This is a genomic window from Thiofilum sp. (genome assembly GCF_016711335.1).
Classification (GTDB): Bacteria; Pseudomonadota; Gammaproteobacteria; order Thiotrichales; family Thiotrichaceae; genus Thiofilum.
Window position 1 is genome coordinate 2,643,420 of the sequence record NZ_JADJTF010000001.1, and the last position, 57,472, is coordinate 2,700,891.

The window sequence follows — 57,472 nt, forward strand, 5'->3', positions numbered from 1 at the left end:
GCACAAATACACACTATTGCAAGTAGCCCTATCTGTGTTCTAGATAAGGGTTGCTAGGACTTGAGTAGCTTGCTTAGTGGTTGATCTGGCTCTCATCCTAGCAGGCACTGGCGTCTCCGAGTTAAGTCTCTGTCTGCTGAACACGACCTCTGTTTAGTCTGTTGGTGAACCGAGTGTGCTCATGCATAGACAAACGGTTTAATACAGTACAAAAGATACTATGCGTCAGGTTCTCAACAGAAAAATGGCTAGCAAAATAGGAATACCCCTTAAGCTTGGCAATAATACTTCAAAACAGGTATGAATATTGAATTATAAAATTGATTTGATTATAAGACCGGCTGTTATTGTGCAGTTCAGCTAACAGAGCTTAGTATTTAGCCACTTTTAAAGATGCACACTGAACCAAACCTTACTACAGTAAGGTTGTTGGGAAATAAAACAACAGAATTTCACGGGTTTGCTATTTAATATTCTGTTCAAAAACAAGTCTTAATAATTTGAATTTTAAGAAAAATATGGAGATTTATCATGAAAAAAAGCTACACATTGCTGACTTCTAGTATTTTATTGGGTTTAGCGGCTACTTCTGCTCAAGCAGTAAGTTTATATGACTATCAAGAAGCTAAGCCTTCTTACACCGATGCTAAGGTCGATGCTACTTTTAATTATCAAACCAATAAAAACAATACTGCTGTACAAGGTCAAAAGGATAGCTATAACCTTAATTTGAACTTTGATTATGAAAGAGTTTTCTCTACACCTATCCGTGATATTGAGTTTGCCGCTGCTGTGAGCGGAAACTCTAATCGTAACTCCGCAGGTGTGAAAAGTAATGACTATGCGGGTGCGGCTGGAGCAGGAGTATTCAACTACTTCAAGCCCAATAGTAAGGGCGCTTTTGTGTATGGTAGCGCTATTGTGGCTGATCAAAAAGACAAAAAGAATTATTTTGCTGAGACTTATGTCGGTGCGGGTTATGGTCGTGTAGTCGATGCTACTCCTATGTCACAAGCCATCTGGATTGTGAAAGAGTTACGTAAGCAAGATAAGCTAACTGGTGATTTATCAGTGGCTGATTATCAAAATTTGGCTAGCGTTATTGGTAAGAAAGAGGAGTATGCAGCTCGTTTAAGTCGATCAACCGATAACTACCGTGAGGCTTGGGTAGCAGACATGGCGAACGTCATTAATGCTTCAGGTAAAGCTAAAGGTGCTTTAGATGCTGCTGCCGTATTACGTGTTTATGATGTAGTTGAAAATGGTTTATTTGTGACACGCCGTATCGGTACGCGTGTAAGAGCGGGTGTAGGCTCTATTATCAAGAATTATGATCAGGACAAAGGCAAACCATCTGTACAAATCGTAGGCGAATTCCATCGCCCCGTTAGTAATGATTGGCAGTTTTCTAACGTAACCACATTATCTGGCACAGTGGATAGTAGTAACAACGGTTATAATCTAGACAACGTAATGTCCTTCGATAGACAAATCAATGCCAAATCCATTTGGGAAAATTCGTGGCAAGCTAACCGCAATAAACCTAATAGCGGTTCTGCGACTACCACTAATACCTTAAGCTCCGGCTATCGTTATGCATTAGGTAATCGTGTCTCCCTGTACTCAGTATTACAATCCTCTAAAACTACCAGTGCTAAGACAGACACCAGTTTACAAGCAGGTATCTCTTACAAACTACGTTAATCACTAGCGTAGTTACCAGTTAGATAAGGCTAACGCTTAAGGAGAGGCATTTTGCCTCTCTTTAGGTTTCAGGCTTATACTAGAGTACTCTAATAATAAAATGACCTAGTACTCATGCCTACCCCGCCTACCATAGATCACCTAATTGCCTGTCCCGAATGTGGTGTAGTGCATCAATTCCAAAAGTTACCACCCAAAACGCATGCCCATTGTCAACGTTGTGGCACAACGCTATATCGCTATCATCCCCATTGGCAAAACCAAAGCTGGGCATTGTGGCTCACCTCTAGTGTGCTATTTATCATTAGCAACAGTTTTCCCCTATTTATGATGCGCACACAAGGAATGATGCAAGAGTTAACTATCATTCGAGCCGTCAATGCCTTCTGGCATAGTGATTTATATCTAATCTCAGTATTGTTAGCGTTGAACCTATTAATTTTACCCTTGCTGGAGCTAATGATTGTAGGTTGGGTTTTATTAACCTTGACTCTACAATGGCAAGCCCATACCGCATTACTAGGATTTCGTCTCTTACAAGAGTTCAAACCTTGGGGGATGCTGGAAGTATTTATGTTAGGTACGATTGTTGCCTTAGTTAAGTTAGGTGATTTGGCGTCCTTAGTGATGGAAGTGGCTTTCGTGTCGTTTAGCCTGCAAATGGTCGTGATTGCCTTACTCAATCGTGCCTTTGAGCCGTTTTGGGTGTGGCGTGCCTTAGGACAACTAAAACAAGCCCATTATCAGTCATGAATACTTCGTTTAAAACCGCAGCAGACTATGGCTTAGTACAGTGCGAGGTGTGTCAGTATTTAAATGCTCAACCTTCAGCGCCGAATACAACTCAATGGCAATGTGTGCGCTGCGGAGCCACATTACCCCTGACTAAACATTTATCACGACGCATTGAAATCACTTGGGCATTGCTGATTGCTGCTATAGTGCTATTGATTCCCGCCAATTTTTTGCCGGTGATGAGTTTGTACATGTTAGGTAAGGGTAGCCCCAGTACTATAGCTGAGGGTGCGTTACAGTTGTGGCAACATGGTCAGTGGCCGATTGCTTTGATTATTTTTGTGGCGAGTTTGGTTATTCCATTAGTAAAAATTGTAGCCATTAGCTTTTTATTAATTTCTATTCACTACCGCTCTCATTGGCATTCTAAGGAGCGCATGCAGCTCTATAAAGTGATTGATTATATAGGGCGTTGGTCGATGGTGGATGTATTTGTGGTCGCCATTTTGGTGGGGATAGTGCAGTTTGGTAATATTGCTTATGTTGAAGCGAATATGGGGTCTTTATCCTTTACAGCAGTGGTGGTGTTAACCATGCTAGCCGCCCGTACTTTGGATGAACGCCAGATTTGGGAGTTTGAGCGTGGCTGAAAACGCTATAGCTATAGAAGCTCCTTTACCCGTTGCGGTTAAACGGTCGCGTTGGCCTTCACCGATATGGTTTATTCCTTTACTCGCCTTAGGCTTGGCGGGCTGGCTCATTTATACCTACTGGTATAAGCAAGGTCCTAGCATCGATGTGTATTTTAGAAGTGCTGAAGGGATTGTTGAGGGGCAAACCGTGGTGCGCTACAAGCATGTCGTGGTGGGTCGCGTCGAGCGAGTGTTGTTAGCACCGCGTGAAAATAGTTCAGAATTGCTGCCTGTAGTCAGAATGCGTTTAACGCAAGAAATCAAAGCGCTAATTAATTGTAATGCACAATTTTGGGTAGTGAGTCCACGCATTAAGGGGGCAGAAATTTCAGGCTTAGGCACACTGTTTTCAGGTTCGTATATCGGCTTACAACCTCAACCGGATAATTCAGAGCCAGAGCAAGATTTAAAATTATGCTATCAAGCGCTAGACGAACCGCCGCCGATGAATCCAGACCGCCCCGGACGCCAATTTATTCTGGAAGCGGACTCAGTAGGGTCTATTGCGAATGGCACGCCTATTTTTTATAAGCAGTTACGAGTAGGTGAGGTCGTTGATTATCGTTTAGTGCGTGAGACGGGGCGCTTTGAAATCAGGGTTTTTATTGATGATCCCTATTACACGTTTGTAAACCCTAGTAGTCGCTTTTGGAATGCGGGAGGACTAGATTTTAAAATGGGCGCGGCGGGGGCCGAGTTTAGAATGGAGTCGTTGAGTGCCTTATTAATCGGTGGCATTGCCTTTGATAGTGGGCGTGAGGCCGATACCGCCACAGTGAGCGCCCCTAATAGCCGTTTTAATCTCTTTAAAGATTATAAAAGCTCACAAGAGCGTCTATATCGAGACAAGCTTTATTATGTCATGTATTTCACTGGCTCGGTGCGTGGTCTAACCTTAGGTGCACCGGTGGACTATCAAGGTGTTCCGGTAGGGCGAGTGGAAGCAATTGAAATGGATCTGAATCCTGATACGCTACAAACTCGTATTCCGGTGCGTGTAGTTTTAGAACCCCAGCGTTTTACGGAAAATATTAGTGTAGAGCAGGCTCAGCAGATGCTAGATAAATGGGTGGCTCAGGGTGTGAGGGCAAAATTGCAAAGCGGTAATCTGCTGACGGGGCAAACCTTCATTACTCTGGTTCAAGAACCCAAAGCTCCACCTGCACAGATTACTCTTGAAGGTAAGAATACGATTTTCCCCACGAGTCTCGCCGTACCCGAAGACCTTGCTCAAAAAGCCTCACAGATTGCCGACGAACTCCAGGGAACATTAGTCAGTATTCGACGTTTTATAGATAGCAAACAGTTAGATCACACAGTGGCTAATGCTAATGAGCTAATTGATGATACGCAGCTCTTAATGCAGGATGCGCGTAAAGCGGTAGCCGATTTGCGCCTAGTGTTACAAACCTTAGAAAATGAAACCTTGCCGCGTGCCTCGCATGATTTCACTAGTGTCGCTAATAGCATTAATAAAGCGATTCCCCAGCTCAACCATGATGTGACCAGTGTCGCGAATAGTATTAATAAGGCGATTCCACAACTTAATCATGATGTGACCAGTGTCGCTAATAGTATTAATAAGGCGATTCCACAACTTAATCATGATGTGACCAGTGTGGCGAATAGTGTGAATAAAGCTATACCGCAATTTAGCCATGATGTGACCAGTGTCGCGAATAGTATTAATAAGGCCTTGCCCATAGCCACGAACAGCTTTGCAGGCGCTGCGAATAACTTTAGTAAAGTATTACCCGCCGTGCAGAATGATGTGCATCGCGTGTCTAATGATTTAGTGGTAACGATGCGGCGTTTGCAAAATTCATTAGGGCATATGGATCGGCTTTTAGCGCAAAATTCACCTACTCAATATCAACTAATGGAAATGATGCAAGAAGTCACCCGTGCAGCACGCGCGATTCGTGATTTATCTGAGCGCTTGGAACGTAAACCGGATTCACTGATTCGCGGGCGGAGAGAATAATGCGTAACTATTTAATGCTTTTAATTTTGACAACACTATTAGCGGCTTGCTCGGTAGTGGGCGGTAGCAATGCTAAAGTGACTTATCACACGCTAAGCACCAGTATGACTCTAGGCTCAATAGCGGCTGATAAATCTTCTCGTATTCAAAGTGTAGGGATAGGACCGTTAAAACTAACGTCGCTGCTAGATCGTAAAGGCTATGTAGTGCGTGAAGATGCCAACACTGTGCAAGTACGTGAGCTACATGAGTGGGGCGGTGAATTACAGGATGAGTTCTTAACGACATTAACACAACAAGTGCAGAATCGTTTGCCGCGTACACGGGTACAGCGTATTCCTTGGGAAATTACCCAAACACCACGCTATCAGGTGAGTTTAGTCGTCACTCAATTTGATGGACAAGCAGCCAAAGAAGCGGTGTTAATCGGGACTTGGCAATTACAATATGCCAGTGATGGACGCATTATTAGCACCCATCCCTTCCAATTAAGTGCCCCTGTACCAGGTAAAACTATGGGGGCTATTGTCAAAGCACAAACCTTATTAGTAGAACGTTTGGCTCAAGCCATCGTAGAGCAATTGCCCTAATTACATTAAGTGCTCTAGCTCTAGTTTGACTTAGGGCAGAGCTAATACTCTCTGCCCCGTACTTAATTTTTGTGGCTTAAGACTGGTTGTCTTGGTCATATATGACCCGAATGATCATCGGTAGTAGCAGCCGGTGCAGCACTAACAGCAGTGGCAGTAACAGGTACACTGCTTAAATTACCCGTCACCGCCGCTTCAATGACGGCATCTTGTGGAGTCGCAGTGGATGTGGGTGTTGCAGCCGTAGTATCGGCGGTGGTAGCGGCTAGGGTTTCTGTAGTAATAACAGGTGTGTCCAACATCACACTACTAGCAACAGGTGCGGCATAAGTAGCCGCTCCCATACTAGGCGCAATACTCATCGCACTCATTTTGGGTGAGGGTTTACTGGCATCACCATAAGGGTAATTACCCAAGATATACTGGTAAAAAGCATTAAGCGTGCTACCAGAGCCTTGATAACCCCAGGCGGTGGTTCTTAAATCACGAGTTTCTACCGTAGGGTAAAAAGGTGAGTTTTTAAATTCTTCAAATTTAGAGCTTAAAAACGTATTGGAATAGGTTGAATTATTCAGTGTGGTTGTACCATTGGCATTCTCTTTCACCATAATTGGTCCTTGATGCCCCATAGTCGGTTGATCGGCTTGGGTGGCGACTTGTTTTAAAATCTGCATGATTAAGCTAACAATAGTCATCATCCCCATAGACAGATTGGGACGCCCTCCAGCGTTATTAAAATAATTGGCTTTATAGGGGAACATGTCTTTTCCCATTGTACCGAAAGGTTGCCATCCTTTGACATCAGTAGGTTTGTTAATCATTAAGCTCATTTTATACTCCTTGTGCTAACCAAAAGATCGCCATTCTGACCAAAATAATGACGATAATGTAATTAGTATGAAAAGGAGTTAACTAGGGGACTAAGGCTTTAAGACCAGAGGTAAGCAATAGCAAGATAAACGCTGATAACTTAGAGTTGGCGTTGAGACCGATAAAGTGTAGTAAATTAACGATATTAACTAGACTAATTTATCTTGCACGTTTAATAAATAAGCCTAATGCTTTTATAGGGGTATGAAACCGAGGCTTTCTAGTAATCCGCTACTCGCTGAGTAAACTGATAGCTCTGGAGTATAAAATGAGGCGTACTAATGAGCATTATACGATCACAATGGGTGCAAGGGCGCGTCTTAAAACAACACCAATGGAGTGAGCGTTTATTTTCCCTTTGGATTGATATGCCCCTGCAACCGTTTAAAGCAGGGCAGTTTATTAAACTACAACTCCCCGTTGAGCAAGAAGGCGAAGTCAAACCATTAGCTAAATCCTATTCATTAGTCAATCCGCCTACGGAGTCTATTGCCGAAGTCTTTTATAACATTGTACCTAGTGGACGCCTATCGACCGCTTTGTCGCAATTACGTGCAGGCGATAGCGTTGAAGTATCGCAACCCGCTAATGGTTTTTTTACCTTGGATGAAGTGCCACAGGCTGAGCATTTGTGGATGATTGCTACCGGTACAGGGTTAGGACCTTATCTATCTATGTTGCGCACCGATGCATTATGGCAGCGCTTTAGCAAAGTCGTGATTGTGCATAGCGTGCCGCTACGTTCTGAGCTGGCTTATAGTGAGTTATTAAGTGATTTACAAACCAAATACTCCGAGCAGCTAAGTGTTTTGACTTGTGTCACGCGTGAGCCTAATCCTCAAGGTTTAGCAGAGCGTGTGACTACTGCCTTGGAGTCTGGACGTTTAGAGCAGCGGGTAGGGCTTGATATTCACCCTGCAAAGACCCATGTTATGTTGTGTGGGAATCATGCCATGCTAGACGATATGAAGGTGTTATTGGCGGCGCGAGGGCTACAACGCCACCTACGTCATAAGCCCGGACATATCACTACCGAGCAATATTTCTAATAAACATCGAATTATTAGCATAAGGCATGTAAAATCCCCTCACCTATTTGGGGTTAGATGATAGAGACAGATGAATACGGATTACTTAGACTTTGAACAGCCGATTGCTGAACTGCAAAATCAAATTGCTAAACTACGCGATACCACTCATTCTGATTTAAATATCAGTAATGAGGTGGCACTGTTAGAGGAAAAAGCTAGCGCACTCACTCGTTCTATCTTTGCTAAACTCACCCCGCGCCAAATTTCTCAAGTGGCACGTCATCCTAAGCGCCCTTATACCTTAGATCTAATTGATCTCATGTGTACCGATTTCCAAGAGCTACACGGTGACCGAGCGTTTGCGGATGATAAGGCTATTATTGGCGGCTTGGCGCGTTTTAATGGCGAAAGCGTCATGATTATTGGGCATCAAAAAGGGCGCAATACTAAAGACAATATTATGCGCAACTTTGGTATGCCTCGCCCCGAAGGGTATCGTAAAGCCTTGCGTCTCATGCGTATGGCAGAAAAATTCCACTTACCGATTTTAACCTTTATCGACACCGCAGGGGCTTATCCGGGGATCGGTGCTGAGGAGCGCGGTCAAAGCGAGGCTATTGCGCGTAATCTATACGAAATGGCTAAGCTGCAAACTCCAATTATTTGTACCGTGGTAGGTGAGGGCGGATCGGGTGGAGCGCTGGCTATTGGTGTCGGTGATCGTGTCATGATGCTGCAATACGCTACCTATTCGGTCATTTCGCCCGAAGGCTGCGCTTCGATTTTATGGAAAACTGCCGAAAAAGCCGCTGAAGCAGCGGATGCGATGAATATTACCGCTGAGCGTCTAAAGGGCTTGGGGTTAATTGATGAGATTATTGCCGAACCTATAGGGGGCGCGCATCGCAATCACGCTGATTTAGCTAAAACCTTGAGTGAAGCCATTGACGCTAATCTTAAAGAGCTAAAAGCATTAAGTATGGACGAATTATTAGAGCAGCGTTATCAACGCTTAATGAGCTTTGGACGCTACGAAGAATAAACTACCTGCGCTGAAAGATGTTTTAGAACGTGTCTTTCAGCTTGCTCCTCAAAATATATCGAGTCTCTGGCTAGCTTATAGCGGGGGCTTAGACTCTCATGTTTTGCTTCATTTGGCGGCACAGTTCAAAGCACGCTATCCGCATATTTCGGTGCGGGCTATTCATATCCATCATCAAATTCAGGCAATTTCAGCTCAATGGGTTGAGCATTGTGAGCAACAGTGTGAACTATTAGCTCTGCCCTTAGTCGTTAAAACGCTGAGTTTAGATCTGAATTCAGGTGCGAGTATTGAGGCATTAGCGCGTGAAGCACGCTATCAGGTATTTAGTGAGCTAGTGCAATCCCATGAAGTACTACTCACTGCTCATCATCAAGATGATCAAGCTGAAACTTTATTGCTTAATTTATTGCGTGGATCAGGAGCAGAAGGACTGGCGGCGATGCCAGAGGTGCGCCCCTTAGGGCAGGGTTATTTAATTCGTCCGTTATTACACTATTCGCGTGCCGAATTAGAACACTATGCTACTGAGCATAAACTGCACTATATTAATGACCCTAGTAATACCGATACGCGCTTTAATCGTAATCTGCTACGCCAGCAAGTGCTTCCACTCTTAGAACAACGCTGGCCTGCCGCTAAAGAGCTACTGGCACGTGCGGTGCACTATCAACAGGAAGCTTTAGCGGTCAATCAGGAGCTAGTCGAATTACAGCTTAAATCGGTACAAGGTTTTAAGCCTAATACCTTATCCGCTAGCGCTTTATTAATCTACTCAACAATAGTGCAAAAAGCCCTGATTCGAGCTTGGCTCAAAAAGCTCGATTTTTTAATGCCAGCCGCCAGCCGCCTCGATAGTATTTTAAAGACAGTTTTAATAGCTAAAGCAGATGCTAAACCTATAGTGCAGTGGCAAGGCTGTGAAGTGCGACGCTATCGTGATGATTTATATGCGTTTAAACCGCTTACTCAGCCTAAACACACACAGATGAGTTGGGAAGGTAGAGCGCCACTACGTTTTAATGAGTATTTAGTCACGCCTGCTATGGTACAGAACTATTTAGAGCAAGCTTCAAAAAGCCAAAGTGCCTTCAACGTCTGCATTCGTCAAGGGGGCGAGCGCTTAAAGCATGGTAAGCAGTGGCTGGACTTGAAAACCTATTGGCAAACTAAGGGAGTTCCTCCATGGGAGCGGGAGCGTAGACCTTTGATTTATCTGCAAGATACTTTAATTGCTGTGCCTGACGTTGAATTTGACCAGTCTTTAGTCTAATAATCCTAGCCAGTTGACGCATAATAATAGTAACCACCGCTAGTTAAAGGAACACACTATGCTAACGTTAAATATCAATGGGGCTATGACTGAGCTAGATGTCACGCCGGATATGCCCTTACTTTGGGCTATACGTGATCATGCATTATTAACAGGTACTAAATACGGTTGCGGTATGGCGCAATGTGGAGCTTGCACCGTTCATGTTGAGGGTCAACCTGTACGTTCTTGCATTACTCCAGTAGGCAGTGTGGTCGGTAAGACTATTACCACCATTGAAGGTGCTCAATCCAAAACGGCTAAAGTAATCCAAGAAGCATGGCAAACCTTAAATGTGCCGCAATGTGGTTATTGCCAATCGGGTCAGATTATGTCAGCCGTTGCACTATTAGAAAATAATCCTAAGCCCACCGATGCCGATATTGATCAAGCGATGGGGGGGAATATTTGCCGTTGTGCCACTTATCCACGCATTCGTGCTGCTATTCATCAAGCCGCCAAAGCCTTAGGTTAAGGAGTTAAGTCATGTCTATTATGAATCTTAGTCGGCGTCAATGGCTGAAATCTACAGCGGTTGCAGGTGCGAGTTTGACCTTAGGGGTCTATTTTAATGGTGCGCTAGCTGAAGAAGCTTCTACCGCTTCCACCCCAGCGGCTAATGCAGCAGCTTCCTCTAACTTTGAACCTAATGCGTTTGTACGTATTAATCCTGATAACACCGTCACCATTATTATCAAGCACCTTGAAATGGGGCAGGGCAGCCATACTGGACTCGCTAGCTTAGTAGCCGATGAGTTAGATGCGGATTGGGCGCTGGTTAAGACCGAGCATGCTCCTGCCGATGCCAGTCGTTATAATAACTTATCTTGGGGTCCCCTACAGGGAACGGGAGGTAGTAGTTCTTTAGCCAATTCATTTATGCAAATGCGCGAAGCAGGGGCAACGGCGAAAGCGATGCTAGTGGGCGCGGCGGCAGCGCTCTGGTCAGTACCTGCTAGTGAAATTCAGGTTGCTAAGAGCACTGTGTTTCATAAACCCAGCCAACGCCAAGCTACGTTTGGCGAGTTAGTAGGGCTAGCCGCGCAACAGCCCGTACCTACTAATCTGACTCTGAAAACACCGGATCAATTTATTTATATTGGTAAAAATAACCTATCCCGCATTGATGCCAGCGCTAAAACCAATGGCACAGCTCAGTATACGCAAGATGTTCATTTGCCTAATATGCTAGTTGCAGTGGTGGCACATGCGCCGCGCTTTGGTGCGACCGTCAAAAGCTTTGACGCCACTCAATCAAAAGCGATCAAAGGTTTTGTCGATGCAGTGAGCATTGGTAATGCGGTGGCGGTATTAGCGCAAGATTTTTGGAGTGCCAAACAAGGGCGTGATGTCCTACAAATCGAATGGGATGAAAACCAAGCTTTTAAGCTCAGTAGTGCCGATTTATTAAAACAATATCAAGACCTTGCTCAGCAAAAAGGTGCGGTAGCGCGTCAAGAGGGTGAGGTAGAGCCAGCGCTATCCAAAGCGGCACAAGTGTTGAGTGCAGCCTATGAGTTTCCTTATCTTGCTCATGCTGCAATGGAGCCTATGAACTGTGTAGTGCAGCTTAAAGAGGGGCAATGTGAGATCTGGAATGGCGACCAGATCCAGACCCTTGATCAAATGATGGTAGCTAAACTACTTAGCATTGAACCTCAACAAGTTAAGATTAATACCTTAATGGCGGGCGGCTCTTTTGGGCGGCGCGGTAATCCTCAATCCGATTATGTGCTGGAGGCGGCACGTATTGCTCAAGCGTCTAAACGCGATGTGCCGATTAAAATGGTCTGGACGCGTGAAGATGATACGCGTGCTGGGCAGTATCGCCCTTATTATTATCATGTGCTCAAGGCAGGTTTGGACAAGGAAGGTAATCTAATGGCTTGGCAACAGCGCATTGTCGGGCAATCGATTATGGCGAATACGGTGATGGCGGGCATGATTCAAAACGGCATAGACCCTACCTCGGTAGAGGGTGCAGCCGGAGGCTATGCTATCCCGAATCTCAGTATTGAATTACATACCACCGATATAGGTATACCTATCCAATGGTGGCGCTCAGTGGGGCATACGCACACCGGCTATGCCACCGAAGTATTCATCGATGAGTTAGCCGCAGCAGCAGGTCAAGATCCACTAGCGTTTAGAGTCAAGCTACTCGAAAAACAGCCGCGCTTATTGGGTGTTTTAAAATTAGCGGCCGAAAAGGCTAATTGGTCAACCCCTCTGCAAGGCAAACGGGGGCGCGGTATTGCGGTAGTAGAGTCCTTTAATTCTTATGTGGCGGAAGTCGCTGAAATAACCGTGCGCGATGATGGTACTTACTCTGTGGATCGGGTTGTAGTAGCAATTGATTGTGGTTGGGCGGTGAATCCCGATGTGGTGTATGCGCAAATGAGTGGTGGCGTTGGTTTTGGTTTATCTGCTGCTTTAAGTGGAAAAATTACCCTTAAGGAAGGCAAAGTCGAGCAATCTAATTTCCATGATTACCCTGTCTTACGCATCAATCAAATGCCTAAGGTAGAGGTGCATATTGTCAATTCAGCCGAAAAACCAACTGGGGTAGGTGAACCTGCCGTGCCACCGATAGCCCCAGCGGTTGCTAATGCACTGAGTGCAGTCACGGGTAAGCGCTATTACACCTTGCCTCTACCCACACAGGTGTAATGTGGCGCATAGTGATTTAGTCTTATTACAAACTGCTAAACAATGGCTAACAGAGGGACACAAGCCTCTGTTAGTCACAGTAGTACAAACCGCTGGTTCAGCACCTCGTCCAGTGGGGGCGCTGATGTTAATTAGCCCAATGGGGTTGTTATATGGTTCCGTATCGGGGGGTTGTGTTGAGCAGGATTTAGTAGAGCGTTGCGCTCACGGTGAGTGGAATAACTTAGCTCAGGCTCAATTACTCAGTTACGGTGGTACTAAAGAAGCGGCTAGACGCTTTCAATTACCCTGTGGTAGTGAGCTAAAACTCTTAATAGAGCCATTAACAGCAGAGCAAATTGACTATCTAGAACCTACTTTATTACTAGGCAAACGTGTCAAGCGTTCTATTGATTTAGAGACTCATACTATTCAAGTACAACCTACTGATTTAGCTGAATATAATCATTGGGATGAATGTTGTTTTACCCGCGTTTGGGGAAGTGCTTGGACGGCGTTATTAATTGGGGCGAATGATTTAGCGAAAGCGGTCGCACAGATAGGACTAATGCTAGATTATGAGATTGTAGTGTGTGATCCCCGTGCTGAATATGCTAGTCAGTGGTCAATGCCTAATACTCAACTAATAAACCTGATGCCCGATGATGCGGTATTAAGCCTAAAAGAGCGTTTAAATTGTAGCTGTATTTTAGCCCTCACTCACGATCCTAAATTAGATGATATGGCTTTGATGGAGGCGCTTCATACGGATGCTTTTTATGTAGGGGCTTTGGGTTCGCAAGTAGCGAGTACTCGGCGACGCGAGCGCTTAAAGCAGATGGATCTGAGTGATGAGGCGCTAGCTAAATTACATGCACCGATTGGTTTGCCGCTTAGAAGTAAAACACCTGCTGAAATTGCACTAGCGATTTGGGCGCATATTACGCAACTGCGGCGGTGTTATTCTTAAAAGAGATATTATTAGCAAATTATATTAAAGAAAGCTAATGCTTCTCTTTATCTTTTTGGTGTTAGCATCGATCTGATACTACCTAGTTAAAGTGGCGTTTGGTTGGAACATTAGGATTAGCCTTTTAAAATGTGTTTAATGGCACTTACAAACGGTAAATGCTCGACCGCTGCCAATTCTTGCTGAAGCAAATCCAGCCATTCTTTTTCAGGGAAATCGGCAGACAGTGCTGCCAGTTCTTCTGCGGTTTGAATGTAACCCTGCACCGCATTGAAACGCATTTGGCGTAAAGCACCGTGTTGGGCATCCAGATTCAAAATCCGTAAAGTTTCCGCTGCTCGATGTTGTTCTGTTGCTGACAGCCCTTGGCGAACGGCAATACTGCCATCTGCCACGAACAGAAAAAAATATTCCGGGTCTTCAATGTCCGGTTTGATCAGAACCGTGTGATGATATGCGCCGCATTCATCTTTGTGTTTACCACAACTATTCTGGCGGTTACACGAACCAAACAGGTTTTCCCATTCAAACGTTCCTTGTGGATAGCGACCACGCTGACGAAAATGCTCAATATGGGCTGCATAATGATCGTTCTGTATGGGCAAAGCACATTCGCAATAAGCGCAACGCCCTTGCTGCATGATACCCAGTTGTTCCCAGATTTCAGTTTTTTCAGCAGGTGTAACTTCAGTCCATTGGTTTGTACCATGACGATAACGGGTCAGACAGGTCGGTGAAGTGATGGGTCTGATCAATTGGTGCATTATCAATTCACTTTCATTGTCGGCAATTTCTTTTTCATTGCCATCAGACGGATCAAACGCTCACACTCCAGCATGACTGGGTGTTCCTTGCCAAAATGTTTATCCAGTTTCTGCCTCAACTTAATCCCTGCATCCGAATCGTGTTTATATTGTTGAATCAAGGCTTTGTATTCACTCAACCAATGTGCGGGTTGTACATCAGGCACAGGATCAACGTGCTGGATAGTTGCCAGAATATCCGTACTGGGTATGCCTTGCGTCTGTACGGTCGGTGTTGTCACCACCATACGCACAGCGTGGCTATCAGCATCCACTTCCGTTTCCAGACTGCGGATACATTCAGCAGGTACTGTGGATAACACTTGCGGGCTGTGGGTGGTGACGATGAACTGGATGTTGGGGAATGCTTTCGTCAAACTACCTAATACGGTTTGCTGCCAACTGGGATGAAGGTGCATATCCACTTCGTCGATCATGACAATGCCTTCGGTGCTGACTGCCGCCCACTGACCCAAATGACCATTCAATAAAGCGCAACGGTAGGCAATGTCCGCGACCATCGCCAGCATATTTTTCACACCGTCACTTAACTGGCTAACTTTTAGTACGCCCTGCTGCTCATGATACAATATCAAAGACTTATCGTATGTCTCACTATACTCCAGTGTATGCCACCCCATTGGGCGCAACATAATATCCACAGCCCCCTGAACGACTCTAATAGCACTTAAAATACCATCGTCAATGTCAGAACTCCGCCCCGGTCTTTCCTGAGACCGAATCTGACTTTCCCGCCACTGTAAAAATACCGAAACAAACCATGCTTCAAATCGCTTATAACTGGATGCCGGGTCAAGGCAGTCCAGATAAGCAAAAGTGCGAATACCTTCACTGAGCGCATCACTATGGCTGGTAGGTTTTTTACCCTTGGTCAAACGCTTTTCATCATACAAACGCCCCGTCCCGTAATAACCGAAAACAGGCAAACTCACTGGGTCTTGTTCTAAGTTGCGTACTCTTGTCTGCAAATCAGCAGCAAACGCCTTCAGTTCTCTGACCTCAGCATCCTCTCTAATATGAGAGCCACTCACTTCATTGTCACGGTAGCGTTCCCATGTTCGTTGCCCCACTCCGTAATCACCCGTTAATATGACACTGGATGGTAACTGCCGTGCCATTTCGCGCCCTGAACTCAATAGACGAATGTCATCTATGGAAATGGCATTGGCGGGATCAGCAAATTTTGTACGTGCCAAATCAAAGCTACTGACAAAAGGCCACAGACCAATCCGCAATCCATCCAACAATGTAGTTTTACCACCGCCGTTATTGGCGACCAAGACTGTCAGTTGAGGGTGTAACTCGATAGTCAAGTCGTCGTAACAACGGAAATTTTTAAGTGTAATAGTCTCTAGCCTCATAGCATTTATTCTGATGTCACAATCTTGAAGAGTAACTTATAACTATCATGATTTAATTAACCTTTAAAAATTCATCAAAAAATGAAGGTAATTAGACTAAAGTCTTCATGTATTTGTCTCGTATAACCTATTGACTTCAAAAGGAGCGAATACAATAAAGGTTAGGCTTATGTACTTAAAATTAGCTTCATTCACACCCCATAAACACATGGGCTAGGGTAATACGTGGTTTAGTAGCAGGTTGATTAGCTTCTGGTTTTGACTCATCTGCTTTCGTAGGTTTGGCGGGGGGAGCTATAGACTCAGCTACCTGCTTAGATTCTAAAGTGGTTGCTGAGGCGACTATAGGTTCTTCGGTCATAGGTGCTAGTGGAACGCGTGCAGTAGCTGTTTTATTACTAGAACGTTGCGGGCGTTCACGCTCACGCGAGCTGCGCTCTGGTTGTTCACGCTCACGTTCTCGCTTGCTATGGGAACGAGAGGGCATTTGAATGCCTGCTAACCATTCGGGATCAATGGCGCTCACGGGAATGGTTTTACCGGTATAAGCCTCGATTTCGGGCAAATAAAAGGCGGTATCTTCACAAGCAAAACTATGCGCCTCACCCGATGCACCGGCGCGTGCAGTGCGCCCAATACGGTGCACATAATCTTCTGCAATTTGTGGCAAGTCGAAATTAAACACATGGGTCACATCACTAATATGTAAGCCACGCGCTGCAACATCCGTTGCAATCAGGATCTGATATTTGCCTTCCTCAAAATCTTTTAAGAGGCGCTCACGTTTAGATTGGCGTACATCACCAGAAATCAGTCCCGCACTGATTTTATTACCGCGCAGATAATCATTAACCTTTTCAGCACCATGTTTAGTATTCACAAATACAATGGCTCGGAATGGATTTAAATGCCGAATCAGACCAATTAGCAGCGGGATTTTTTCCTTATTAGCAGGAAAATATAAATGTTCGGTAATATTAGCCGCACTGACGGTCTGAGACTCAATTTTAATTGGAACAGGGTTATCCATATGCTCATAAGCTAGTTCCAACACCTTTTGCGACAATGTTGCAGAAAACAGCATATTGAGACGCTCAGTAGGTGCAGGGAGTTTACGCAATAGATAGCGCACATCCTGAATAAAGCCCATATCAAACATACGGTCGGCTTCATCCAGTACCAGTGCTTGTGCACGATCCAGACGAAAAACGCCTTGTTTGTAATAGTCAATAATACGCCCTGGTGTACCGATCAATACATCGACGGTTTCATCAAATTGGCGGCGCTGTTTGTCATAACCCGTACCACCATACACCAAAACCGAATTCAATCCGGTGTAACGCCCTAGCTCTTCCGCATCGCGTGCTACTTGAATTGCTAATTCACGCGTCGGAGCTAAAATCAAACAACGCACATCACCTGCCTGAGCATGTTCTAGGGGGTGTGTCAGCAAGTGTTGAAAGACAGAGACCAAAAAAGCACCCGTTTTACCCGTTCCGGTTTGGGCTTGTCCGGTGATGTCTGTACCTTGTAGGGTATGAGGGAGGGTAGCTGCCTGAATGCGTGAACATTGAATAAAGCCACTTTCATTGAGGGAGCGTAGTAGTTCGGGATGCAGCGCAAAAGCGTCAAACCGTGTATCACTTAAATATTGATTTTCCATGCCTTAAGCATATCACACTTTAATTTTGAATAAGATAAGCATACTAGCGATATAGTATGGGCAACTATAATTACATAGTCATGGTCGACAAACTAGCATGATTGGTTTACTAAAAGTTTAATTTTCTCAAAAATAAATTCTACCAAGGGCACAAAATAATACCTGAGCAAGAAGTATTTGCCAGTACTTGATTATTTTAGTAGGTTATAAGTTTTATATTTTATTGCCTAGGTAGTAAGCATTTTATGAGCACCAGCCCCTATATCACTGAAACTGTGACTGATGTTAAGCATTGGAATGACACCTTGTTTTCCTTCCGCACCACTAGGGCGAAAAGTTTCCGCTTCGTGAATGGTCAGTTCGTGATGATTGGTTTAGAGGTAGAGGGTAAACCTCTAACTCGCGCTTATAGTATTGCTAGTGCCAATCACGAGGAGTTTTTAGAGTTTTTTAGTATTAAAGTTCAAGACGGCAAGCTCACTTCACGCCTACAACATTTGCAGGTAGGTGACTCAATTTATGTGAGTCGCAAACCGACGGGTACTCTAGTATTGCGCGATTTAAAGCCCGGCAAGCGTTTATTTTTATTTGCCACAGGCACGGGGTTAGCGCCTTTTATGAGCTTGGTACATGACCCTGAAATGTATGAAAATTTCGAGCAGATTATTTTGATGCATGGGGTACGCTGGGTGAATGAGTTGGCTTATAAGGATTATCTAGAGCAAGTGTTGCCTCAACATGAGTTACTAGGTGATTGGGTGCGCGAGAAACTGATTTATTACCCCGCCGTAACTCGTGAGCCTTTTATACATCATGGGCGTTTGACTCATTTAATTCAGTCAGGCGAGTTGTTTAAGCATATCCATCAAGCGCCGCTTAATCCTGAACTAGATCGGGCTATGATTTGTGGTAGCCCTGCGATGCTTGAAGATATAAGTCATATGTTGGATAGCTATGGTTTTAACATGTCGCCCCGTCAGGGTGAGCAAGGTGACTATGTGATTGAACGTGCTTTCGTAGACAAGTAAGTTTTCTCTTGCAGGTACTCATAGAAGAGGCTTTTTAAGCAAAGCCTGTGAGAATAGTAGGTGATCTAGCACAAAGCTGCCTAGATCACCCAGGTGGCTAGTTATACTTTATATCCGTGATCTAAGTTTTTAGCACTACTATAGCTGGCTATTAGCTGAGCATACTGTGAGTCGTTCAAGGTGCTTTTCAGGAGGCGAGCGCATTCCGCTTTTAATAATAAAATTTCGCGTTCTTTACCTAACATTTGATCGGTTAATGCGGTGGTAGTGGCTTCATCTGCACCGTTTAACATAGCCTCACGTAATTGACCGCGTATCACGGCGTATTCTGCTTCTAAACCTTCACGTTTAGGTTTAGCTACGGCGACCCAAGGATCAATAATATTGCGTTGTGCAGGTGTAATCCCTAATTGTGATTCAATGGTTTTGAAATAAGACATCAGCTCAATAATGGGCTGGGGAGCATCTGGGGATTTTGCCATCATAGTCGAGCTGCCCATCATGGTTGAATTATTGGGCATAATAGGAGCAGGTTTAGCCATCGTTTGATTGCCTTGAATGCCTTGTAAGAGGTTAAGCAACAGGCTTACTACTTGATTAAGTCCATTATTAAAGGTGGGGGCATTAGTCGCTTGAAAAGTAGGACGTAGCCCTTGGTTAAAGTTGATGTTAGCCGAAAATGAATTGACGGGGCGCATCAAGCTAGTTGGGATAGAGTTCATGAGCATTCTCCTTATGATTAAATAACTCGCTAGCGAGAGGGGTGTGAAATCGTTTATTAATACATATTGAAATGCTAATGGTTCTGATTTTGATTTATAGTTAGAACTGGATAAGGTGTGGCAATTACTTAGACCGATGGGATTGCATTGATAAATATCAAAACTACCCCTCAATTGCTATCGCCAGCGTCTCACGCACCACCTTTTCAGTTAAACGCGCCGAGCATAATTCTATAAAACGATAAGCATAGCCCCGCAAATAATGCCCATGCCGTACTGCAATTTGGGTAGTGTTCGATTTAAAAAGGGTAGACGCATTAAGCAGCACGAGTCCCGTATCACGCTGTGGATTAAAAGACATTGAGGCTAAAATTCCCACGCCTAAACCCAGTTCCACATAGGTTTTAATCACGTCAGAGTCGAGCGCTGAAATCACAATATCAGGTTTTAAACCCGCCTCATTAAACGCCTCATCAATATGGTGGCGACCTGTCATGCCTTCGTAATAGGTAATAATCGGGTAGCTAGCGAGTTGTTCTAAAGTTAGATAGGGGGCTTTAGCCAGTTCATGCCCTTCAGGTACGACCACCGCATGATTCCAATTGTAAAACGGGAAAGTAGCCAGATTATGAGTGTCCCCTAGTGCCTCGGTTGCAATCCCTATATCCGCTTGACCGGATTGTAGAGCTTGTACAATTTCAGTCGGACGTGATTGATGAATGGCTAGATGCACTTTGGGATAGAGCTTCTTAAACTCTGACACAATGGGAGGCAATATATAGCGGGCTTGAGTATGAGTGGTGGCAATCGTGAGTGAGCCTTCTTCACTATTGCTAAATTGCTCGGCTAATTGCTTGATATTATTCGCATCTAATAAAAGACGTTCCACAATCTCAATCAATTCACGTCCGGGATCTGTCAAACCTAATAGGCGCTTACCTCGGCGCACAAAAAGCGTAATACCCAACTCATCCTCTAGATCTTTAATATGTTTACTCACGCCTGACTGTGAGGTGAAAAGGGTTTGGGCTACTTCAGTTAGATTAAAGTTGCAGCGCACCGTTTCGCGTATAATTCTTAATTGCTGAAAATTCATATCACTCTCTATCCTGCTGCAAACACGCGTAATTGATTAGGGACTAAACGCACTTTCTGACCTTCGCGTAGTTGTAATTGCTGCAACTCAAGGGTTGGAATATCAACTTCAAAATGCTCGGTCTGCGTGGACGTATCTTGTAGCTCCACTCGTGCAGTAGGACCAAAAGCTAAGATACGCTGAATAGTCGCTGCAATACCTTTTGCCTGTTGTACATTCGGGTCTAGGGTTAATTCGTGGGGGCGAGCAAAGGCAATGACTTTATCTCCTTCGCTTAAACCCGTAGCAGATTCATTAATAGCTATAGGATTGCCTGATAAGTGCAATGCACCTTGCGCCCAAGTCCCTTCAAAGCGATTAGATGTGCCTAAGAAATTATAAGCAAAGGGAGTCGCAGGGTGATTGAATACTGCTAGGGGTGTGCCTACTTGTTCTACCTTGCCCCGATTCATCAGCACGATTTGATCGGCGACTTCGAGTGCTTCTTCTTGGTCGTGGGTAACAAAAATCGAGGTAATATGTAGCTCATGATGCAGTTGACGTAACCAGCGGCGCAATTCTTTACGTACCTTAGCATCCAAAGCACCAAAAGGCTCATCGAGTAATAGTACTTTAGGATCAACGGCTAAAGCGCGTGCTAGTGCAATCCGTTGGCGTTGCCCACCCGATAATTGACTAGGATAGCGTTTAGCTAGCGTGCTTAGCTGTATCAGCTCTAATAATTCATTTACCCGCTTAGTAATTTGTGCTTCTGAGGGGCGTGTTTTTTTGGGTTTAATGCGTAAACCAAAGGCAATATTGTCAAACACCGTCATATGCTGAAACAGCGCATAATGTTGAAACATAAAGCCTATGTGACGTTCGCGCACATGAGTATGCGAGGCATCTACCCCTTCTAAAATGACTTGACCACTATCCGCTTGCTCTAAGCCTGCAATAATACGCAGCAAGGTGGTTTTTCCACAGCCCGAAGGTCCTAGGAGTGCCACTAATTCGCCCGTAGGAAATTCAAGGGAGATATTATCCAGCGCTTGAAATTGCGCGAAGTGTTTATGAATGTTTTTGACTTCAATGCTCATGCTGCTTTCCACTCCACGAACCATTTAATAAATAAAGTAACCAACGCCAGTAAAGCGAGTAAAGAAGCCACTGCAAATGCTGCGGCAAATTGATACTCGTTATAAAGAATTTCAACATGCAAAGGTAGGGTAGTTGTTTGTCCACGCAAGTGACCTGACACGACTGATACCGCACCAAACTCACCCATGGCACGGGCATTAGCGAGAATAATGCCGTAGAGCAAACCCCATTTAATATTCGGCAGAGTCACATGCCAAAAGGTTTGCCAACCGGATGCACCTAATGAGACGGCGGCTTGCTCGGCTTCAGTACCTTGTGCTTCCATTAGGGGAATCAATTCACGCGCCACAAAAGGAAAAGTGACAAAAATAGTCGCTAATACAATCCCCGGCACGGCGAATATAACTTTCATATCATGCTCTACTAGCCACGCCCCAAACCAACCATTGACCCCAAAGACTAATACATACATTAAGCCCGCTACGACCGGAGAGACTGAAAAGGGTAGGTCAATTAAGGTGATGAGAAATTGCTTACCTGTAAAGTCAAACTTGCTAATACACCATGCCGCTGCGATACCAAAAATGACATTTAAAGGGATAGCAATACCTGCCGCTAATAGCGTTAGTTTAATAGCTGAGGCAGTGTCAGGATGAGTGATAGCACTTAAATAAGCTTCCCAACCTTTACGCAAAGCCTCAGTAAAAACCGCTGCTAAAGGCAATAACAAAAACAAACCAAAAAAACTCAAAGCAATAGTGAGTAATAAATACTTAACCCAGCGCGGTTCAGCGGTGGCTGGATTAGTTTCATAGATAGTATGGGTGGCGGTTTGCCCCAAATGAGAAATGGCTCCACTCATACCGTCACTCCCTTGAGTTCGGAACGACGATGAGCCGCCCAATGTTGTAATCCATTGATAATCAGCAGAAGTACAAACGAAACCACCAACATGACTGCCGCAATAGCCGTTGCTCCGGCTACATCAAATTGTTCTAAATGAGTAATAATCAACAGGGGAGTGATTTCGGACACCATTGGTATATTGCCCGCAATAAAGATCACCGAACCATACTCACCCACCGCCCGCGCAAAAGCTAAGGCAAATCCGGTTAAGATCGCGGGTAGTAAAGCAGGTGCGATAATATGAAGCACGGTTTGGAGGCGTGATGCACCGAGCGTAGTTGCGGCTTCTTCATAATCAATGCTCAATTCTTGTAAAACAGGTTGCACGGTACGTACTACAAACGGCAAGCCTATAAAAGTGAGCGCGACTAAAATACCTAAAGGAGTAAAGGCGACTTGAATACCCAAAGGGTCTAGTAAGCTACCTATCCAACCATTGGGTGCATAGATCGCTGATAGGGTAATGCCCGCCACTGCTGTTGGCAAAGCAAACGGTAGATCGATTAAAGCATCAACAAAACGCTTACCTGTAAACTCATAACGCACTAGCACCCAAGCCAGCAATAAACCAAAGACCACATTGATGCAGGCAGCTATTAGCGAGGTAAAAAAGGATACTTTATAGGAGGCTACGACTTGAGGAGCGCTAATCGTTTTCCAAAAACTCGTCCAGTCCATCGTAAAGGCTTCAATAAATACCGCAGCGAGCGGAATTAAAACGATCAAAGATAAATAAACAAGGGTATAGCCTAAGGTTAGATTAAAACCGGGGAGTACTTTTCTAAGCGATGCTGATTGGGCCATTGAGTCTCTCGTCTTGTACGGTGCTAGTTAACTGTGTTGGGGCTGCTATCTATGGGTTTAACCTTTGAAACATGCGCAGGGGCAAACACGTTGGTTTGCCCCTGCGCTTAATGGCTAACTAATACCGTTATTGGGCTACTTTGATTTGATCAAAGATACCGCCATTGCTGAAGTGTTTAGCTTGTACTTGCTCCCAAGTGCCAAATAGCTCGGCTAAGGTAAATAGCTTCACCTGACCAAAGTTAGCTTGATGTTTAGCAAAGGCGGCTTTGTCGCGTGGGCGGAAATAATGTTTGCCAATAATGTCCTGCACTTCGGGGGTGTATAAATATTCTAGGTAAGCTTTAGCGACTGCTTCAGTGCCATGTTTTTTGGCATATTTTTCTACCACCGTGACGGGTGGCTCAGCTAAAATCGACAAAGACGGTGTGACGATTTCATAGTTACCTTTGCCTAATTCATTGAGTACTAAGTAGGCTTCATTTTCCCAAGTGATCAGTACATCGCCGACATTGCGTTGGGTGAACGTGGTAGTAGAGCCACGCGCTCCGGTGTCGAGTACTTTTACATTGTCAAAGATTTGTTTAACAAAAGCTTGTGCTTTGGCTTCATTACCACCGGGTTGTTTTAAGGCATAACCCCACGCAGCTAAGTAGTTCCAACGTGCACCGCCTGAAGTTTTAGGATTAGGAGTGACTACATTGATACCGGATTTAGCCAGATCATCCCAGTCTTTAATATTTTTAGGATTACCCTTACGCACTAAAAACACGATAGTAGAAGTGTAAGGAGTGGAGTTTTGTGGCAATAGCTTTTGCCAGTCTTTAGAGATGAGATTGGCTTTAGCCAGTTCATCAATGTCATAGCCTAGCGCAAGTGTTGCTACATCGCCCTCTAAACCATCGACTAATGCTCGCGCTTGTTTACCAGAGCCGCCGTGTGAGCGATTAATTTCGAGGTTATCACCCGTTTTCTCTTTCCAATACTTAGTAAAAGCTAAGCCTACGTCTGCATAAAGCTCACGAGTAGGATCGTAGGAGACGTTTAATAGCGTTACGTCGGCTGCGTGGCTAAATGAACTAAAAGTGTTAATCCCGATAATCAGAGCAGCACCTAATAAAGTGCGTTTAAAGTTAGAAAATGCCATGTCTAGTATCCTGTAAAGCTGTGAGTAATTGTTTGTGTGAGGAGGATAGTAGAGGGGGCGCTGATTAAAGCGAACCAAGAAAAATCGCATTGCTTATGCAAAAAAGTGATTTAGAAGGACAGTGTTTAGTCGTTATTGAGATAATAATTCTGTAGAGCTTATAACAAATGGTGAAATAGATATGCTTTTATATTATTTTTCATGATAAATCAGAGTGATTAGAGTACAGCGTAATAACTCAATTGAGGACACTATAATGTCGCACTGGTTTAATGATAATTCGCAATCGATTGGCAATACTCCGCTCGTCAAACTCAATCGTGTCATCGGTGATGCAAAAGCTACCGTCTTAGCCAAGATTGAAGGGCGTAATCCCGCCTATTCGGTCAAATGTCGTATTGGTGCTGCCATGATCTGGGATGCTGAAAAGCGCGGCATACTCACCGCAGGTAAAGAGCTAGTCGAACCCACTAGCGGCAATACCGGAATTGCATTAGCTTTTGTGGCCGCAGCACGCGGTATTCCTTTGACCCTAACCATGCCTGAAACCATGAGTATTGAGCGGCGTAAATTACTGAGTGCCTATGGTGCAAAGCTGGTACTCACTGAGGGGCCAAAAGGTATGAATGGTGCGGTGGCTAAAGCCGAAGAAATTGCCGCCTCCGATCCTGATAAATATGTATTGCTGCAACAATTTAAAAACCCCGCTAATCCCGCTATCCATGTGGCAACTACGGGACCTGAAATCTGGAATGCCACGGAGGGCAATATTGATATTTTTGTCTCAGGGGTGGGCACGGGCGGAACGATCACGGGTGTATCCCGCTATTTTAAAGAAGTGCAGGGCAAAGCCATTCAATCGGTAGCAGTAGAGCCAACCGCGAGTCCAGTACTGACCCAAAAACGTAATGGTGAGCCGATTAAGCCTGCACCTCATAAGATTCAGGGTATTGGTGCTGGATTTATTAGTCCGTCTTCAAGGTTAAAACCACCGTCTTTAGACGGTCAGATTTATCTGCGATACTAGCTGGATGAAGGTTGGCATGAGGTCGTGAGAGATGGAGTATCGGTATGGAAGCCACACCGTCTACCGGATTGAGTATCACTTTGTATTTGTGACGAAATACCGCTATCCGGTACTGAAAGGGGATGTGGGGTTAAAGATACGGGAGTTGATCCGTCAAACCTGTCAAGCCTTTGAGATAGAAATAGTGAAGGGGGTGGTGAGCAAGGATCATGTGCATTTGTTGTTATCGGTGCCACCGGAGCTAGCACCGAGCGAGATCATGCGCCGAATTAAGGGTCGAAGTGCGGCAAAAATCTTTGAAAGCTACCCGGATTTAAGAAAGCGGTATTGGGGACAGCATTTTTGGGCGCGGGGTTATTTTTGTGCGACTTCAGGGGAATTGAGTGCTGAGATGATTAAGGCGTATTTAGAGCATCACTTTGAACCGAGGTTAGAGGATAACTTTAAGACAGAAGGCTAGACGGGTCTATTCGACCCGTATCCGGACTTTAGTCCTTTCAGCGAACCCTTCAGCTTTAGCTGATGGTTGTTAAGTCCAGAGGTATTGGATTTAGCGTTGGTCGATACGATTGAGCAGGTAACTAATGAAGAGGCGATTGATTACGCTCGCCGCTTGACACGTGAAGAGGGGATTTTAGCAGGTATTTCGTGTGGGGCTGCGGTAGCGGTCGCGGCACGTTTGGCTCAACGCGAGGAAAATGCAGGTAAAACCATTGTGGTGATTTTACCCGATTCAGGGGAGCGTTATTTAAGCTCAGCGTTGTTTGAAGGTATTTTTGATGAGAAAGGATTGCTAATTTCTTAGCTTTTTATGATCACAGTTATTAATCAATTTATTCTGCGGCATATCAAATCACTGGAAATGCTGGGCGTATTAATGCGTATTGCCAGTTTTAGCCTAGTGAGTTGGTTAGGGCCTCAGAGTCCGTTTATGTTAGTGTGGGTAGTGAATACCTGCGATGCGATCTTATTGGCATGGTGCTCGATTTTAAAAAAGGATCGAGCCTATACCGTATTAAATGTTTTTTGGATATTAGTGGGAATAATAGGAGTTTTACGTGCACAAAACTAGCTGTATGAATGAACGTTGTAAGAGATGCAGCTAAAAATAATTATATCAATTAAAATAATGATTAAGCGCCTAATGGGTTGTTTTTATAAATGCTTTAGGCGCTATCTTTTATCTTGCCCATATCGTTTTTATAAATGTTTCTATAAATAATAACCTACTTATTCTTTTATCTTGTTTAGTTGGCTTAAAAATTACCTCTTATTGATCAATTCGATATAAGTATAGCGCAAATAGTTAGTTCTTTAGTATTTTAAGATTTGTTAGCCTCTCAATCACCATTTAATTAAAAGGTTTTAATCAATGAATACTAAATCATTATGGTTGACGGCAGTCGTTAGTACAACATTATGGCTAGGAGTATTGGAGGCTGACGAAACTAATAAAGTCATTATTGCTTATCAAACAGGTGTTGATCCCTCCAAAATAGCGCAAGCAGATGGTGCTTATGAGAAGGCTACGGGACGTGAAATTGATTGGCGTAAATTTGAAAGTGGTGCTGAAGTAATTGCAGCAGTAGCGTCTGGCGATATTGTAGTGGGTAATATTGGTTCTAGTCCTTTAGCGGCAGCTGCAAGCCGTGGTTTACCTATTCAAACATTTTTAATTGCAGGGGTATTAGGAAGCTCAGAGGCATTAGTCGTGCGTAATGGCTCTAATATTACTAAACCAGAGGATTTGATAGGTAAAAAGATTGCAGTGCCTTTCGTATCGACTACGCATTACAGTTTATTAGCAGCACTCAATCATTGGGGAGTTGATCCTAAAAAGGTTGAAATCATTAATCTAAGACCTAGTGAAATATCAGCGGCTTGGGAGCGCGGTGATATTGATGCAGCTTATGTATGGGAACCTGCTTTAGGTAAAGCCAAAGCGTCGGGTAAAGAACTCACCAATTCGGATGAGGTAGGTAAATGGGGTTCACCTACGTTTGATGTTTGGATTACACGAAAAGACTTCGCTGAGAAAAACCCTAATTTTTTAACTCAATTTGCTAAGGTCACGACCACTGAAACGGCTCGTTATAATCAAGATCCCAAATCATATGTTGCAGATGCGAGTAATTTAGAAAAAATTGCGCGTATTACTGGCTCAAAAACCGAAGATATTAGTGTTTTCTTAGCAGGTAATCGTTATCCCAGTGCTAAAGAGCAGGTCGATATTCTCACTCAAAACTTTGCAGATGCGATTAAAAAGACGGCTGAGTTTTTAAAGTCACAGGGCAAGGTGGAAACAGTTCAAGCCGATTACCTGCCTTATGTTACTAATCAGTTTGTTAAAAATGCGGCTGAGTAGTGATTATGAGCAACGACTTATGCGTTGAACATCTTTTTGTACATTATCCAGAGCAGGCTTTTGCAGCGCTGGATAATGTATCCCTATCTATAGGTGAACGTGATTTAACTGTAGCTCTTGGTCCCTCTGGTTGCGGTAAAACTACGCTGTTAAATGTATTAGCAGGCTTTGTTGAACCTAGTGCGGGTAAGGTCACCTTAAACGGTAAGGCGCTAAAAGGTCCTTCGGCTGAGCGGGCGGTCGTGTTTCAAGATGATGCCTTATTACCTTGGTTGAATGTGATCGATAATGTCGCTTTTGGCTTGAGATTGCAGGGTATTACTCTAGCTGAGCGTACTAAAAGGGCTAAAGAAGTAATCGCTTTAGTAGGTTTAACAGGGTTTGAGGATTCCAATATTTGGCAGTTATCGGGTGGGATGCGTCAGCGTGTAGGCATAGCGCGTGCGCTCGCGGTACATTCGGAAGTCTTGCTGATGGATGAACCGTTTGGAGCTTTAGACGTTTTTACCCGTTCAGCCATGCAGGGATTATTGCTTAAAGCGTGGTCGCATACTAAGCAGCGTATTTTCCTTATTACCCATGATATTGAAGAAGCTCTGATCTTAGCCACGCATTTGATATTGATGACGCCCCGTCCGGGGAAAATTCAAACCGAATTAAGTTTAAGTTTTAACCAGCGTTATTTGCTGGGCGAGCCTTTACGCTCCATTAAATCCGATCCTTTGTTTATTAATTTACGTGAGCAATTGGTGGAGAGCCTCACTCCTCACGATCTCAAGGAGGCTATATGAGTGCATTAGAGTCTGAACTGGCTTTGAAATCATTAGGGTCAACTACCCCTCTCATTCACACTATTAGACAGTGGAAAGGGTGGCAGCAGTATCAATATCTATGGCTGGGTGGATTCAGTGTGGTGATGCTGACTGCCTTATGGTGGTTGGTAAGTGCCTTACAGTTTGTGCCTGCGTTATTTCTTCCAGCCCCTCAAGCGGTCGGGGATAAATTTATCCTTGTGAGTAGCACAGGCTTTATGGATGCAACGTTATGGCAGCATACGCTGGCGAGCTTACAACGTATTTTATTAGGCTTGGCGTTTGCTGTTGCTATAGGTATCCCGTTGGGTTTGTGGATGGGTTGCAATCGAGTGGTGCAAGGACTATTAGACCCCCTAGTAGAAATCTATCGACCTATTCCTCCCTTAGCTTACTTACCTTTATTAGTCATTTGGTTTGGCATTGGTGAGTTGACTAAAGTCTTGTTGATTTTTCTAGCTATTTTAGCACCTATTATTATAGCCACCGCTCACGGTGTCTTGGCTACGAATAAAAGCCGTAAATATGCAGCACTTTCTTTAGGAGCATCCAAACAACAACTACTGTGGTATGTGATTTTACCTAGTGCCCTACCTAGCATTCTTACAGGGATTCGTATTGGCTTGGGGGCGGGATGGTCCACCTTGGTAGCTGCCGAATTGGTGGCAGCCACTCGTGGCTTAGGCTTTATGGTGCAATCAGCCGCACAATTTTTAGTAACCGATGTAGTTATTTTGGGCATTTTAGTGATTGCATTGATTGCCTTTGCTATTGAAATGGCTTTGCGTCAGCTACAAAAGCGCCTAACTCCTTGGTATAGCCATAGCGAATAAATCACCCCTAGCTTTTTAAATCGTTAAATCGAGATTACCTTTATGCTAAGTTTTAAACGTTTAACCCCCGCCATTGGCGCAGAAGTCTTAGGCATTGATTTTACTCAGCCCATTGCGTGGCAAGAGCAGCAGCAATTACAAGAGGCTTTAGTGACTTATCAAGTGCTTTTTGTACGTAATCAGCCGATTACTGCGGAGCAGCAACGTGATTTTGCTCGCTCATTTGGTGATTTGCATTTACATCCCATTTATCCCAAGGTTCCGAATGTACCAGAGGTCTTAGTACTGGATAATTACCAAACTGATCTAACAGATAATGCTATTTGGCATACCGATGTAACCTTTATTCAAACCCCACCTGCTGCCTGTATTTTAAGTGCTAAACAAGTGCCTGAGTATGGCGGTGATACTTTATGGTCTAGTGGCTTTGCCGCTTGGCAAGGACTATCACCGCAATTACGTAAGTTATTAGAGGGTTTAACCGCTACCCATGATTTTGTACAGTCTTTTCCAAAAGAGCGTTTTGGCAATACTCCAGAAACAGCTGAGCAATGGGAAAAAGCACGTTTAACTAATCCACCTGTGATTCATCCTGTTATCAGAACGCATCCAGTAACAGGGTTAAAGGCTTTATTTGTTAATGAGAGTTTCACAACAGTCATTAATGAACTACCTAAGCCTGAAAGCGATGCTATTTTGGCATTTTTATTTAAGCATATTGCACGCCCTGAATATACGGTACGCTGGCATTGGCAAGTGAATGATATTGCCTTTTGGGATAATCGCTCGACTCAGCACTATGCAACGAATGATTATGGTAAAGCGCATCGTATTATGCAGCGAGCTACTATTTTAGGTGACAAACCTTATTAAATTAATAAAAATTATTCATATAAAACGGTCGGATGTTTAAGACCTTCTAATTTAATTAGAAGGCCTTTTTAGTTTGGAGAGTTAATTACATGGTTTAACTCTCATCGAGAGTTTAGCTACCCAAATAGCTCTTGAGTAATGTTTTTATACCAGCCATGTGCATAAGCAGCCTCGGTTTTACGTACCTCATCGCTGACAGCTAGGGGTGATACACCACCCGCATCTTTCACGCTCACAATAGAAGGTTTACCTTCTTCGGTAGTGCCGACCTTATAGACTGCTGCAATAGAGATACCGTAGTCTTTGCCCACAAGACTGTAACACGTATTAATATGTGAGGTTTCAGCTAATTCCTTACCCTGTAAAGTGCTCACAATGGCGGCGGCGGCTGTTTTAGCTTGTGAATTAGCGGAGTAGGCTGATTTAGGCATAGCCCCTGCAATACAAGCATCCCCAATGACATAGACATCTTTATGCAAAGTCGACTCAAATGTTTTGAAATCCACTGGACACCAGCCTGCTTCATTGGCTAAGCCTATATCATGGGCGAGTTTGCCAGCTTTTTGCGGAGGAATAATATTGAGTACGGCTGCTTTAATATCGTCACTAAAAGCTGTAGTCACTGTGCGAGTGTTAACATCTACTTTTTTGACTTCAGCCTGATCTTCTAAACCCTTCCATTCAATCAGGCTATTATCAGTCCCATAGCCATAGAGCTTTTTCCAACCTTCGATAAATAACTCTTGTTTAGAAAAAGATGACTTAGCATCTAAAATGAGCACTTTAGACTTAGGTTTATATTGCTTAAGGTATTGTGCCACTAAGCTGGCTCGCTCATAAGGACCCGGTGGGCAACGATACGGATTAGCAGGTACTGAAATGACTACTAGACCACCATCCGTCATAGCTTCTAGTTGGTTACGTAATAAGGTTGTTTGTTCACCGGCTTTCCACGCATGAGGAATTATTGTCGCGGCTTGCTCATCATACCCTTCAATCGCATCCCATTTTAAATCAGTGCCCGGCGATACCACTAATTTATCGTATTTGAATGTCCCCTGTTGAGTGGTGACGGTTTTGGTTTGAGTATCTACTTGAGTAACTTCATCAATGACTACATTGATACCCGCTTTACGTAAATTTTCGTAATTAAAGCCAATGCTGTCTAGCGAGCGTTCTCCAGCAATGACCTCATTACTCATATAGCAGGTGTGATAAATCGGGTTGCGTTCAATTAAGGTGACTTCAATACTGGGATCAAAACGGCGTAGATAGCGAGCAGCGGTGGCTCCACCACTACCCCCACCAATCACAATCACTTTTGCCCCAGCACCCCACGAAATGAGGGGAAAGCCCATTAAACCTAAAGCCGCAGTACCTAAGCCCGCTTTTAATACAGTACGACGTGAAATAGTAGACATGAGGGTACTCCTTTATTGAGCGGTATTGGGCTGAGTGGCTAGGTAGTTGGCAATGAGTTTCAGGTCTTCATCGCTATAGCCCTTGGCAATGCGATTCATTAGGGTGGCGGGGCGCTCTCCGCTCTTAAAAGCTAATAAGAGTTCTTGTAGTTTGGTTTCACTGTAACCATTCAAGCTAGGAATGGGTATGCCACTACTGACACCTTGAGGGCCATGACAAGCAAAACAGGGCTGAGTCAATAAACTTCCACGACTAATAGGGGATGTATTATCAGCCGCTTGAGTGACAGGTAGATATAAAACTAAGCTTAAACAACTTAAGCGTAGGAGTGTCGAGTATGACCGCATGAGGATATTCCTTCGATAGGCTATAAAAACAATAGAGCCTATTTAACAAGGGCATAGTCATGATGAGAAATAACTAAATTTGCTTAGCTTATTTTAAAAAGTGCTAAAGATTTATATTGAAGTACAAAAATTAGATAAAAGGCGACTTTTGATCGCCTTTAACATAGTTAGGCTTAGTATTTCCGGCTTAAACGTTTCACCACATTCACCAGCACATCAATTTCCTCAAAGGTATTATAAAACGCAAAGGAGGGGCGCACCGTGGCTTCTAAACCAAAACGGCGCAAAATCGGTTGCGCACAATGATGACCTGTACGTACTGCAATGCCCTCTTGATTAAGCGCTTTGCCCACTTGTTCAGTGGTATAGCCGTCTAATACAAAGGACACCACACTCGCTTTAAGCGGTGCTGTTCCAATCAAACGCACTCCTTTAATCGGTTTTAAGTGCTCAGTTGCATACTCCACTAAAGCATGCTCATACGCTGCAATAGTGGGTAAACCTAAACGACTCACATAATCCAATGCGGTAGCTAAGCCTACTGCATCGGCAATATTACCCGTACCCGCTTCAAAACGTAGTGGTGGTTTACGATAGACTGTGTGCTCAAAAGTCACATCTTCAATCATATTACCACCCCCTTGCCACGGTTTTATTTGGTCGAGTAATTCAGCCTTACCATAGACCGTACCAATTCCCGTCGGACCAAAAATCTTATGCCCTGAAAACACATAAAAGTCCGTATCTAAGGCTTGTACATTGACCGGAAGATGCGAAATACCCTGTGCACCATCGATTAAGGTCTTAGCACCGACGCTATGCGCTAGAGCCACTATTTCCTCAATGGGTGTGATAGTCCCTAGAGCATTAGACACTTGTGTCACGGATACCAGTTTAGTTTTAGTGCTCAGCAGCTTGACGTATTCGTGTAATAGCAATTGCCCGTGATCATCCACTGGAATCACCTTAAGCACTATCCCGATCTCTTCGCGCAATTGTTGCCAAGGTACTATATTGGCGTGATGCTCTAAGTGGGAAATAATGATCTCATCGCCTGCTTTGAGGTTTTGTTTGCCCCATGATTTAGCGATTAAATTAATACCTTCGGTCGTGCCGCGTACAAAAATCACTTCTTCGGCTGATTGTGCACCGATGAAATGAGCGATGGTTTGACGTGCATTATCATAAGCATCAGAGGCACGAGCCGCGAGTTCATGAGCAGCACGATGCACATTAGAGTTTTCATGTTGGTAGAAATAACTAAGGCGATCAATCACTACCTGTGGCTTTTGGGTAGTGGCTGCATTATCAAACCAAATTAAAGGTTTGCCATTCACACGTTCCTGCAAAATAGGAAAGTCACGTCGTATCGCATGAATATCAAAAGAGGTGCGAGGTATAGAAGGGGGAGCGGTAAAACCTTGATGACTGTACACACCTGAAGGCGAGCTGGGAATAATAGGGGTATGGATTACAGTACTTGGGTGAGGATTGGCGTACTCTAAGAAATAGTAAGGTGCTTGATTAGGAGCGCTATTATGAGCACTAGGATTAGCAAAAGCTTGGTTGACTAAGCCTAAATCAAGCTTACTTAAATCAAGGTCTGGTAAACCCAATCCTTTGGGTTTGCTAGTAAAATCGGGATAGCTATAGGGTATGGTTCCGGTTGCCGCGCTACTAGAGACTAAGGCAGGAAGCCGTTGTACCAATGCTGGAGTATTCACCCAATGCTGTACATCATTCTGGGGCAAGAGTGCCACAGTGGGCGGAATAGTAGGTGTTGCTTCAGTGGGAAGTGCTCCAAATAGGCTAGAGGCTAGCTGTGCTAGCCAAGCCTCATCCACCGGAGCACCTGTATTACTTATAGGTGTCTGGGTAGTCATGATACTTGTCCACCTCCACATCATCTAACACAGCTAGTGCATCCTCGGTCAGTACTGCCAGTGAGCAATAAAGAGATACCAAATAAGAAGCTATCGCACTGCGATTAATACCCATGAAGCGTACCGATAATCCCGGACTTTGCTCGCCTACTAAACCGGGTTGAAATAAACCGACGACTCCTTGACGTTTTTCCCCACTGCGCACTAATAAAATTTTGGTTTTGCCATTCTCAACAGGTACTTTGTCTGACGGAATTAAAGGAATACCGCGCCAAGTAATAAATTGTGAACCAAATAAGCTAACAGTAGGAGGCGGTACACCGCGCCGTGTACATTCACGCCCAAAAGCAGCAATACCCGAAGGATGGGTTAAAAAGAATCCGGGTTCTTTCCAGACTTTACGTAATAAATCATCCAAATCGTCCGGTGTCGGTGCACCTGTCAGGGTAGAGAGGCGTTGTTCCTCGCTAACACTGGCTAGTAATCCATATTCAGGATTATTAATTAGCTCACTTTCTTGGCGCTCTTTAATGGTTTCAATAGTTAAACGCAATTGCTCACGGATTTGATCATGTGGGCTGCTGTATAAATCGGATACTCGCGTGTGTACATCTAGAATAGTAGATACACCATTTAGAAAGTACTCACGAGGAGCCGTATCGTAATCGACGAAAGTTTCAGGCAGTGAGGATTCATCGCGTTGAGTACAGGCAACTCTAACGTCTTGAGGATTACTCACGCGATTGACACGATAAATGCCTGCTTCTACCGGAACCCATTGTAAGAGTTGTACTAACCAGCGTGGGGTAATAGTCGATAATTGCGGAGCAGTTTTGGTCGCATTCGCTAACTGCCGCGCGGCGTTATCACTCAACGCGCGTTGAGTGTATTCCGTTTCAGCCATGAGGGGCTTCTCCTTGCAGAATAAATAATAAAATTAAAAACTTAAAGAGTGTTAATGAGAACTTTGAGTGATATAGCTATGAGGTGGAACCGCATGGGTGAGCCATACATTGCTGCCAATAGTAGACCCTTGCCCAATAGTGACATGCCCTAATACTGTGGCTCCGGCATAAATCACTACGTCATCCTCTAGCACAGGGTGGCGGGGCAAACCCTTTTGCAAACTACCATCGATATTCTTAGGAAAGCTTTTAGCACCTAAGGTAACGGCTTGATAAAGGCGCACGTTTTTGCCAATCACACTCGTCTCACCAATGACGACGCCTGTGCCATGATCAATAAAAAAGCCACTATCAATCGTAGCTCCCGGATGAATATCAATTCCGGTTTCTGAGTGGGCTAATTCCGCAATCATGCGAGCAATTAAGGTCAGGTCTTTTAAATATAATTCGTGCGCGATGCGGTGATAGAGAATGGCTTTAATCCCCGGATAGCAAATGAGTACTTCATCTACCGTGCGAGCAGCAGGATCACCATTAAAAGCCGCTAATACATCTAAATCGAGATTTTTTCTAATAGTGGGAAGTGTTTTGGCAAAGTCATAGACCAATTGCTTAGCCTGTATTTCTAAATGAAAGTTCTCATCGGGAGAGTATGATTGAAACTGGTAATTATAGGCTAACTCTAGTTTCACTTGAGCAAATAAGCTATTAAGTGCAGTATCGAGTTTAAGCCCTACATAATAATCTTCGGTTTCAGTATTTAAATGAGCGGGACCTAAGCGTAATGGAAATAATACATGAGCTAGTGTTTTAACCGTATGGTGTAATACCTCTTGAGAGGGAAAGTAATGCCCATTATTTAAATCCAGATGATTATATTCTTGCCGCCATGCTTGACGCAGCTCTTTTAGTTCATTGACGATAGTTTCTAAATGCCAACCTTGTTTAGGGTAAAGATCAGTTTCCGGTAATTGCTTCATCGATTGAAATTCCATTAGTTTTGTTGCCAAGGTAAATGATGAAAGCGCCAACCACCTAGTTGACCCCGTTGTTGGTTTTCATCTAAGTCACCCTCGAAACCTTGAGCTACATTAAAGACTTGAGTGAAGCCCGCTTTAGTAGCTGCTTCTGCTGCTTGAGCCGAACGTTTACCGCTACGACAAATGAATAAAAGTGTTTGATGTTTAGAGAATTTACGTTCTAATTCTTTAACAAAGCGAGGATTACGCGTGAGATGAGTCCCTATAGCCCAAGGAATATGAATACTATTAGGCACTGAGCCTACAAAAGTTAATTCTTCTAAAGTACGCACATCGATTAAAATAGCTAAGCCATTTTGAATTAAATGCCAAGCTTGTCTAGGGTGAAAACTTCCCGCATAAGGGAGTTTAGCATTATAGGGACTAGCTGAGTTGAAGGTGAAGCAGTTACTAGGTTGGTGATTGTCTAAATTTAAAACTTCACTCATGATAGTACTCCCTAAAGTATTTTTAAGCTAAAAACGAATGTGCTTAGGCTAGCAAAAGTGCTATCTGGAGAGAAATAATTAAATGTGAAATGGTTATATGGTTTTTGGTATTAGATTAATTTCTATAAGCTAATTATAAAATAGCTATAAGCATATAGTTTAACCCATATGCTTAATCACTAAGTATTTAATAAAACTGTTAAATTAAAAACTACTAGCTAGGCTAAAAGAGCCTTGAGGGAGATAAGCTTGAGATTGGTACAGGTCATTAAAGATTTCTAAGCCTTTTGGCCACGCACCAAAACCCGAAGCGACATTAATGTGACCCGCATCCCCAATATTAATTAATAAACTTTCCCAAGCATCCGCCCATGCTTGTGCACTCTCCACACTCATCCAAGGATCATTAGTGCTGGCTACTATAGCGCTAGGAAAGGGTAGGGGCTGTTTGGGCAATTGAGAGGCGATTGTGTGAGCAGAGTTAATGTAGGGTTTGCCCATAACAAAACCTTGTACGTTAAAACGGTTTGGCTCAGCAGGAGCGACTAGCATAGCGCCTGTGATACGTTCAGGGCGTTGAAAAGCAGCATGGACACTCGCTAAGCAGCCAAAACTGTGCGCAATCAACCAAATCTTACCGCGATGCTGATCAATGTACTCAACAATGCGGCGTGACCATTCAATGAGTACTGGGTTATCCCAGTTGTCTTGTTCTACACGTATGGTGTTGGGTAGTTTGCGCTCAATCCAAGTCTGCCAATGTTGCAGTTCACTCCCATAAAGTCCGGGCACTATGAGAATATGTTCCATTAAGCACTCCTCGCATTCATTTTAATATGCAGGTACTTTAGTAAGCTTAAGTTCTAAAATGAACTAAGAAAAAATGGATTAGTTATTATAAAAACGTAGTAAGCAAGATCTAGCACAAAAATCATTGTGCATTTTGGAACAGTTTTAGTGTTAGGAGTGCCGCACTGAAGTCTACACAGACGTATTGGCATGAGTGTACGATTACTTTGAATCGCCTAACAGAATGGCTATTAAATGGTTAATACTGTGGGAAAGCGCACCCCCTTAGGTAACGCGCTACTATCTTTAGGTGCTAAGCCTTGATAAGTGTTTAGTGTTATAACCGTTGAGAGGAGTGTGAAATGAGTCAAATACTGAGTGAAGTATTGGCAGCTAATGCAGAGTATGTCGCTAATTTTGGAGATAAAGGGCAGCTCGCCCTGCCACCTGCGCGGCATTTTGCCATTTTAACGTGTATGGATGCCCGCCTTGATCCAGCTAAATATGCGGGTTTGTCTGAGGGGGATGCGCATGTGATTCGTAATGCGGGGGGGCGTGCGAGTGATGATGCTATTCGGTCATTGGTCATTTCTTATAAGTTACTAGGTACGCGTGAGTGGTTTGTGATTCATCATACTGATTGCGGTATGGAGCTGTTTTCTAATGAGATTATGGGCAATTTGCTCGCCAGCAGTTTAAAAACGGCAACAATTGATGCAAACGGTTGGCATGATAGCGGAGTGGGTGAGGGCAGTGGCGAGGGACGCTATATTCAATGGCTCACTATTCCCCAACGTGAGCAAAGTGTGGTGGAGGATGTTAAGCGGATTCGTAATCACCCCTTAGTACCGAATGATATTCCTATTTATGGCTATATTTACGATTGCAAAACCGGACGTTTAGTAGAAGTACCGGAGGCTACTGAGGCAGGGCGTAGTGCCTAGTAGGCGTTAGAGCTTAATTACTTGGTGGCAAATCAGTTAGAGTCTGACCAGAGTACGACAGCATTACTCTGGTACTAAAAACTTAGTTTGGACAATGGTACTAATAAAATAGAGGTTTCAATCCAACGCTTTGACGATGAAATAACACGTTTTGCCAGTAGTCGCCCCTCTTGCTCCCTCGTATCATAGCGCCTTAACGATTGCTAAAGGACGCACTATGGCGCGATTACATCAGGAGCTAGGCATATTAAGCGGTACTAGCCTGCTCACCACCTCACTCTTAGGCACGGGCATATTTGTGATTCCCGCCTTGGGCGCAACCGTCGCTCAGCAGGAATCACTATGGTCGTGGATATTACTGATCTTATTAGTGATTCCTCTAGGGCTAACCTTTGCAGAGTTGGGGCGACGCTATCCGCATGCAGGAGGGGTGAGCCATTATATTAGCCGTAGCTTTGGCGCTCAGTGGGAAATGCTCACTGCCTTATTATTTCTCACCGTCATACCCGTAGGCTTACCCGCAGCACTCATGATAGCGGTTGGGTTTGTGCAATCGGTGTGGGCTTTGCCTGCTTGGGAATTACTGTTGATTCAAATCCTTACCTTATTAGCTATGTTAGGCTTGGGGCTAGCAGGGGCAAAAACTTCGGGGCAGGTGCAGCTAGTCATTGCTTTATTAATTATTGCTATGGTAGTTGCCTTATGGTGGGGTACGAATATCAGTCTAACAGACATTACCCCTCCCGCGATGACTGAGAATGCCTTGCCCGATATTACCCGTGCTATGGGCGTGATGTTTTGGTGCTTTGTAGGCTTAGAGGCTTTCGCGCATTTAGGCGAGGAATTTCGCCGCCCCGAACGTGATTTACCGATTGCTATATTATTAGGGATTTTAATCGCGGGCTTAGTGTATTGGGCGTGTGCAGTGGTGGTGATTAAGCTTGGAGCCTATGGTACTCATGAAGCCAATACTCAGTCTGTACCGCATATGATCACCTTATTATTTGGAGCGGAGGCGCGTTGGATAGCGGCAATCATTGGCTTTTTGGCGTGTTTTGCTTCCATGAATATTTATGTGCAAGGCTTTGCGCGTTTGATCTGGAGCTTAGCGGATGAGGGTAAATTGCCGCGTTATTTAGCACATACCAATGTGCGTAAAATCCCTACCCATGCGCTTTATGCCACCGTACTGACTTGTATGGTATTTGCAACTTTATTTTGGTGGTGGCAAAGCGATCTGGATAGTTTAATTCGTTATGCCAATGGCAATTTTGTCTTGCTATATCTGTTGTGCATGTTAGCGGGTGTAAAACTATTGACGGGTTGGGCGCAAATTGTAGCGGTCTTAAGCACTTTTTTATGTGCATTTATGTTTGTGTTTTTGGGTGAAGAAAGCTATTACGCGTTGGCGGTGGTTGGGTTATTTATGGTTTATGCGTTGCTCAATAAGTGGCGTGCTGCGGAGGTGAAATCATGACTATTTTAAATCAACGCACTATTTCACCGTTGATCACCAGCTCAGGACAGCCCTTATTCAATGAAATCGATCAGATTGCCGAGCAAGGTTGCAAAGCTGTGATTAATCTAGCCATGCCGACCTCACCCAATGCGTTTCCTGAAGAAGGTTTTGAGGTGATTGAGCGTGGTATGAGCTATTTTCATATTCCCGTACCGTTTGAAGCACCGAATGAATGGCATCTGCAACAGTTTTTTACGCTCATGAGCTTGCTTAAGGATGAGAAAATTTGGGTGCATTGTGCGCTCAATTATCGCGCCTCAGCCTTTTTGTATCGTTATTATCGTGAGGTATTAAAGGTATCAGAGTATGAGGCTCAAGCAGTACGCTTGCCAGAGTGGGAACCTGATGAGGTGTGGCAAGCGTTTATGACGGCAAAGACTTGATAGAGTTAATGCAAACGCATGCCTTGTTGTGCCATGCGTTTTTCTAAAATGGATTGACCATACACGCTGACATGCACTGAATTAATCAAAGCGGCTAATTCATCATCAGTGACTAAACCTAAAAACTCACCTGCCTGCATAAAGCCTTCACAACGATGTTTGTCGGCGGCGGAGACAGGTTTTCCGGCTTTAGCTGCTTGGAATGCGTCGCGTAATTGCGCCCGCAGCTCAGTTAAGAATTTTTCTTTTAGCATAATGAAGCCTTTGGAGTTAAGAGTGAAACACATAAGTACTGAAAGACAAGTACTCTAAAACCTCGAACAAAATTGGCAAGTCCTCTTATCAATCAACATAAGCTAAGTGTAAGCCAAAGTACTTTAGCCTGGCTATGTTATTAACATCAGCGTTTTAGTAGAGCAGTGGAGCATTAATTTTTATTAAATGATAGACAACTGATAAACCGTAAAAGCGAGTACTTTAATCAATGCGAAGTACTCTCTAAACAAACCTTATTAAGCCATATGTTTAGCAATAAACTCCAGCATCACTTCTGGATGCTCACCATAGTAGTTATAACCATCAAAGCGATTAAGATTGCCCTCAATCCAAACCATTTGAGTCTCAGTCGGTGTCGCCGCCACGATAGTTTCTAAATCTGCGGGGCTAGTCAAAGCATCTTGGCGTACTTGGGAATAGAGCACAGGTACTGTTAAATCCTTTAAAGTACTCATCGGTGACATATCGTCCAGACCAATCTGCTAGGTCTTTAATAGCTTGGTCGACTTCAGCGAGGCTAGTATTGCCGCCTAACATGGGCGCAACCTTTTCAGCCATATATGCCATTGAAATGGGTTGTACTGCAACCAATGCTTTGACGTTTCTGAATAGGTCAGGGCGTTTGCTCATGGCAATAATGGCGCTATTAGCTCCCATACAATGATTAACTAAAACGACGGGTACTTGGCTCAATTGCTGATGCTGATTGACATAAACCATAGCCCCTGCTGCGTCTTGCCATTCAAATGCACCAATACCACTAAAACCATCAGCAGTTGAAGCACTTTCGCCATGATTACGTAAGTCATAAAACAAAATATCAAAGCCAGCATTATGTAGATGTTGTGCGGTTTTCATAAACTCCACATGCACGGGTACAAGCTGAGCCACATCACCTTCAGGAACAAAGCCGTATTTGCTGCAATAGAGTGGATGATTCATTACTGCCAATTTTTGATTGGGCACTTTAGCGGGAATAAACCAAGCCGATAAACTCACACCATCTAAAGCAGGAAATTCAAGCGTTTCAAACTGCATACCATAGTCCAGTGGGGTTTTAGGCATAGCAGTACGATGGGGACGGGTAAACAGAGCAGCAACTTGTTGGGCAACGCTAGCAGTCATAATCAGTACTCACGAAAATAATTAATGAGTACTCAGTGTAAAGGGTCTGATTGCTTATAAAAATCGGTCTAATCACAATATAGTATTAGGTATAAACTAATAATGAGGAGTGCTAATGAGTACTAAACGACGTGATGCTTTAGCAGGCTTAAGTACTTTTGCAGCGGTAGCGCACTATGGCAGCTTTACCAAAGCCGCTGCATGGTTGGATATAAGTACAGTGTCGGTGAGTTTGGCAGTGAGTGAATTAGAAAAACAACTCAAAACCCAACTATTGATCCGTAATACTCGCAGTGTACGTTTGACTGAAGCAGGCGAGGCGTTTTTCCTGCAAATTCAACCCGCTTTACAAACTATTCAAGATGCTCAACAGCAATTACAGCAACATAGCGCAAAACCTCAAGGATTATTGCGTTTAACCGTACCGATTATTTGTCATGACACAATTGTGCAACCGTTATTGCAGTACTTACAGCAACATGCGCCAGAATTGCGCGTAGAGGTGCATTACAGCGACGAGTTTGTGGATATTATTGAGCAAGGTTTTGATGCAGGCATTCGATTACGCTCACAGATCGAACAGGACAAAGTAGCGATTCCTTTGACTAAGCCATTGCACAGTACTTGGGTAGCTAGTCCAGAGTACTTAAAACACTATGGCATACCCGACGCGCCGATTGATTCTGAGGCTTTAAAGGCTCTCAATAGCCATCGCTGTATTTTGTTTAAATACGGTGAGCATCAGCAATTAGATCACTGGGATATTCATGTAGATAATCAAATTCAAACGGTCAAAGTCATGCCCTCTGTGGTACTCAATCAATTGCAGCATGTATTGAGTGCTGCCAAAGCAGGATTGGGTATTGTACAAGTGATGAGTACCAGTTGGATTAGACGAGAATTAGAGCGGGGAGAGTTAGTGAGTTTATGGACTAAGTATGCACCTAGCTATCCAGAAATTATGCTTTATATCCCTAAACAACGCTTTAGTTCGGTGAAAATTAAAGTACTGGTAAACGCTGCGCGGAGTTTACTAAGTTAGGTGAATTATAAAAAATAGTTGAACAAAACCAAAGGGCTAAGGCGCAATAGACGCCTTAGCTGATAAGCAAACTATCGTGAGGATAATAGTTCACTTACATTGATATGCTGGAGTTGACGGGCAAGCCCTAAAGGACTTTTACCATCGGTATTGCGAATGGTGGGATCAGCGCCGCGTGACAATAATAAACGCACCATATCATAGTGACCAAAACGGGCGGCATGATGTAATGGCGACCAGTTTTTGCGAGTCACTGCATTCACATTAGCTTTGCGTTGTAGTAGTAGCTTAGCTAGATTGACATAACCTTTGGCGGCGGCTTCGTGTAAAGGAGTTACCCCATCGCTGCCCGCTGCATCGACATCCGCACCTTTCATCATCAGTTGATAGGCGATCATTTCAGCACCATTACCTACCGCGACTTGTAATAACGTTTCGCCCGTAGGATAGCGCTCATTAATATCCGCACCTTTATCCATGAGCAATTGCGCTACATCAGTGAGACCCCGTTTCACCGCATATTGCAGATAGCTCTCGCCACTGTTTTCGATTTTGCCGATAGGAGAGGCATTACGCTCAAACAGGTATTGCATTATTTGCACTGAACCGCGTAGAACTGCTGCACCCATTGGAGTTGTACCGTCTTCATTACGTTGGTTCACATTAGCGCGACGTAATAACAGGAATTTAACGTGCTCAAGGCGATTAGAGAAAATAGATAGATACAATAAGCTGCGACCTTGGGAATCGAGGCTATTTACGTCTGCACCTTCACTGTACCAACGCTCGGCTTCAAGCATATAGTTACTTTGTAAAGAGACCAGAAGGTTTTTATCGTAAGTAGGATTTCTAATCGGTGCTCTTAAGCGAATGGTGTGGTCATAGGGCAATAACATGGTCGGTCTTGCCGGAGCGGCAGGCGCTTGAGCCGTAGGATTCTCTACCGCTACATTGCCAGTCGCCATCATATTATTAACATTAGCAGTAGCCGCATAGAGCGAGGTACTGAATAGTAAAGAGCATAACATTCCGCTAGAGAGTGCGACTGTCTTACACATGGACATAGGTTTGCCGCCTTTGCAAAAAAATTGATTTTTGTGTCTGACTCTAACAATGCCCTGTTAGAGTAGGATACCGTGTCCTAAGTTATATACTGTCAAAGGACAAACCAACTCAGCACTGTTTTAACCCCTAAGGCTGAGTTGGTATATATGGGTTATAAGGATGAACCATAGCTGAAACGTACTACAAAATAAAGCCTCGCTTATCAACGGTTAGTTATAATAATAAGGTTAAAAAATCCCCCACCATCCTTTAATGAGGAGCTGGGAATTTTAGAGCTGATTAAACAAGTTCATATCAGGGTATCCGTCCGCTGGTAGCCCTAGTTGTTGTTGTAGTTTACGGGTGGCATTCATGGTTTCCTGCCCAATAATGCCGTCTATTTTTTCGATCCTATAGCCTTTGTTGCGCAACTTGGTTTGCAGCGTTTTAACTTGGCTTAGGCTCAAAGTTGCGACCGGAGCATTGCCACGTTTTAAAGGTGCAGCGCCCGCTAAACGGGTCGCAAAATAGGCAGCGGTCAAAGAGTATACACTGGATTCATTCCACTGTAAGTAGGCATCAAAATTAGGATAAGCCAAAAAAGCAGGCCCATTCCGTCCCATCGGTAAGAGTAGAGCGGCAACTCCGTTTTTGGGCAGTGCTGTCCCATTAGCGCGTGTCACTCCCTCCGCACTCCAAGTACTCAAAGGCAATTTATTATCTAAACGCGCCTTTGCCCAATCCATTTGTTTGGGGACTTTCACTTCTAGGAGCCAAGGTTCTCCCGCTCGCCAACCGTAGTGTTTTAATAAGCTTGCGGCTGATGCTAAAGCATCGGCTTTGGAGGCAATGATATTGCGCTGTCCATTGCCGTCAAAATCCACTCCGTGCAAGTTATAGCCAGAGGGTAAAAATTGTAATTGACCTAATTCACCTGCCCACGCACCGCGCATTTTAGCGGGGGTTATATCGCCTTTTTGTACCAGCCAGAGGGCGTGTAGCAGTTCAGGGCGGAAGCGTTCGGGGCGACGACAGTCATAGGCTAGGGTAGCAAGAGCGGGGATGGTGGCAAAGTCGCCTAATACGGCGCCAAAATCGGTTTCTAAGCCCCAAAAAGCCGTGAGTACTTCAGCGGGTACGCCATAGCGGGCTTCGATTTTATTAAATAGCGCGGCGTTTTTTTTGAGTTGACTGCGCCCGATGGTGAGGCGGTTACTGGAGACTTTTTTGTCGGAGAATTGTAAGAAGGTTTGGGCAAAGACGCCTTGGTTGCGGTCGCGTTGGATGACGCTGGGGTCGAGTTTGACCGAGCTTAGTGTTTGTTGGATGACGCTAGGGGTGATGCCTTCGCGGGCGGCGTGTTGTTTAAAGTCGGCGAGCCAGCTTTTAAAGTCGGTGGTGTTTTGGCAGGCCCAAGCGTTGTGGAGTGCTAGGCTGGAGAGGAGTAGCCCTAGGGATAGAATACGCATAATGTTCCTTATTATTTCAGTTAGCCAATGGTTTTAAAGGTGAGTGTAGGTTATGGGATGAGTGGGTGTTCAAAAAGTTCCCTTTAGTGCTGTGGGGGTAGGGTGGAGTGAGTGGCAGTAGGGTGTGGGTTGATAATGTTGGGGTGGTGAGTATAAGACGGTGGAAAGTTGGCTAGCGGAGGATTTATAGTGGGGTATTGGTGTTATGGATAGGGCTGCCCCATGTCAAAACGCGCATTGAAATTGATTGGTGAAGCTAAGGAAAAGCGTTTAACTCGATTGGATTTAGGTAAGTGCGCACTTACTAAATTACCAGATAAGTTATTCGGGTTAGAGTGGTTAGAAGAATTAGTGTTGGCTAATGATTGGCGGGAGTGGGAGATTGAAACGCAACAATGGGAGCTGAAACGAAGTCAGAATCAGTGGGCAGCTAATCAAATTCATGCTATTCCTTATCAAATACAAAAGCTCTCAAAACTTACCGTACTTATTGCATCGGGAAATAATATTCGTGATCTGAGTTCGCTGTCGGAGCTGTCGCAGCTCCAAACGCTCGATCTAAGTTCCAACCAAATCAGTGATGTGAGTGCGCTGTCGGGTCTGTCGCAGCTCCAAAAGCTCTATCTAGGTGCGAACCAAATCAGTAATGTGAGTGCGCTGTCGGGTCTGTCGCAGCTCCAAACGCTCGATCTAAGTTACAACCAAATCAGTGATCTGAGTGCGCTGTCAAGTCTGTCGCAGCTCCAAACGCTCGATCTAAGTTCCAACCAAATCAGTGATCTGAGTGCGCTGTCAAGTCTGTCGCAGCTCCAAACGCTCTATCTAGGCAAGAACCAAATCAGTGATGTAAGTGCGCTGTTGGGTCTGTCGCAGCTCCAAACGCTCTATCTAGGTGCGAACCAAATCAGTGATCTGAGTGCGCTGTTGGGTCTGTCGCAGCTCCAAAAGCTCGATCTAATGGGCAACCAAATCAGTGATCTGAGTCAGATAATTAATTTAATAGAAAAAGGGCTTCCTGTTAGTTTGAAAAAAAATGATTGGTCGGATAAGAAAATAAGTTTATACAATAATCCTTTGGGAAACCCTCCTGTCTCCATAGTCGAACAAGGCAATGAAGCCATTCTCAACTACTTCAAACAATTAGAAGATCAAGGGGTTGAGCAACTCAACGAAGCCAAACTCATTATCGTAGGTGAACCTGCCGCAGGTAAAACCACTTTAATGGAAACCTTGCTTGATGAGGATTTTGAGCTAAGTAAAGACACCGAAAGTACTCTAGGTGTGCAGGTGCGCACAGGCTGGACATTTCCCCATCCCAATAAACCCGATACCATTTTCACCACCAATATCTGGGATTTTGGCGGGCAACAAATTCAATACATGACCCACCAATTTTTCCTCACTCCTAGTGCCGCCTATGTCCTCGTCTCCGCCAATGACCGCAAAGAACCGACCAACTTTCCCTATTGGTTTAAAATCATTCACCTACTCGGCGAAGAACAAGGGCGCTATAGCCCTGTGCTGGTCGTGCTCAATGAAAAAGACGATAAATTCATTAACAAATTTAACTTTGACCGCAAATTTTACGAGGAGCGCTACCCAGAGCTACAAATTGAAGTCTGTGAAGTCAATCTAGATAAACGCGACGACCATTTCAAAGCGATGCGTAGCACTATCCAGCGTATGCTGAGCCAACTGTCTCACGTCACCGACCCGCGCCCCGCCCGCTGGAAAGATATTCGCGCCGCCCTACAAGAGTGCGCTAAAACTACCAACCATATTAGCTTTGAAAAGTATTCAGCCATTTGCAGCGAACACGCCGTCGAGGACGAGGAAAGCCAGTTAGTGTTGAGCCGCTACCTACATAAATTGGGTAGCCTATTGCATTTCACTGATGATCCTAGCCTGCATAATTTCATTATTCTCAATCCGCAATGGGCAGTGGATGCGGTCTATAGTGTGCTGAATAATAATGAAGTAGCGCGTAAGGATGGTTATTTTAGTCGTGCTCAAGTAGAGGCGATTTGGAGGGATAAATACAATCATGATGAGCGCTGCAAGCTATTGAGTTTAATGCAAAAAGAAAATTTCGAGATTTGCTACCCACTCAATTACCAAAAAGATTTATACATTGCCCCGCAACTCCTCAATGCCGAACAGATGCCCTTTATTTGGGATAATAAAGACAATCTACGCTTCCGCTTTCAATATAAATTCATGCCCGAAGGCATTATTACCCGCCTGATCGTGCGCTTAAATACTATTTTGGCGTGTGGGATTGAAGGCAAGCAATTGATTTGGCGCAAGGGGGCAGTCTTTACTGAGCGCGATTGCAGAGCTTTAGTTCAGGAAGAAGAAAACCGCGACGGCTTAAAAATCATTGATATAGCCATCAATGGTAATGTCAATGAACGCAAGTATTTACTCAGACGCCTCCGTGATGAAATTCAAGATATTCACCATAAATGGTTTCGCAACATTCAAGCCGAACAAATGATTCCGTGTATCTGCACTTATTGCACTGACCCGCAACATAAAGACGCTAAGTTCTTTGAGTATCAAGTACTTCAGCGAGCCTTGAATAAAGGCAAAGCTACCATCGAATGTGACAAAGAGTTTATTGATGTATCGGTAAAAGGATTACTAGAAGGTGTGTTTGAGGACGAGGATTTATCGCCTAAGAGAGAACAGGTACTAGGCAATATTTACAATATTCAAACAGGAGACGATGCACAAATCATCGTTGGTAAAAAGAATAGGCAAACTAATAAATCCCACAATAAAACTCGACCCTAATAGACACAACTGTAGGGGCAAACCTACGTGTTTGCCCTCCGCACTACCATCAAACCATCCACCAATCTTCAAACCCGTGCCAAACGCACCACTTCCTTAACCAGCTTAGTAATCCCCGCCTCGGCATCCATAATCTTATTCGCCAACATATAGGCAGGGGTACTGACTACCTTACGTTCCTCATCCACCACAAAACTATCCACCGGACAACTCACATGCTCACCGCCCATTTGCTCAATCGCCGCCGCCGTGCCCACATCATCACCAATGGTCAGTTTTGCACCCTCACCAAAAATCTTTGGAATCATCGCAGGCGCAATACACACAAAGCCTAACGGTTTACCTTGTGCGGCTATGGCTTGACAAAACTGCAATACATCCGCTTGAACCGTACAATCCGCCCCTTTAAAAGCAAAATCACTTAAGTTTTTAGCCGCTCCAAAGCCCCCTGGCACAATTACCGCATCAAACTCAGCCGCATTAGCACTGGCTAAATCTTGCACCTTACCGCGTGCAATGCGTGAGGCTTCTACCATCACATTACGTGTCTCATTCATCACCTCACCCGTGAGATGATTGATCACATGGTATTGCGGAATATTAGGCGCAAAACACTGATACTCACAGCCTTCGTGTTCGAGTGCCAATAGAGTGAGCACACTTTCAAAAATCTCAGCGCCGTCAAATACTCCACAGCCCGATAAAATCACTGCTACTTTAGTCATATAGCCTCCGCTGAAAATTGCAAAATAAGTAGTGTAGTACTTAAACCTAGACTCTCCAAGTGAGGCGTATTCGGGTTAAAGATTACAGTCGTTGAGCACCATAGCAGCAGGAAAAGCATTAGTATTGTTCTAGCGATCTATCTCTTTAGGGGTGGATATATTTTTTATTTAACTGACTAATTAATAAGAGTATTTGCCAAATAAGTGGACTACGTGATTAGGATTTATTAAGTATATATTTTTTTAGAGATACTTGTTTGACCCTTTAAGGAAAATTCTGGTATTAATACATTCCATATCACTTGATATTTATCATTGTGTTCAATAATAGGGAGGAGCCGCTATATGAATCAGAGTCTATTGACCCCTCACCTTACTATTATTTCTCACATAATCTTATTTCCCTACCATCCAATGATAGGCTCAGTTAACGCTAAGGAGATGTTATGAAGCGGAGAAAATTTTTAGGTAACGCGCTGGCTCTCAGTGCCACCGGTGCGGCATTGAGTGCAGGCTTAGTGACGCCTCAATGGGCAATGGCTGCCGATGCAGCCGCACCAGCCGCTGCGAGTCCTTTTGACCTAAAAGCATTAGAAGAAGTATTGAAGTCACTGAATGCTACCGAAGCTAAAGCTTCTGATGCGATTAAAATCAAAGCGCCTGAAATTGCTGAAAATGGTGCAGTAGTTCCAGTAGCTGTGTCTACCACACTGGCCGGTGTGACTGCTATTAGCCTAGTCGTGAGTAATAACCCCACTCCTTTGGCAGCGACTTTTACTATTTTAGAGGGTGCAAGCCCCGATGTATCCACGCGCATTAAAATGGCTAAAACCGCAGAGGTGATGGCTATTGTACAAGCAGCCGATGGAGTACATATGGCTAAGCAGGAAGTGAAAGTAACACTAGGCGGCTGTGGCGGTTAAGGAATTAGGAGAGCATTTGAGATGTCGAGCATTAAATTAAAGGCGAAAGCGATTGACGGCGGTCTGATCGAAGTGAAAGCGCTGATGACCCATCCTATGGAAACGGGGCTACGTAAAGATTCTGCGGGTGAATTGATTCCTGCCCACTTTATCAGTGAAGTCGTGGTCACGGCTAATGATAAAGAAGTGATGAAAGCTAATTGGGGTGGCTCTATTTCTAAAAATCCTTATATGGCATTCACCTATAAAGGAGCAGCGGGTGATAAAGTGAAGCTCACTTGGAAAGATACCAAAGGTGGGACAGATACTGATGAGGTTGTAGCTGCTTAATTAATCTGATTCCCAACCGCTAGGAGAATTGAATGAAACAACTGACTATCGCCAGTCTAGTAGCAGGTGCTTTGTTAGCCGGTATTGCTTTTGCAGCCGAAGAACCCAATGCCGATGCTTACCGCGAAATGACCTATGGCGACCGCGACGCTAACCCTGCTTTATTAGTGATTGATCGTGGTGAAGAGTTATTTAAAGAAAAGCGTGGTCCTAAAAATGCCTCGTTAGAGCAATGTGATTTTGGTTTAGGCCCTGGGGTACTCAAAGGGGCTTATGCACAATTACCGCGCTATTTCAAAGATACTGATAAGGTACAAGATGCAGAGTCACGCCTCTTGACCTGTATGACTGAGCTGCAAGGCTATACCGTTAAAGAATTGACTAAGCAAACCTTTGCTAATGACAAGCGCAATGAAGATAACACCGACTTAGAAGCTCTCACGGTCTATATTGCGGCACAATCCGATGGCGAGAAAATCAATGCCCCTGCTGAACATGTCAAAGAGCAAGAGGCTATTAAGATTGGTGAAGGACTGTTTTGGCGGCGTCAAGGTCCCTTGGATTTTGCCTGTGCGACTTGCCATGCTGATGATAAAAAGCGTATTCGTCTCCAAAATCTAGGTAATTTCTCCAAGCCCGGTGCGGATGCACAAAAAACCATGAGTGCTTGGCCGACTTATCGGGTGTCTCATGCCGCTGTGCGTACTATGCAACATCGGATGTGGGATTGTATGTGGCAAATGCGTCTACCGGATGCTGAGTATGGTTCGCCTATGACGGTGGCTTTGATTGCCTATCTTAATGCTCAAGGCAAAGATGGTACTTATCTGCTCCCCGGCATGTCACGCTAACGCAAGGATTACTCTATGAAAATCAAATTAGTCAGCACTGCGCTTATAGCTATTTTAGGTACGACTCTAGCAGTTGCAGCGGATGATGATGTATCCGCCTTAGTAGAGCAATATATTGCGAGCGGTTTTAAACAAGGGGAAAAGCAGCCCCTAGAGCGTCTCACGCAAGATGAAACCCAAAAGCTTTGCACCCAATATCGCAATCAAATCCCCGCCGATATGCAGCAAGCCTTTATGGAGCGCGAAAAGGCTACTATTAAATATCCAGAGAGCGGCAAGCTCATGGGGGATTGGAAGCAAGGTCAAAAAACTTTTACCGATGGTTTTGCTTGGCGGGTGGGTACGATTATGCCCGACAAACCCGATGTAGTACGCGGCGGCAATTGTTATGCCTGTCATGCGGCTGATCCTAAAGAAGTGGCGGCGGGTAATATCGGTAGTACTTTAACGGGCTTTGGTAAATTACGTGGCAACACGCCAGAGACGATTAAATATGCCTACGAGAAAATTTATAACTCTAACGCCTATATGCCTTGCTCCAGCATGCCGCGTTTAGGTCACAATGGCGTACTGACTCCTGAGCAAATTGCCGATGTAGTGGCATTTTTGGTTGATCCTGAGTCACCGGTGAATAAATAGAGAGAAGCATAGATGGGCATGAATCGTCGTGAGTTTTTGCAGCTCTTAGCGGCTGCAAGTGTGGCAGGGTTTGGTTTGAATACGCGTTTGGCGCTCGCCAATCAGCCGAGTAATCCCTATGAATTACCCAGCTTTGGTAATGTATCGGTACTGCATTACACCGATTGTCATGCCCAACTACTCCCTATTTATTATCGTGAGCCTAGTGTCAATCTAGGCATTGGTTCGATGCAAGGCAAGCCACCGCATTTAGTCGGTGAGCCTTTTTTAAAGCATTACGGCATTGCCCCTAATACGCTAGAGGCTCATGCGTTTACCTATTTAGATTTTGCCGAAGCCGCGAAAAAATACGGTAAAGTCGGTGGTTTTGCGCATTTAAAAACCCTAGTGGATCAGATTCGTGCTCAGCGTCCGGGCGCTTTGTTACTCGACGGTGGTGATACTTGGCAAGGCTCATGGACAGCCCTAAAAACCAATGCTCAGGATATGGTCGATGCCCAATTATTATTGAGTGTGGATGTCATGACTCCGCATTGGGAAATGACCTATGGGGCTGAACGTGTCAAGGAAATCATTGAAAAAGACTTTGCGGGCAAAGTTGATTTTGTAGCTCAAAATGTGTTGAGTACTGATTTTGAAGAACCCGTATTCGCCCCTTATGTGATTAAAGAAATTAACAAAACCCCTGTAGCCATTATTGGTCAAGCCTTCCCCTATACTCCGGTGGCAAATCCGCGTCATTTAGTGCCTGATTGGAGCTTTGGCATTCGAGATGAGCGTATGCAGGAAATGGTCGACGAGGCACGCGGTAAAGGTGCGCAAGTTGTCATAGTTCTCTCGCATAATGGTATGGACGTAGACCTAAAAATGGCGAGTAAGGTTACAGGCATTGATGCGATTATGGGTGGACATACCCATGATGGTGTGTTCCAGCCAGTCGTGGTGGAGAACGCAGGCGGCAAAACCTTAGTCACTAATGCAGGTTCTAATGGTAAGTTTTTGGGTGTACTCGATTTAGAGGTCAAAGACGGCAAAGTGGCGGATTATCGCTATAAACTGTTACCCGTATTTTCTAATCTGCTCACCCCTAATCCCGAAATGGTGAAACTGATTGAAAAGGTACGCGAGCCGTATCAAAAAGAGTTAGCTGAAGAATTAGCGGTTTGTGATGAAGTGTTATATCGACGCGGTAATTTTAATGGAACCTTTGATCAGCTCATTTGTAATGCCTTAATGGAAGGACTAGATGCACCGATTGCTTTCTCTCCGGGCTTCCGTTGGGGTACGAGCTTGCTCCCCGGTCAACCGATTACCTTTGAGCATGTGGCTGATCAAACAGCGATTACTTATGGCACGGTGACGCGCAATGAGATGAGTGGTGAGATGATTAAAACCATTCTTGAAGATGTCGCGGATAATCTATTTAATGCCGACCCCTATTATCAGCAGGGGGGCGATATGGTGCGCGTGGGTGGGTTAAAGTTTAGTTTTGATCCAACGGCTAAAATGGGTGAGCGTGTGTCGGATATGCAGTTAGCGGGTAAGCCCTTAGAAATGGCTAAGACCTATCCGGTGGCAGGCTGGGCGAGTGTGCAAGAATCTGTCCCTGAGAATAAGCAAATTTGGGAAGTTGTCGCCGATTATTTACGCGATAAGAAAACCATTAGCCAGATTGAATTAAATACCCCTACATTGAAGAATGTGGAGGGTAATGTGGGGTTAGCGCTTTAAAGTAGCGCCTACGGAGGGGCTGAGTGCAATGCTTCGTCCCACTGTAAAGTTAAATTTGTATAATTTTCAATTAGCTTCAGCATGCTATGAAAAAATGCTCCTTACTCAGTAGTTGCAAAGTAGGGTAAAGTTTTTCGCTCCTATTTTAGTCTTGTACTTCTCTAATGTTGCTCTTAAGGTAGTGACTAGCCATTAGTCGTCTTTAAGAAGAGGTGTGCATTGTGCAGTTTTTGGCTACAGCAGCATACTAATTCACTTTAAATCACCACAGTACTTGCTTTTTAATTTATTATAATAAATAGTACAGTTTTGACTGGCTTCAATTACACTCAATCAGAAATTACGTCGAGGTATAGGTTATGACTCCATTTCAATGGGATGATCCGTTTCATTTTGAGCAACAGCTAAGCGATGAAGAGCGTCAAATTCGTGATGCAGTGCATGCCTATTGCCAAGAAAAACTGCAACCGCGCGTTTTAAGTGCTACACGCGAAGAACGCTTTGACCGCGATATTATGAATGAAATGGGCGAACTGGGTATGTTGGGTTCGACCGTAGCAGAGCAATACGGTGGTGCGGGTTTAAATCATGTCTCCTATGGTCTGATCGCGCGTGAAGTCGAGCGTGTTGATTCTGGCTATCGCTCAGCGATGAGCGTGCAGTCATCACTGGTGATGTATCCGATTGAAGCTTACGGCTCAGAAGTACAAAAGCAAAAATATTTACCGCGCTTAGCCACCGGTGAGCTAGTCGGGTGTTTTGGTTTGACTGAGCCTAATCATGGTTCTGATCCCGGCTCGATGGTCACTTACGCCCGCAAAGTCGACGGTGGTTATGTCCTCAATGGGCAAAAAATGTGGATTACTAACAGCCCTATTGCCGATCTAGCAGTGGTCTGGGCGAAGTCAGATGCACACGAAGGCAAAATCAAAGGCTTTATTATTGAGCGTGGCATGCAAGGTTTTAGTACGCCTAAAATTCACGGCAAAATGTCGCTACGCGCTTCGATTACAGGCGAGATTGTCCTAGATGAAGTATTTGTGCCTGAAGATAATCTACTCCCTAAAGCCAGTGGTCTTGCAGGGCCTTTTGGTTGCTTAAATAAAGCACGTTTTGGTATTGCATGGGGTGTGCTCGGTGCAGCGGAGTTTTGTTGGCATGCAGCGCGGCAATATACGCTCGACCGTAAACAATTTGGTCGCCCGCTAGCCGCTACGCAATTAGTACAGACTAAACTGGCTAATATGCAAACCGAAATTACCCTAGGTTTACAAGCTGTGTTGCAAGTCGGACGCTTGATGGATCAAGGCAATTGGGCGCCTGAAATGATTTCTCTGATTAAGCGCAATAACTGCGGTAAGTCATTGGATATTGCTCGCATAGCACGCGATATGCACGGCGGAAATGGTATTGCTGACGAGTATGGTGTGATTCGTCATATGGTCAATCTAGAGACGGTGAATACTTATGAAGGTACTTATGATATTCACGGTTTGATACTAGGACGTGCTCAGACAGGGATTCAGGCGTTTTTCTAACATTTTTAGGAGTATTCCCATGCCTGCTCAACCCTTAACAGGTATTCGTGTGTTAGATCTCTCGCGCATTTTGGCGGGACCTTGGTGTAGCCAGCAATTAGCTGATCTAGGCGCTGAGGTGATTAAAATCGAACGTCCGAATGAAGGTGATGATACACGGCGTTGGGGACCCCCTTGGTTAGCGGGCACAACTGAGGCGGCTTATTATCTAAGTGCTAATCGCGGTAAACAATCAGTCACGATTGATATGGCAACCTTAGAAGGGCAAGAGCTGCTGCATGAATTGGTTAAGCATTGCGACGTAGTGCTAGAGAATTTTAAGGTGGGTGGATTAAAGAAATATCACCTTGATTATGCAAGCCTAAAAGCACTTAAACCCGATCTCATTTATTGCTCGATTACAGGTTTTGGTCAAGATGGTCCCTATGCACAACGCGCGGGCTATGACTTTATGATTCAAGGCATGGGTGGCTTGATGAGCTTGACGGGTAAACCCGATGCTGAAGGGGGCGAGCCGGTCAAAGTAGGGGTTGCCTTCGTAGATATTTTCACAGGGCTATATGCTGCGAATGCTATCATGGCGGCATTATTTCAGCGTGAACGTACCAGACAGGGCACTTATATTGATTTAGCACTCCTTGATGTTCAGGTGGGAGTACTGGCGAATCAAGCGCTTAACTACCTCACTTCTGGTAATGTGCCTAAACGTTTGGGGAATGCGCACCCGAATATTGTTCCTTATCAAGCCTTTGCGACACAAGACGGGCATATTATTTTAGCAGTAGGGAATGACGCGCAATTTAAACGCTTTTGCGAGGTGGCGGGGCAACCAGAATTAGGCACAGATGCGCGTTTTGCCACGAATGCCTTAAGGGTAGAAAATCGTCTAATACTGATTCCTATCATCCAGCAACTGATGGCGCAGCACACGACTGATCAATGGTTACAACTATTGGAAACAGTGGGTGTGCCTTGTGGCCCGATTAATACCCTTGACCGTGTGTTTGCTGATCCTCAAGTGCAGCATCGTGGTTTAGAGGTACATTATGCTCATCCTTTAGTTGACGAGGTGAAATTGGTCAGTAATCCGATTCGCTTTGATGGCGAGGCTTTAAATGCGCCTAATCCTCCACCTTTATTAGGTGAGCATACGACCGAGGTATTAGAGCGCTTATTAAAGCTTGATCATGAGCAATTAACAGCACTAAAAGCTAAACAGGTGATTTAGCAGTGGGGTAAATGCAAATAAAGTTGTTTTATCCTATTGCTTCCCCCTCCAACAATGGTACATTTTTTAGCCTGAAATAAAGAGTGCCAAATAAGTACTTGAGCCAAAGTAATCGTGCATTTCCTCCGCAGACGCTGTTAATACATCCCTGTACGCTTCAAGGCGGCATCCTTGCCGCCAAGACTGCTCCAAAAACGCACGATTACTTTTAGCTAGATACTTAGTGGCAACTCAGGTTTTTTTAAACAGAGTGGGATAGTAATCAATTGAAAAATATTCTAGTAGCGTCACTAACTCTATTATTAAGTGCTAGTGTTTTTATGAGCGCTTGTTCAGAAAAAAACGCTTCTTCTACCGAAACTAAAGAGAACCAACCTACAGCGAGTGCACCGATGAGTGGATTGACTAAAATAGATGCAAAAGTGGGAAGCGGCGCTGAAGCGCTGACAGGTAAAGTAGTAGCCGTCCATTATACGGGGTGGTTATACGACGAGAAGGCGGCGGATAAGAAAGGCGCTAAATTTGATAGCTCACTGGATCGAGGTGCACCGTTTGAGTTTCCATTAGGCGGTGGGCGTGTGATCAAAGGGTGGGACGAGGGTGTGGTAGGGATGAAAGTAGGGGGACAACGTACTTTAATTATTGCCCCCGAATATGGTTACGGTGCTCGTGGTGCAGGTGGCGTGATTCCACCCAATGCAACTTTACTCTTTGATGTTGAGTTATTAGACGTGAAGTAAAGCACTTATGGGTGTTTTTGAGATGTGCATTGCCTAAGCGCAATGCATTTAAATCATAATAGTGTGTTGATTATTAATAGTATTTAAGCAGCGTGTGAGTTCGGCTTCCAATAAAGGCACATTGTGCACGCGCACATAGGCTTGAGCGAATGAAGTAATACGCTTGATCAAAAATTCCGGCTGCGCATCCCACGCTGCTACACAGGCAAATAAATCTTGATCTTTAACACTAAAGTGACAAATTAAGCGATTGAGATCGAGGTCTTGATTGATATGACACCATAATTCTTGATGGTGGTGATGAATAATAATGGCTTGAGGAGAGTTAACAGTTAACACAATACAGCTCATGCGTAGTTAAGAATAAAGTTTAGTGGTTAAACCAGCTTGTTCACTCTCTCTTGCAGTGGGGCGCTAGTATAATGGGATTAGCTCATTTAATGTATCGAAGATTTACCTAATTATAAAACTCTGCTGCAATCAATCTGCTATCAGCATCATAGGTCTCTCATGTCCACAGTATTTTTGGCAATTATGCCTATTTTTATCCTGCTCCTTTTAGGCTATATAGCACTTAAAACCGATTTTATCCAAGCGAGTACATGGATTCAGATCGAAAAAGCGACCTACTTTGCCTTATTTCCGTGTTTACTGATTCATCAACTCGCTAATGCTCAAATCAATTGGTCGAGTGCAGGCTATCTGATTGGGTTTGCAGTGTTGATTCCCGCATTAGGTTCAGTACTTGCCTTTATTGCCCAGCGTTTTTTGCAGCATGAAGGAGCAAGTTTTACCTCGGATTATCAGGGGTCGATTCGGTTTAATACTTATATTGGTCTAGCCCTGATTCTCGCCTTATTGCCTAAAGCAGCGACCCCCTTAGCTGCGATTGTAATTGCGATTATGATTCCGTGGATTAATGTGCTGTGTATTCTAGTGTTTGCCCGCTATGCCAAAGGTGTGCCGAATACTAAAGCTATTTTGAAACAAATGGCACATAATCCCTTGATTTTAGGCAGCATCCTAGGCTTAGTATTGAATCTCATGGCTCTACCCTTACCGAGTATTGTCAATGAGGTATTAAAGCGTTTGGGTGATATGACCTTACCTTTGGGGCTATTAACGGTAGGGGCGGGCTTAAAATGGCGCTCATTACATGACTATATGAGCAGTTTAGTGAGCAGCAGTTTGATTAAGTTAATCTTATTACCGCTGCTGATTTTAGGCTTAGGGCT

The 57,472-nt window shown here is 44.3% G+C and carries 57 protein-coding genes and 1 pseudogene (1 of these 58 running past the window's edge); 34 read left to right on the forward strand and 24 right to left on the reverse strand.

Annotation, left to right across the window (positions count from 1 at the left end):
* Positions 1 to 531 precede the first annotated feature (531 nt).
* The 5 genes from IPL34_RS12665 (at position 532) to IPL34_RS12685 (ending at position 5,705) form a co-directional block, all read left to right on the forward strand.
* A complete protein-coding gene (locus tag IPL34_RS12665; RefSeq protein WP_296841810.1) occupies positions 532 to 1,704 on the forward strand; it encodes a hypothetical protein in 1,173 nt (390 codons plus the stop codon).
* Positions 1,705 to 1,818: 114 nt separating this feature from the next.
* Positions 1,819 to 2,457, forward strand: a complete 639-nt coding sequence (locus tag IPL34_RS12670) for a paraquat-inducible protein A (protein WP_296841811.1) — start codon at positions 1,819 to 1,821, stop codon at positions 2,455 to 2,457.
* The gene (locus tag IPL34_RS12675; RefSeq protein ID WP_296841812.1) at positions 2,454 to 3,089 is read left to right on the forward strand and encodes a paraquat-inducible protein A; all 636 of its coding nucleotides are present in this window, start codon (positions 2,454 to 2,456) and stop codon (positions 3,087 to 3,089) included. The genes IPL34_RS12670 and IPL34_RS12675 overlap by 4 nt, the downstream gene beginning before the upstream one ends.
* Positions 3,082 to 5,115: an MlaD family protein gene (locus tag IPL34_RS12680; RefSeq protein WP_296841813.1), complete on the forward strand. Its 2,034-nt coding sequence runs from the start codon at positions 3,082 to 3,084 to the stop codon at positions 5,113 to 5,115. Before IPL34_RS12675 ends, IPL34_RS12680 begins: the two co-directional genes overlap by 8 nt.
* Positions 5,115 to 5,705, forward strand: coding sequence for a membrane integrity-associated transporter subunit PqiC (locus tag IPL34_RS12685; protein WP_296841814.1), 591 nt, complete (start codon positions 5,115 to 5,117; stop codon positions 5,703 to 5,705). Before IPL34_RS12680 ends, IPL34_RS12685 begins: the two co-directional genes overlap by 1 nt.
* 95 nt (positions 5,706 to 5,800) lie before the next feature.
* Here the strand turns inward: IPL34_RS12685 and IPL34_RS12690 are convergent, their stop codons facing one another.
* Positions 5,801 to 6,535, reverse strand: a complete 735-nt coding sequence (locus IPL34_RS12690) for a hypothetical protein (protein WP_296841815.1) — start codon at positions 6,533 to 6,535, stop codon at positions 5,801 to 5,803.
* A 321-nt stretch (positions 6,536 to 6,856) separates the two neighbouring features.
* Between IPL34_RS12690 and IPL34_RS12695 the strand changes: the two genes are divergently transcribed.
* From IPL34_RS12695 to IPL34_RS12720, 6 genes are all read left to right on the forward strand, one after another.
* A complete protein-coding gene (locus tag IPL34_RS12695; RefSeq protein WP_296841816.1) occupies positions 6,857 to 7,624 on the forward strand; it encodes a ferredoxin--NADP reductase in 768 nt (255 codons plus the stop codon).
* 70 nt (positions 7,625 to 7,694) lie between these two features.
* On the forward strand, positions 7,695 to 8,648 hold the full coding sequence (locus IPL34_RS12700; protein ID WP_296841817.1) for an acetyl-CoA carboxylase carboxyltransferase subunit alpha: 954 nt from the start codon (positions 7,695 to 7,697) through the stop codon (positions 8,646 to 8,648).
* On the forward strand, positions 8,629 to 9,921 hold the full coding sequence (gene tilS, locus IPL34_RS12705; RefSeq protein WP_296841818.1) for a tRNA lysidine(34) synthetase TilS: 1,293 nt from the start codon (positions 8,629 to 8,631) through the stop codon (positions 9,919 to 9,921). Before IPL34_RS12700 ends, tilS begins: the two co-directional genes overlap by 20 nt.
* A gap of 58 nt (positions 9,922 to 9,979) precedes the next feature.
* Entirely contained in the window at positions 9,980 to 10,435 is a 456-nt protein-coding gene (locus tag IPL34_RS12710; RefSeq protein ID WP_296841819.1) for a (2Fe-2S)-binding protein, read from the forward strand.
* A gap of 11 nt (positions 10,436 to 10,446) precedes the next feature.
* Positions 10,447 to 12,630, forward strand: a complete 2,184-nt coding sequence (locus tag IPL34_RS12715) for a xanthine dehydrogenase family protein molybdopterin-binding subunit (protein ID WP_296841820.1) — start codon at positions 10,447 to 10,449, stop codon at positions 12,628 to 12,630.
* Position 12,631: 1 nt separating this feature from the next.
* Positions 12,632 to 13,579, forward strand: coding sequence for an XdhC family protein (locus IPL34_RS12720; protein WP_296841821.1), 948 nt, complete (start codon positions 12,632 to 12,634; stop codon positions 13,577 to 13,579).
* Positions 13,580 to 13,695: 116 nt separating this feature from the next.
* Here the strand turns inward: IPL34_RS12720 and ptuB are convergent, their stop codons facing one another.
* The 3 genes from ptuB to IPL34_RS12735 all read right to left on the reverse strand — a co-directional run bounded on the left by ptuB (position 13,696) and on the right by IPL34_RS12735 (position 17,427).
* Positions 13,696 to 14,343 carry a retron Ec78 anti-phage system effector HNH endonuclease PtuB gene (ptuB, locus tag IPL34_RS12725; protein ID WP_296841822.1) on the reverse strand — a complete coding sequence of 216 codons (648 nt, stop codon included), beginning with the start codon at positions 14,341 to 14,343 and terminating at the stop codon, positions 13,696 to 13,698.
* Positions 14,344 to 14,345: 2 nt separating this feature from the next.
* Positions 14,346 to 15,764, reverse strand: coding sequence for an AAA family ATPase (locus IPL34_RS12730; protein WP_296841823.1), 1,419 nt, complete (start codon positions 15,762 to 15,764; stop codon positions 14,346 to 14,348).
* Positions 15,765 to 15,951: 187 nt separating this feature from the next.
* Positions 15,952 to 17,427, reverse strand: a complete 1,476-nt coding sequence (locus IPL34_RS12735) for a DEAD/DEAH box helicase (protein WP_296841824.1) — start codon at positions 17,425 to 17,427, stop codon at positions 15,952 to 15,954.
* A 245-nt stretch (positions 17,428 to 17,672) separates the two neighbouring features.
* On the opposite strand from IPL34_RS12735, the gene IPL34_RS12740 reads away from it, so the two are divergent.
* Complete coding sequence (locus IPL34_RS12740) at positions 17,673 to 18,455, forward strand: ferredoxin--NADP reductase (protein WP_296841825.1); 783 nt, start codon at positions 17,673 to 17,675, stop codon at positions 18,453 to 18,455.
* Between the two features lie 101 nt (positions 18,456 to 18,556).
* On the opposite strand, the gene IPL34_RS12745 is transcribed toward IPL34_RS12740, so the two are convergent.
* From IPL34_RS12745 to IPL34_RS12770, 6 genes and pseudogenes are all read right to left on the reverse strand, one after another.
* A complete protein-coding gene (locus IPL34_RS12745) occupies positions 18,557 to 19,177 on the reverse strand; it encodes a hypothetical protein (protein WP_296841826.1) in 621 nt (206 codons plus the stop codon).
* A gap of 163 nt (positions 19,178 to 19,340) precedes the next feature.
* Entirely contained in the window at positions 19,341 to 20,273 is a 933-nt protein-coding gene (locus IPL34_RS12750; RefSeq protein ID WP_296841827.1) for a CysB family HTH-type transcriptional regulator, read from the reverse strand.
* A gap of 8 nt (positions 20,274 to 20,281) precedes the next feature.
* A complete protein-coding gene (locus IPL34_RS12755) occupies positions 20,282 to 21,346 on the reverse strand; it encodes a sulfate ABC transporter ATP-binding protein (protein ID WP_366931099.1) in 1,065 nt (354 codons plus the stop codon).
* Positions 21,262 to 22,215 (reverse strand): annotated as a pseudogene (cysW, locus tag IPL34_RS12760) (sulfate ABC transporter permease subunit CysW). The gene IPL34_RS12755 and the pseudogene cysW overlap by 85 nt, the downstream one beginning before the upstream one ends.
* Positions 22,212 to 23,063 carry a sulfate ABC transporter permease subunit CysT gene (cysT, locus tag IPL34_RS12765; RefSeq protein ID WP_296841830.1) on the reverse strand — a complete coding sequence of 284 codons (852 nt, stop codon included), beginning with the start codon at positions 23,061 to 23,063 and terminating at the stop codon, positions 22,212 to 22,214. Before cysT ends, cysW begins: the two are co-directional and overlap by 4 nt.
* A 127-nt stretch (positions 23,064 to 23,190) precedes the next feature.
* Complete coding sequence (locus IPL34_RS12770) at positions 23,191 to 24,210, reverse strand: sulfate ABC transporter substrate-binding protein (RefSeq protein WP_296841831.1); 1,020 nt, start codon at positions 24,208 to 24,210, stop codon at positions 23,191 to 23,193.
* 256 nt (positions 24,211 to 24,466) lie between these two features.
* On the opposite strand from IPL34_RS12770, the gene IPL34_RS12775 reads away from it, so the two are divergent.
* The 8 genes from IPL34_RS12775 to tauD all read left to right on the forward strand — a co-directional run bounded on the left by IPL34_RS12775 (position 24,467) and on the right by tauD (position 30,120).
* Positions 24,467 to 25,237 (forward strand): pyridoxal-phosphate dependent enzyme, encoded by a 771-nt coding sequence (locus IPL34_RS12775; protein WP_296841832.1) that lies wholly within the window; start codon positions 24,467 to 24,469, stop codon positions 25,235 to 25,237.
* A 31-nt stretch (positions 25,238 to 25,268) separates the two neighbouring features.
* The gene (gene tnpA / locus IPL34_RS12780; protein WP_296839491.1) at positions 25,269 to 25,697 is read left to right on the forward strand and encodes an IS200/IS605 family transposase; all 429 of its coding nucleotides are present in this window, start codon (positions 25,269 to 25,271) and stop codon (positions 25,695 to 25,697) included.
* A 66-nt stretch (positions 25,698 to 25,763) separates the two neighbouring features.
* Entirely contained in the window at positions 25,764 to 26,042 is a 279-nt protein-coding gene (locus tag IPL34_RS12785) for a pyridoxal-phosphate dependent enzyme (protein ID WP_366931045.1), read from the forward strand.
* 6 nt (positions 26,043 to 26,048) lie between these two features.
* Entirely contained in the window at positions 26,049 to 26,309 is a 261-nt protein-coding gene (locus IPL34_RS12790; RefSeq protein ID WP_296841833.1) for a hypothetical protein, read from the forward strand.
* 300 nt (positions 26,310 to 26,609) lie between these two features.
* The gene (tauA, locus tag IPL34_RS12795; protein WP_296841834.1) at positions 26,610 to 27,602 is read left to right on the forward strand and encodes a taurine ABC transporter substrate-binding protein; all 993 of its coding nucleotides are present in this window, start codon (positions 26,610 to 26,612) and stop codon (positions 27,600 to 27,602) included.
* Positions 27,603 to 27,607: 5 nt separating this feature from the next.
* Positions 27,608 to 28,393 (forward strand): taurine ABC transporter ATP-binding subunit, encoded by a 786-nt coding sequence (tauB, locus tag IPL34_RS12800; protein ID WP_296841835.1) that lies wholly within the window; start codon positions 27,608 to 27,610, stop codon positions 28,391 to 28,393.
* Entirely contained in the window at positions 28,390 to 29,247 is an 858-nt protein-coding gene (tauC, locus tag IPL34_RS12805) for a taurine ABC transporter permease TauC (RefSeq protein ID WP_296841836.1), read from the forward strand. The genes tauB and tauC overlap by 4 nt, the downstream gene beginning before the upstream one ends.
* A gap of 42 nt (positions 29,248 to 29,289) precedes the next feature.
* A complete protein-coding gene (tauD, locus tag IPL34_RS12810; RefSeq protein ID WP_296841837.1) occupies positions 29,290 to 30,120 on the forward strand; it encodes a taurine dioxygenase in 831 nt (276 codons plus the stop codon).
* A gap of 116 nt (positions 30,121 to 30,236) precedes the next feature.
* Here tauD and IPL34_RS12815 read toward each other — a convergent pair whose 3' ends face one another.
* From IPL34_RS12815 to IPL34_RS12845, 7 genes are all read right to left on the reverse strand, one after another.
* Positions 30,237 to 31,541, reverse strand: coding sequence for an FCSD flavin-binding domain-containing protein (locus tag IPL34_RS12815; protein WP_296841838.1), 1,305 nt, complete (start codon positions 31,539 to 31,541; stop codon positions 30,237 to 30,239).
* 12 nt (positions 31,542 to 31,553) lie between these two features.
* Positions 31,554 to 31,889 carry a c-type cytochrome gene (locus tag IPL34_RS12820; RefSeq protein ID WP_296841839.1) on the reverse strand — a complete coding sequence of 112 codons (336 nt, stop codon included), beginning with the start codon at positions 31,887 to 31,889 and terminating at the stop codon, positions 31,554 to 31,556.
* Positions 31,890 to 32,062: 173 nt separating this feature from the next.
* Positions 32,063 to 33,772 (reverse strand): family 2A encapsulin nanocompartment cargo protein cysteine desulfurase, encoded by a 1,710-nt coding sequence (locus IPL34_RS12825; protein WP_296841840.1) that lies wholly within the window; start codon positions 33,770 to 33,772, stop codon positions 32,063 to 32,065.
* A complete protein-coding gene (locus tag IPL34_RS12830; RefSeq protein WP_296841841.1) occupies positions 33,747 to 34,676 on the reverse strand; it encodes a family 2A encapsulin nanocompartment shell protein in 930 nt (309 codons plus the stop codon). Before IPL34_RS12830 ends, IPL34_RS12825 begins: the two co-directional genes overlap by 26 nt.
* Positions 34,677 to 34,727: 51 nt before the next feature.
* A complete protein-coding gene (epsC, locus tag IPL34_RS12835) occupies positions 34,728 to 35,657 on the reverse strand; it encodes a serine O-acetyltransferase EpsC (protein WP_296841842.1) in 930 nt (309 codons plus the stop codon).
* Positions 35,658 to 35,671: 14 nt separating this feature from the next.
* Positions 35,672 to 36,145, reverse strand: coding sequence for a rhodanese-like domain-containing protein (locus IPL34_RS12840; protein WP_296841843.1), 474 nt, complete (start codon positions 36,143 to 36,145; stop codon positions 35,672 to 35,674).
* Positions 36,146 to 36,349: 204 nt separating this feature from the next.
* Positions 36,350 to 36,955, reverse strand: coding sequence for an alpha/beta hydrolase (locus tag IPL34_RS12845; RefSeq protein ID WP_296841844.1), 606 nt, complete (start codon positions 36,953 to 36,955; stop codon positions 36,350 to 36,352).
* Between the two features lie 341 nt (positions 36,956 to 37,296).
* Between IPL34_RS12845 and IPL34_RS12850 the strand changes: the two genes are divergently transcribed.
* The 3 genes from IPL34_RS12850 to IPL34_RS12860 all read left to right on the forward strand — a co-directional run bounded on the left by IPL34_RS12850 (position 37,297) and on the right by IPL34_RS12860 (position 39,780).
* Positions 37,297 to 37,878 carry a carbonic anhydrase gene (locus IPL34_RS12850; RefSeq protein WP_296841845.1) on the forward strand — a complete coding sequence of 194 codons (582 nt, stop codon included), beginning with the start codon at positions 37,297 to 37,299 and terminating at the stop codon, positions 37,876 to 37,878.
* Between the two features lie 217 nt (positions 37,879 to 38,095).
* Positions 38,096 to 39,355 carry an L-methionine/branched-chain amino acid transporter gene (yjeH, locus tag IPL34_RS12855; RefSeq protein WP_296841846.1) on the forward strand — a complete coding sequence of 420 codons (1,260 nt, stop codon included), beginning with the start codon at positions 38,096 to 38,098 and terminating at the stop codon, positions 39,353 to 39,355.
* Entirely contained in the window at positions 39,352 to 39,780 is a 429-nt protein-coding gene (locus IPL34_RS12860) for a protein tyrosine phosphatase family protein (protein ID WP_296841847.1), read from the forward strand. The genes yjeH and IPL34_RS12860 overlap by 4 nt, the downstream gene beginning before the upstream one ends.
* A 5-nt stretch (positions 39,781 to 39,785) precedes the next feature.
* Here IPL34_RS12860 and IPL34_RS12865 read toward each other — a convergent pair whose 3' ends face one another.
* The 3 genes from IPL34_RS12865 to IPL34_RS12875 form a co-directional block, all read right to left on the reverse strand.
* Complete coding sequence (locus IPL34_RS12865; protein WP_296841848.1) at positions 39,786 to 40,034, reverse strand: hypothetical protein; 249 nt, start codon at positions 40,032 to 40,034, stop codon at positions 39,786 to 39,788.
* A 258-nt stretch (positions 40,035 to 40,292) separates the two neighbouring features.
* Positions 40,293 to 40,481, reverse strand: coding sequence for a hypothetical protein (locus tag IPL34_RS12870; protein WP_296841849.1), 189 nt, complete (start codon positions 40,479 to 40,481; stop codon positions 40,293 to 40,295).
* On the reverse strand, positions 40,444 to 41,181 hold the full coding sequence (locus tag IPL34_RS12875) for an alpha/beta fold hydrolase (protein ID WP_296841850.1): 738 nt from the start codon (positions 41,179 to 41,181) through the stop codon (positions 40,444 to 40,446). Before IPL34_RS12875 ends, IPL34_RS12870 begins: the two co-directional genes overlap by 38 nt.
* Positions 41,182 to 41,296: 115 nt before the next feature.
* Here IPL34_RS12875 and IPL34_RS12880 point away from each other — a divergent pair, with 115 nt between their 5' ends.
* Entirely contained in the window at positions 41,297 to 42,223 is a 927-nt protein-coding gene (locus tag IPL34_RS12880; protein ID WP_296841851.1) for a LysR family transcriptional regulator, read from the forward strand.
* A gap of 71 nt (positions 42,224 to 42,294) precedes the next feature.
* Here IPL34_RS12880 and IPL34_RS12885 read toward each other — a convergent pair whose 3' ends face one another.
* Entirely contained in the window at positions 42,295 to 43,287 is a 993-nt protein-coding gene (locus IPL34_RS12885; RefSeq protein ID WP_296841852.1) for an ankyrin repeat domain-containing protein, read from the reverse strand.
* A gap of 270 nt (positions 43,288 to 43,557) precedes the next feature.
* Positions 43,558 to 44,736: a lytic murein transglycosylase gene (locus tag IPL34_RS12890; protein WP_296841853.1), complete on the reverse strand. Its 1,179-nt coding sequence runs from the start codon at positions 44,734 to 44,736 to the stop codon at positions 43,558 to 43,560.
* Between the two features lie 222 nt (positions 44,737 to 44,958).
* Between IPL34_RS12890 and IPL34_RS12895 the strand changes: the two genes are divergently transcribed.
* Complete coding sequence (locus tag IPL34_RS12895) at positions 44,959 to 47,532, forward strand: leucine-rich repeat protein (protein WP_296841854.1); 2,574 nt, start codon at positions 44,959 to 44,961, stop codon at positions 47,530 to 47,532.
* 68 nt (positions 47,533 to 47,600) lie between these two features.
* Here IPL34_RS12895 and elbB read toward each other — a convergent pair whose 3' ends face one another.
* A complete protein-coding gene (gene elbB / locus IPL34_RS12900) occupies positions 47,601 to 48,257 on the reverse strand; it encodes an isoprenoid biosynthesis glyoxalase ElbB (protein ID WP_296841855.1) in 657 nt (218 codons plus the stop codon).
* A gap of 446 nt (positions 48,258 to 48,703) precedes the next feature.
* On the opposite strand from elbB, the gene soxY reads away from it, so the two are divergent.
* The 8 genes from soxY (at position 48,704) to IPL34_RS12940 (ending at position 56,237) form a co-directional block, all read left to right on the forward strand.
* Positions 48,704 to 49,180, forward strand: a complete 477-nt coding sequence (gene soxY / locus IPL34_RS12905) for a thiosulfate oxidation carrier protein SoxY (RefSeq protein ID WP_296841856.1) — start codon at positions 48,704 to 48,706, stop codon at positions 49,178 to 49,180.
* 21 nt (positions 49,181 to 49,201) lie between these two features.
* Positions 49,202 to 49,510 carry a thiosulfate oxidation carrier complex protein SoxZ gene (gene soxZ / locus IPL34_RS12910; protein WP_296841857.1) on the forward strand — a complete coding sequence of 103 codons (309 nt, stop codon included), beginning with the start codon at positions 49,202 to 49,204 and terminating at the stop codon, positions 49,508 to 49,510.
* Positions 49,511 to 49,542: 32 nt separating this feature from the next.
* Complete coding sequence (gene soxA, locus IPL34_RS12915) at positions 49,543 to 50,361, forward strand: sulfur oxidation c-type cytochrome SoxA (RefSeq protein WP_296841858.1); 819 nt, start codon at positions 49,543 to 49,545, stop codon at positions 50,359 to 50,361.
* Between the two features lie 15 nt (positions 50,362 to 50,376).
* Positions 50,377 to 51,000 (forward strand): sulfur oxidation c-type cytochrome SoxX, encoded by a 624-nt coding sequence (gene soxX, locus IPL34_RS12920; RefSeq protein WP_296841859.1) that lies wholly within the window; start codon positions 50,377 to 50,379, stop codon positions 50,998 to 51,000.
* A gap of 12 nt (positions 51,001 to 51,012) precedes the next feature.
* Positions 51,013 to 52,731: a thiosulfohydrolase SoxB gene (gene soxB / locus IPL34_RS12925; protein ID WP_296841860.1), complete on the forward strand. Its 1,719-nt coding sequence runs from the start codon at positions 51,013 to 51,015 to the stop codon at positions 52,729 to 52,731.
* 359 nt (positions 52,732 to 53,090) lie between these two features.
* On the forward strand, positions 53,091 to 54,269 hold the full coding sequence (locus IPL34_RS12930) for an acyl-CoA dehydrogenase (RefSeq protein ID WP_296841861.1): 1,179 nt from the start codon (positions 53,091 to 53,093) through the stop codon (positions 54,267 to 54,269).
* A gap of 19 nt (positions 54,270 to 54,288) precedes the next feature.
* Positions 54,289 to 55,497 (forward strand): CaiB/BaiF CoA-transferase family protein, encoded by a 1,209-nt coding sequence (locus IPL34_RS12935; protein WP_296841862.1) that lies wholly within the window; start codon positions 54,289 to 54,291, stop codon positions 55,495 to 55,497.
* 392 nt (positions 55,498 to 55,889) lie between these two features.
* Entirely contained in the window at positions 55,890 to 56,237 is a 348-nt protein-coding gene (locus IPL34_RS12940) for an FKBP-type peptidyl-prolyl cis-trans isomerase (protein ID WP_366931100.1), read from the forward strand.
* A 48-nt stretch (positions 56,238 to 56,285) separates the two neighbouring features.
* On the opposite strand, the gene IPL34_RS12945 is transcribed toward IPL34_RS12940, so the two are convergent.
* A complete protein-coding gene (locus tag IPL34_RS12945) occupies positions 56,286 to 56,576 on the reverse strand; it encodes a hypothetical protein (protein ID WP_296841864.1) in 291 nt (96 codons plus the stop codon).
* Between the two features lie 171 nt (positions 56,577 to 56,747).
* Between IPL34_RS12945 and IPL34_RS12950 the strand changes: the two genes are divergently transcribed.
* On the forward strand, positions 56,748 to 57,472 hold the 5' portion of the coding sequence (locus tag IPL34_RS12950; protein ID WP_296841865.1) for an AEC family transporter. 199 nt of this gene lie beyond the right edge of the window; 725 of the gene's 924 nt are visible here — the first part of the coding sequence; its start codon is at positions 56,748 to 56,750; its stop codon lies beyond the right edge, outside the window.

Coding starts and splice junctions, on each gene's coding strand:
- IPL34_RS12685 (WP_296841814.1), top strand. CDS start 5,115: ATGCGTAACTATTTAATGCTTTTAATTTTGACAACACTATTAGCGGCT.
- IPL34_RS12740 (WP_296841825.1), top strand. CDS start 17,673: ATGAGCACCAGCCCCTATATCACTGAAACTGTGACTGATGTTAAGCAT.
- soxA (WP_296841858.1), top strand. CDS start 49,543: ATGAAACAACTGACTATCGCCAGTCTAGTAGCAGGTGCTTTGTTAGCC.
- IPL34_RS12670 (WP_296841811.1), top strand. CDS start 1,819: ATGCCTACCCCGCCTACCATAGATCACCTAATTGCCTGTCCCGAATGT.
- epsC (WP_296841842.1), bottom strand. CDS start 35,657: ATGAAGCAATTACCGGAAACTGATCTTTACCCTAAACAAGGTTGGCAT.
- elbB (WP_296841855.1), bottom strand. CDS start 48,257: ATGACTAAAGTAGCAGTGATTTTATCGGGCTGTGGAGTATTTGACGGC.
- IPL34_RS12735 (WP_296841824.1), bottom strand. CDS start 17,427: ATGGAAAATCAATATTTAAGTGATACACGGTTTGACGCTTTTGCGCTG.
- IPL34_RS12930 (WP_296841861.1), top strand. CDS start 53,091: ATGACTCCATTTCAATGGGATGATCCGTTTCATTTTGAGCAACAGCTA.
- IPL34_RS12695 (WP_296841816.1), top strand. CDS start 6,857: ATGAGCATTATACGATCACAATGGGTGCAAGGGCGCGTCTTAAAACAA.
- IPL34_RS12890 (WP_296841853.1), bottom strand. CDS start 44,736: ATGCGTATTCTATCCCTAGGGCTACTCCTCTCCAGCCTAGCACTCCAC.
- IPL34_RS12880 (WP_296841851.1), top strand. CDS start 41,297: ATGAGTACTAAACGACGTGATGCTTTAGCAGGCTTAAGTACTTTTGCA.
- tauD (WP_296841837.1), top strand. CDS start 29,290: ATGCTAAGTTTTAAACGTTTAACCCCCGCCATTGGCGCAGAAGTCTTA.
- IPL34_RS12815 (WP_296841838.1), bottom strand. CDS start 31,541: ATGTCTACTATTTCACGTCGTACTGTATTAAAAGCGGGCTTAGGTACT.
- IPL34_RS12770 (WP_296841831.1), bottom strand. CDS start 24,210: ATGGCATTTTCTAACTTTAAACGCACTTTATTAGGTGCTGCTCTGATT.
- IPL34_RS12895 (WP_296841854.1), top strand. CDS start 44,959: ATGTCAAAACGCGCATTGAAATTGATTGGTGAAGCTAAGGAAAAGCGT.
- ptuB (WP_296841822.1), bottom strand. CDS start 14,343: ATGCACCAATTGATCAGACCCATCACTTCACCGACCTGTCTGACCCGT.
- soxY (WP_296841856.1), top strand. CDS start 48,704: ATGAAGCGGAGAAAATTTTTAGGTAACGCGCTGGCTCTCAGTGCCACC.
- IPL34_RS12675 (WP_296841812.1), top strand. CDS start 2,454: ATGAATACTTCGTTTAAAACCGCAGCAGACTATGGCTTAGTACAGTGC.
- IPL34_RS12790 (WP_296841833.1), top strand. CDS start 26,049: ATGATCACAGTTATTAATCAATTTATTCTGCGGCATATCAAATCACTG.
- IPL34_RS12885 (WP_296841852.1), bottom strand. CDS start 43,287: ATGTCCATGTGTAAGACAGTCGCACTCTCTAGCGGAATGTTATGCTCT.
- yjeH (WP_296841846.1), top strand. CDS start 38,096: ATGGCGCGATTACATCAGGAGCTAGGCATATTAAGCGGTACTAGCCTG.
- IPL34_RS12710 (WP_296841819.1), top strand. CDS start 9,980: ATGCTAACGTTAAATATCAATGGGGCTATGACTGAGCTAGATGTCACG.
- IPL34_RS12860 (WP_296841847.1), top strand. CDS start 39,352: ATGACTATTTTAAATCAACGCACTATTTCACCGTTGATCACCAGCTCA.
- IPL34_RS12935 (WP_296841862.1), top strand. CDS start 54,289: ATGCCTGCTCAACCCTTAACAGGTATTCGTGTGTTAGATCTCTCGCGC.
- tnpA (WP_296839491.1), top strand. CDS start 25,269: ATGGAGTATCGGTATGGAAGCCACACCGTCTACCGGATTGAGTATCAC.
- soxB (WP_296841860.1), top strand. CDS start 51,013: ATGGGCATGAATCGTCGTGAGTTTTTGCAGCTCTTAGCGGCTGCAAGT.
- IPL34_RS12850 (WP_296841845.1), top strand. CDS start 37,297: ATGAGTCAAATACTGAGTGAAGTATTGGCAGCTAATGCAGAGTATGTC.
- IPL34_RS12700 (WP_296841817.1), top strand. CDS start 7,695: ATGAATACGGATTACTTAGACTTTGAACAGCCGATTGCTGAACTGCAA.
- IPL34_RS12665 (WP_296841810.1), top strand. CDS start 532: ATGAAAAAAAGCTACACATTGCTGACTTCTAGTATTTTATTGGGTTTA.
- soxX (WP_296841859.1), top strand. CDS start 50,377: ATGAAAATCAAATTAGTCAGCACTGCGCTTATAGCTATTTTAGGTACG.
- IPL34_RS12690 (WP_296841815.1), bottom strand. CDS start 6,535: ATGAGCTTAATGATTAACAAACCTACTGATGTCAAAGGATGGCAACCT.
- IPL34_RS12825 (WP_296841840.1), bottom strand. CDS start 33,772: ATGACTACCCAGACACCTATAAGTAATACAGGTGCTCCGGTGGATGAG.
- tauB (WP_296841835.1), top strand. CDS start 27,608: ATGAGCAACGACTTATGCGTTGAACATCTTTTTGTACATTATCCAGAG.
- tauC (WP_296841836.1), top strand. CDS start 28,390: ATGAGTGCATTAGAGTCTGAACTGGCTTTGAAATCATTAGGGTCAACT.
- IPL34_RS12745 (WP_296841826.1), bottom strand. CDS start 19,177: ATGAACTCTATCCCAACTAGCTTGATGCGCCCCGTCAATTCATTTTCG.
- IPL34_RS12750 (WP_296841827.1), bottom strand. CDS start 20,273: ATGAATTTTCAGCAATTAAGAATTATACGCGAAACGGTGCGCTGCAAC.
- IPL34_RS12820 (WP_296841839.1), bottom strand. CDS start 31,889: ATGCGGTCATACTCGACACTCCTACGCTTAAGTTGTTTAAGCTTAGTT.
- tauA (WP_296841834.1), top strand. CDS start 26,610: ATGAATACTAAATCATTATGGTTGACGGCAGTCGTTAGTACAACATTA.
- IPL34_RS12875 (WP_296841850.1), bottom strand. CDS start 41,181: ATGACTGCTAGCGTTGCCCAACAAGTTGCTGCTCTGTTTACCCGTCCC.
- IPL34_RS12775 (WP_296841832.1), top strand. CDS start 24,467: ATGTCGCACTGGTTTAATGATAATTCGCAATCGATTGGCAATACTCCG.
- IPL34_RS12730 (WP_296841823.1), bottom strand. CDS start 15,764: ATGAGGCTAGAGACTATTACACTTAAAAATTTCCGTTGTTACGACGAC.
- IPL34_RS12840 (WP_296841843.1), bottom strand. CDS start 36,145: ATGAGTGAAGTTTTAAATTTAGACAATCACCAACCTAGTAACTGCTTC.
- IPL34_RS12865 (WP_296841848.1), bottom strand. CDS start 40,034: ATGCTAAAAGAAAAATTCTTAACTGAGCTGCGGGCGCAATTACGCGAC.
- IPL34_RS12830 (WP_296841841.1), bottom strand. CDS start 34,676: ATGGCTGAAACGGAATACACTCAACGCGCGTTGAGTGATAACGCCGCG.
- IPL34_RS12715 (WP_296841820.1), top strand. CDS start 10,447: ATGTCTATTATGAATCTTAGTCGGCGTCAATGGCTGAAATCTACAGCG.
- cysT (WP_296841830.1), bottom strand. CDS start 23,063: ATGGCCCAATCAGCATCGCTTAGAAAAGTACTCCCCGGTTTTAATCTA.
- IPL34_RS12845 (WP_296841844.1), bottom strand. CDS start 36,955: ATGGAACATATTCTCATAGTGCCCGGACTTTATGGGAGTGAACTGCAA.
- IPL34_RS12940 (WP_366931100.1), top strand. CDS start 55,890: ATGAGTGGATTGACTAAAATAGATGCAAAAGTGGGAAGCGGCGCTGAA.
- soxZ (WP_296841857.1), top strand. CDS start 49,202: ATGTCGAGCATTAAATTAAAGGCGAAAGCGATTGACGGCGGTCTGATC.